This window comes from Sporichthya sp. (assembly GCF_013815995.1).
Lineage (GTDB): Bacteria > Actinomycetota > Actinomycetes > Sporichthyales > Sporichthyaceae > Sporichthya.
In genome coordinates this window covers 1-53129 of sequence record NZ_JACDFE010000004.1, presented here as the reverse complement: position 1 = coordinate 53129, position 53129 = coordinate 1, and the positions used below count along the sequence as shown (strand labels likewise).

General features: G+C 67.6%; 52 protein-coding genes, 1 tRNA gene and 2 pseudogenes. 16 read left to right on the top strand and 39 right to left on the bottom strand.

Going from position 1 to position 53129, the window contains the following annotated elements; all coding sequences use genetic code 11:
• Positions 1–143: 143 nt before the first annotated feature.
• The 5 genes from H0X00_RS01185 to H0X00_RS01165 are packed head-to-tail and all read right to left on the bottom strand — an operon-like array spanning position 144 to position 5574.
• The gene (locus H0X00_RS01185) at positions 144–992 is read right to left on the bottom strand and encodes a MaoC/PaaZ C-terminal domain-containing protein (protein WP_293766734.1); all 849 of its coding nucleotides are present in this window, start codon (positions 990–992) and stop codon (positions 144–146) included.
• Between the two features lie 30 nt (positions 993–1022).
• Positions 1023–1427, bottom strand: coding sequence for a nuclear transport factor 2 family protein (locus H0X00_RS01180; RefSeq protein WP_293766732.1), 405 nt, complete (start codon positions 1425–1427; stop codon positions 1023–1025).
• Complete coding sequence (locus H0X00_RS01175) at positions 1424–2614, bottom strand: amidohydrolase family protein (protein WP_293766730.1); 1191 nt, start codon at positions 2612–2614, stop codon at positions 1424–1426. The genes H0X00_RS01180 and H0X00_RS01175 overlap by 4 nt, the downstream gene beginning before the upstream one ends.
• 20 nt (positions 2615–2634) lie before the next feature.
• Positions 2635–4239: an AMP-binding protein gene (locus tag H0X00_RS01170; protein WP_293766728.1), complete on the bottom strand. Its 1605-nt coding sequence runs from the start codon at positions 4237–4239 to the stop codon at positions 2635–2637.
• 60 nt (positions 4240–4299) lie between these two features.
• On the bottom strand, positions 4300–5574 hold the full coding sequence (locus H0X00_RS01165) for a cytochrome P450 (RefSeq protein WP_293766726.1): 1275 nt from the start codon (positions 5572–5574) through the stop codon (positions 4300–4302).
• Between the two features lie 155 nt (positions 5575–5729).
• Between H0X00_RS01165 and H0X00_RS01160 the strand changes: the two genes are divergently transcribed.
• The gene (locus tag H0X00_RS01160) at positions 5730–7166 is read left to right on the top strand and encodes an amidohydrolase family protein (RefSeq protein WP_293766724.1); all 1437 of its coding nucleotides are present in this window, start codon (positions 5730–5732) and stop codon (positions 7164–7166) included.
• A 15-nt stretch (positions 7167–7181) separates the two neighbouring features.
• On the opposite strand, the gene H0X00_RS01155 is transcribed toward H0X00_RS01160, so the two are convergent.
• Positions 7182–7967 (bottom strand): SDR family NAD(P)-dependent oxidoreductase, encoded by a 786-nt coding sequence (locus H0X00_RS01155; protein WP_293766722.1) that lies wholly within the window; start codon positions 7965–7967, stop codon positions 7182–7184.
• Between the two features lie 97 nt (positions 7968–8064).
• On the opposite strand from H0X00_RS01155, the gene H0X00_RS01150 reads away from it, so the two are divergent.
• Complete coding sequence (locus H0X00_RS01150; protein ID WP_293766720.1) at positions 8065–9354, top strand: TetR/AcrR family transcriptional regulator; 1290 nt, start codon at positions 8065–8067, stop codon at positions 9352–9354.
• A 266-nt stretch (positions 9355–9620) separates the two neighbouring features.
• Here the strand turns inward: H0X00_RS01150 and H0X00_RS01145 are convergent, their stop codons facing one another.
• The 13 genes from H0X00_RS01145 to H0X00_RS01085 form a co-directional block, all read right to left on the bottom strand.
• Positions 9621–10964 (bottom strand): hypothetical protein, encoded by a 1344-nt coding sequence (locus tag H0X00_RS01145; RefSeq protein WP_293766718.1) that lies wholly within the window; start codon positions 10962–10964, stop codon positions 9621–9623.
• Between the two features lie 4 nt (positions 10965–10968).
• Positions 10969–12219: an ABC transporter substrate-binding protein gene (locus tag H0X00_RS01140; protein ID WP_293766716.1), complete on the bottom strand. Its 1251-nt coding sequence runs from the start codon at positions 12217–12219 to the stop codon at positions 10969–10971.
• Positions 12220–13413 (bottom strand): hypothetical protein, encoded by a 1194-nt coding sequence (locus H0X00_RS01135; protein WP_293766714.1) that lies wholly within the window; start codon positions 13411–13413, stop codon positions 12220–12222. It lies immediately after the preceding gene.
• Positions 13414–13504: 91 nt separating this feature from the next.
• Positions 13505–14746: a hypothetical protein gene (locus H0X00_RS01130; protein ID WP_293766712.1), complete on the bottom strand. Its 1242-nt coding sequence runs from the start codon at positions 14744–14746 to the stop codon at positions 13505–13507.
• Between the two features lie 308 nt (positions 14747–15054).
• Complete coding sequence (locus H0X00_RS01125) at positions 15055–15711, bottom strand: helix-turn-helix domain-containing protein (RefSeq protein WP_367186381.1); 657 nt, start codon at positions 15709–15711, stop codon at positions 15055–15057.
• 20 nt (positions 15712–15731) lie between these two features.
• Positions 15732–16946, bottom strand: a complete 1215-nt coding sequence (locus H0X00_RS01120; RefSeq protein ID WP_293766708.1) for an allantoate amidohydrolase — start codon at positions 16944–16946, stop codon at positions 15732–15734.
• A complete protein-coding gene (locus H0X00_RS01115; RefSeq protein ID WP_293766706.1) occupies positions 16939–17391 on the bottom strand; it encodes a HutD family protein in 453 nt (150 codons plus the stop codon). Before H0X00_RS01115 ends, H0X00_RS01120 begins: the two co-directional genes overlap by 8 nt.
• Before the next feature lie 7 nt (positions 17392–17398).
• Entirely contained in the window at positions 17399–18577 is a 1179-nt protein-coding gene (locus H0X00_RS01110) for an FAD-binding oxidoreductase (protein WP_293766704.1), read from the bottom strand.
• Entirely contained in the window at positions 18577–19923 is a 1347-nt protein-coding gene (locus tag H0X00_RS01105) for an FMN-binding glutamate synthase family protein (protein WP_293766702.1), read from the bottom strand. Before H0X00_RS01105 ends, H0X00_RS01110 begins: the two co-directional genes overlap by 1 nt.
• 16 nt (positions 19924–19939) lie before the next feature.
• The gene (locus H0X00_RS01100; RefSeq protein WP_367186382.1) at positions 19940–20629 is read right to left on the bottom strand and encodes a protein glxC; all 690 of its coding nucleotides are present in this window, start codon (positions 20627–20629) and stop codon (positions 19940–19942) included.
• An 83-nt stretch (positions 20630–20712) separates the two neighbouring features.
• Positions 20713–21624, bottom strand: a complete 912-nt coding sequence (locus tag H0X00_RS01095) for a hypothetical protein (protein ID WP_293766700.1) — start codon at positions 21622–21624, stop codon at positions 20713–20715.
• A gap of 57 nt (positions 21625–21681) precedes the next feature.
• The gene (gene glnT / locus H0X00_RS01090; protein ID WP_293766699.1) at positions 21682–23022 is read right to left on the bottom strand and encodes a type III glutamate--ammonia ligase; all 1341 of its coding nucleotides are present in this window, start codon (positions 23020–23022) and stop codon (positions 21682–21684) included.
• Positions 23023–23122: 100 nt separating this feature from the next.
• Positions 23123–23431 carry a hypothetical protein gene (locus H0X00_RS01085; RefSeq protein ID WP_293766698.1) on the bottom strand — a complete coding sequence of 103 codons (309 nt, stop codon included), beginning with the start codon at positions 23429–23431 and terminating at the stop codon, positions 23123–23125.
• Between the two features lie 149 nt (positions 23432–23580).
• Here H0X00_RS01085 and H0X00_RS01080 point away from each other — a divergent pair, with 149 nt between their 5' ends.
• The 4 genes from H0X00_RS01080 to H0X00_RS01065 all read left to right on the top strand — a co-directional run bounded on the left by H0X00_RS01080 (position 23581) and on the right by H0X00_RS01065 (position 25897).
• The gene (locus H0X00_RS01080; RefSeq protein WP_293766697.1) at positions 23581–24165 is read left to right on the top strand and encodes a hypothetical protein; all 585 of its coding nucleotides are present in this window, start codon (positions 23581–23583) and stop codon (positions 24163–24165) included.
• On the top strand, positions 24162–24617 hold the full coding sequence (locus H0X00_RS01075; protein ID WP_293766696.1) for a hypothetical protein: 456 nt from the start codon (positions 24162–24164) through the stop codon (positions 24615–24617). Before H0X00_RS01080 ends, H0X00_RS01075 begins: the two co-directional genes overlap by 4 nt.
• A gap of 480 nt (positions 24618–25097) precedes the next feature.
• Positions 25098–25490 carry a hypothetical protein gene (locus H0X00_RS01070; protein WP_293766695.1) on the top strand — a complete coding sequence of 131 codons (393 nt, stop codon included), beginning with the start codon at positions 25098–25100 and terminating at the stop codon, positions 25488–25490.
• A complete protein-coding gene (locus tag H0X00_RS01065) occupies positions 25487–25897 on the top strand; it encodes a hypothetical protein (RefSeq protein WP_293766694.1) in 411 nt (136 codons plus the stop codon). Before H0X00_RS01070 ends, H0X00_RS01065 begins: the two co-directional genes overlap by 4 nt.
• 1380 nt (positions 25898–27277) lie before the next feature.
• Here the strand turns inward: H0X00_RS01065 and H0X00_RS01060 are convergent.
• The 13 genes and pseudogenes from H0X00_RS01060 to H0X00_RS01000 all read right to left on the bottom strand — a co-directional run bounded on the left by H0X00_RS01060 (position 27278) and on the right by H0X00_RS01000 (position 39462).
• Positions 27278–28426: an acyl-CoA dehydrogenase family protein gene (locus H0X00_RS01060; RefSeq protein ID WP_293766693.1), complete on the bottom strand. Its 1149-nt coding sequence runs from the start codon at positions 28424–28426 to the stop codon at positions 27278–27280.
• Positions 28427–28493: 67 nt separating this feature from the next.
• Positions 28494–28706 carry an acetyl-CoA carboxylase biotin carboxyl carrier protein subunit gene (locus tag H0X00_RS01055; protein ID WP_293766692.1) on the bottom strand — a complete coding sequence of 71 codons (213 nt, stop codon included), beginning with the start codon at positions 28704–28706 and terminating at the stop codon, positions 28494–28496.
• Positions 28707–28756: 50 nt separating this feature from the next.
• Entirely contained in the window at positions 28757–29425 is a 669-nt protein-coding gene (locus tag H0X00_RS01050) for an enoyl-CoA hydratase/isomerase family protein (RefSeq protein WP_293766691.1), read from the bottom strand.
• Positions 29426–29535: 110 nt separating this feature from the next.
• Positions 29536–30732: an acyl-CoA dehydrogenase family protein gene (locus H0X00_RS01045; protein WP_367186380.1), complete on the bottom strand. Its 1197-nt coding sequence runs from the start codon at positions 30730–30732 to the stop codon at positions 29536–29538.
• Complete coding sequence (locus H0X00_RS01040; RefSeq protein ID WP_293766689.1) at positions 30729–31541, bottom strand: enoyl-CoA hydratase-related protein; 813 nt, start codon at positions 31539–31541, stop codon at positions 30729–30731. Before H0X00_RS01040 ends, H0X00_RS01045 begins: the two co-directional genes overlap by 4 nt.
• Before the next feature lies 1 nt (position 31542).
• Positions 31543–32583 (bottom strand): LLM class flavin-dependent oxidoreductase, encoded by a 1041-nt coding sequence (locus H0X00_RS01035; RefSeq protein WP_293766687.1) that lies wholly within the window; start codon positions 32581–32583, stop codon positions 31543–31545.
• 64 nt (positions 32584–32647) lie between these two features.
• Positions 32648–34228, bottom strand: a complete 1581-nt coding sequence (locus tag H0X00_RS01030) for an acyl-CoA carboxylase subunit beta (protein WP_293766686.1) — start codon at positions 34226–34228, stop codon at positions 32648–32650.
• 72 nt (positions 34229–34300) lie between these two features.
• A complete protein-coding gene (locus tag H0X00_RS01025) occupies positions 34301–35068 on the bottom strand; it encodes an enoyl-CoA hydratase-related protein (protein ID WP_293766685.1) in 768 nt (255 codons plus the stop codon).
• Positions 35065–35385 carry a hypothetical protein gene (locus H0X00_RS01020; protein ID WP_293766684.1) on the bottom strand — a complete coding sequence of 107 codons (321 nt, stop codon included), beginning with the start codon at positions 35383–35385 and terminating at the stop codon, positions 35065–35067. Before H0X00_RS01020 ends, H0X00_RS01025 begins: the two co-directional genes overlap by 4 nt.
• A complete protein-coding gene (locus H0X00_RS01015) occupies positions 35372–36763 on the bottom strand; it encodes an acyclic terpene utilization AtuA family protein (protein ID WP_293766682.1) in 1392 nt (463 codons plus the stop codon). Before H0X00_RS01015 ends, H0X00_RS01020 begins: the two co-directional genes overlap by 14 nt.
• Entirely contained in the window at positions 36763–37119 is a 357-nt protein-coding gene (locus H0X00_RS01010; protein ID WP_293766680.1) for a hypothetical protein, read from the bottom strand. The genes H0X00_RS01015 and H0X00_RS01010 overlap by 1 nt, the downstream gene beginning before the upstream one ends.
• A gap of 98 nt (positions 37120–37217) precedes the next feature.
• Positions 37218–38117: pseudogene (locus H0X00_RS01005) on the bottom strand (biotin carboxylase N-terminal domain-containing protein); the annotation flags it as partial.
• A 40-nt stretch (positions 38118–38157) separates the two neighbouring features.
• The gene (locus tag H0X00_RS01000; protein WP_293766678.1) at positions 38158–39462 is read right to left on the bottom strand and encodes a cytochrome P450; all 1305 of its coding nucleotides are present in this window, start codon (positions 39460–39462) and stop codon (positions 38158–38160) included.
• Positions 39463–39645: 183 nt separating this feature from the next.
• Here H0X00_RS01000 and H0X00_RS00995 point away from each other — a divergent pair, with 183 nt between their 5' ends.
• The gene (locus tag H0X00_RS00995; RefSeq protein WP_293766676.1) at positions 39646–40290 is read left to right on the top strand and encodes a TetR family transcriptional regulator; all 645 of its coding nucleotides are present in this window, start codon (positions 39646–39648) and stop codon (positions 40288–40290) included.
• A 74-nt stretch (positions 40291–40364) separates the two neighbouring features.
• Here the strand turns inward: H0X00_RS00995 and H0X00_RS00990 are convergent, their stop codons facing one another.
• The 4 genes from H0X00_RS00990 to H0X00_RS00975 form a co-directional block, all read right to left on the bottom strand.
• The gene (locus H0X00_RS00990; protein ID WP_293766674.1) at positions 40365–40886 is read right to left on the bottom strand and encodes a LuxR C-terminal-related transcriptional regulator; all 522 of its coding nucleotides are present in this window, start codon (positions 40884–40886) and stop codon (positions 40365–40367) included.
• Positions 40887–40895: 9 nt separating this feature from the next.
• A complete protein-coding gene (locus H0X00_RS00985; protein WP_293766672.1) occupies positions 40896–41339 on the bottom strand; it encodes an excisionase family DNA-binding protein in 444 nt (147 codons plus the stop codon).
• A gap of 417 nt (positions 41340–41756) precedes the next feature.
• Positions 41757–42551 carry a nucleotidyl transferase AbiEii/AbiGii toxin family protein gene (locus tag H0X00_RS00980; protein WP_293766670.1) on the bottom strand — a complete coding sequence of 265 codons (795 nt, stop codon included), beginning with the start codon at positions 42549–42551 and terminating at the stop codon, positions 41757–41759.
• Positions 42552–42646: 95 nt separating this feature from the next.
• Positions 42647–43246, bottom strand: coding sequence for a type IV toxin-antitoxin system AbiEi family antitoxin domain-containing protein (locus H0X00_RS00975; RefSeq protein ID WP_293766668.1), 600 nt, complete (start codon positions 43244–43246; stop codon positions 42647–42649).
• Between the two features lie 590 nt (positions 43247–43836).
• On the opposite strand from H0X00_RS00975, the gene H0X00_RS00970 reads away from it, so the two are divergent.
• Positions 43837–44436: a DUF6088 family protein gene (locus H0X00_RS00970; RefSeq protein ID WP_293766665.1), complete on the top strand. Its 600-nt coding sequence runs from the start codon at positions 43837–43839 to the stop codon at positions 44434–44436.
• Positions 44436–45392: a nucleotidyl transferase AbiEii/AbiGii toxin family protein gene (locus tag H0X00_RS00965; RefSeq protein ID WP_293766662.1), complete on the top strand. Its 957-nt coding sequence runs from the start codon at positions 44436–44438 to the stop codon at positions 45390–45392. Before H0X00_RS00970 ends, H0X00_RS00965 begins: the two co-directional genes overlap by 1 nt.
• 77 nt (positions 45393–45469) lie before the next feature.
• Here the strand turns inward: H0X00_RS00965 and H0X00_RS00960 are convergent, their stop codons facing one another.
• Together H0X00_RS00960 and H0X00_RS00955 are read right to left on the bottom strand one after the other, a co-directional pair.
• Entirely contained in the window at positions 45470–46069 is a 600-nt protein-coding gene (locus tag H0X00_RS00960; protein ID WP_293766660.1) for a type IV toxin-antitoxin system AbiEi family antitoxin domain-containing protein, read from the bottom strand.
• A gap of 309 nt (positions 46070–46378) precedes the next feature.
• A tRNA-Ile gene (locus H0X00_RS00955) sits at positions 46379–46453 on the bottom strand.
• 284 nt (positions 46454–46737) lie between these two features.
• On the opposite strand from H0X00_RS00955, the gene H0X00_RS00950 reads away from it, so the two are divergent.
• The 5 genes from H0X00_RS00950 (at position 46738) to H0X00_RS00930 (ending at position 49060) form a co-directional block, all read left to right on the top strand.
• The gene (locus H0X00_RS00950; protein ID WP_293766658.1) at positions 46738–47010 is read left to right on the top strand and encodes a type II toxin-antitoxin system Phd/YefM family antitoxin; all 273 of its coding nucleotides are present in this window, start codon (positions 46738–46740) and stop codon (positions 47008–47010) included.
• Positions 47011–47415, top strand: a complete 405-nt coding sequence (locus H0X00_RS00945; RefSeq protein ID WP_293766656.1) for a type II toxin-antitoxin system VapC family toxin — start codon at positions 47011–47013, stop codon at positions 47413–47415.
• A 163-nt stretch (positions 47416–47578) separates the two neighbouring features.
• Positions 47579–47935, top strand: a complete 357-nt coding sequence (locus H0X00_RS00940; RefSeq protein ID WP_293766654.1) for an Rv2640c family ArsR-like transcriptional regulator — start codon at positions 47579–47581, stop codon at positions 47933–47935.
• Between the two features lies 1 nt (position 47936).
• The gene (locus tag H0X00_RS00935) at positions 47937–48650 is read left to right on the top strand and encodes an aquaporin (protein WP_293766652.1); all 714 of its coding nucleotides are present in this window, start codon (positions 47937–47939) and stop codon (positions 48648–48650) included.
• Entirely contained in the window at positions 48647–49060 is a 414-nt protein-coding gene (locus tag H0X00_RS00930) for an arsenate reductase ArsC (RefSeq protein ID WP_293766650.1), read from the top strand. The genes H0X00_RS00935 and H0X00_RS00930 overlap by 4 nt, the downstream gene beginning before the upstream one ends.
• A gap of 27 nt (positions 49061–49087) precedes the next feature.
• Here H0X00_RS00930 and H0X00_RS23580 read toward each other — a convergent pair.
• A pseudogene (locus tag H0X00_RS23580) lies at positions 49088–49270 on the bottom strand (potassium-transporting ATPase subunit KdpA); the annotation flags it as partial.
• 399 nt (positions 49271–49669) lie between these two features.
• Between H0X00_RS23580 and H0X00_RS00925 the strand changes: the two are divergent.
• Both H0X00_RS00925 and H0X00_RS00920 read left to right on the top strand, forming a co-directional pair.
• Positions 49670–51649, top strand: a complete 1980-nt coding sequence (locus H0X00_RS00925; protein ID WP_367186378.1) for an APC family permease — start codon at positions 49670–49672, stop codon at positions 51647–51649.
• A 142-nt stretch (positions 51650–51791) separates the two neighbouring features.
• Complete coding sequence (locus H0X00_RS00920; RefSeq protein ID WP_293766645.1) at positions 51792–53063, top strand: TrkH family potassium uptake protein; 1272 nt, start codon at positions 51792–51794, stop codon at positions 53061–53063.
• The last annotated feature ends 66 nt before the right edge of the window (positions 53064–53129 follow it).

Genomic DNA, 53129 nt, shown 5'->3' with positions numbered 1-53129 from the left:
GGGCAGCGTCGAGGACCGCGCCATCCGGGCCAACTCCGCGCGCTGCTCACTACTGACCGGCAACGCCGGTGCTGTCTTGATCGGCATGATCAATCATACCGCGCTAATTCACAGACAGACCACTAGCCAGGCGCCCGGTCCGTTCAGGTCAGGGTGAGAACAGCGTTGGACAGCGCCACCGCACCGGACTCCTTGACGCCGGCCTCCACGAGGATGTCCTTCTGCCGGTGCCACGCCCGCACGACCAGGGTCTCGCCCGGATAGACCGAGCCGGCGAAGCGCGCACTCCACCCGGCCACCGCGGTGACATCACCGGCGAGCAGCTCGTCGACCACGCCCTTGCACACCATTCCCCAGCTGCACAGTCCATGCAGAATGGGACGGTCGAACCCGCCCCGCCGGGCAAATCCAGGATCGATGTGCAGCGGGTTACGGTCGCCGGAGAGCCGGTAGATGGCGGCCTGCTGCGGCAGGGTCGGAATCTCGAAGATCCGCGTCGGCTCCCCCTCGGGCACCGGCACCTCCGCCTTCGGGCCCGGGTCCCCACCGAACCCGCCCTCCCCACGGGCAAAGAGCTTGAAGCGGTTGCTGCACAGGGGCGTGCCGTCGGCCAGGTTCGTGTCGGCGCGCACGACGATCACAGCCGCCTTCCCCTTGTCCCAGACACTCTCGACGGTGGGCGTGGTGACAATCTCCGCGACCGGCGGCAGCGGGGCGAACACCTGGAGCTCCTGCTCCCCGTGCAGCATGCGTGCGACGTTGTAGTCCAGGCCCGGCCCTCGGATGGCGGGCAGCGCGGCCTCGAAAGCGGGGATGACGCTGAAGGTCGGCAGAACCTTGAGGTTGCGCTCGTTCACGTAGGCGAGCTCGGCCTCCTCCAGCGAGGCCCCCGCGCCCAGCCCCAGGTGGTACAGCAGGACGCGATCCGCGTCCCAGCTGTCGGGGGTCGGACCGTAGGTCGAGCTCAGGGCAAGGTCAAGATCGATGGGCATGGCTGTCCTGTCGGTTCGACTGATGGTCCATCAGGTTGCGACGCGATTTCGGAGGTGAGCGGCCGCCATCTCGCGGACCGCCTGGACGTCGGCGCTGTCCAGGTATTCCTCGATCCGGGTGATGCGGCCGTCGGCACACCAGACCCGCAACATGCACGGGGCGGTAAAGGCCGGCTCGGTTGCCGTCATGAGGTGGCGCTGCACGTACCCGTCCGGGAGCAGGTCGCGGTGGACCTCGGAGTAGGTCAGCCCGCGGACCCGCGAACTCATCCACGCCAGGGTCCGCACGCTCTGTTCGCCGGTCTGCTCGACGCGGTCATAGTTGTGCCACACCGCAACCTCAGATGCGTAGAGGGCGCCCAGCGCCGCGGGATCGGCCCCCGCCAGCGCCGTCATCAGCGCGTCGGCGAGCGAACCGATCTCCTCCGGCGTCACGGCTTGAGGCGAGGGGTGTTCAACGCCTCGGCATTACCGCGCATGATCTTGCGGCGGGTCTCGGCGTCGAAGCTCGTCAGCTCTTCGGCGTAGTCCAGCGGCTCGGCCAAGCCCTCCATGTGCGGCCAGTCCGAACCGAAGATCACATGGTCGGGGCCCATGATCTCGGCGATCGCCGTCACGTCGTCCTCCCAGAACGGGTTGATCCAGACGTGGCGCTTGAACGTCTCGACCGGGTCCTCGCTGAAGTAGCCCGGCATCTTGGTCGCGGTGGAGTGCATCTTGCGCAGCAGGTCAGGGACGAACTGAGCCCCGTTCTCGACTGACGCGATCCGCAGGTTGGGGAAGCGGTCGAAGACTTTGTCGAAGATGAGAGTGGCGAGCATGTCGCCCACCGCCCGCTCCAGGGCGAACATCTTGACGGTGGGCCGGCCATCGCCGAACGAAGCGTTGCCACTGAAGCGCTGATTGGCGTACCCGTTGGTGGAGTAACCCGAGTCGCTCGCGTGGAAGACCAGCGGAATGCCGGCCTCGTTCAGCCGAGCCCAGAACGGATCGAAGCTCGGGTCGCCCGGCGAGATCTGACCCACGGCCGTGGTGGGAGCAGCCGGGCGCATGCAGACGACCCGAGCTCCCCGGCCCAGCGCCCACTCGAGCTCACCGATCGCCGTGTCGAGATCCGCGAGGGAGAGGTAGGGCGCGGTGAAGATCCGGTCCTTGTAGTTGCAGCCCCAGTCCTCGTCCGCCCACCGGTTGAAGGCGGTGAAGGTGGCCGCGACCGCCATCGGATCGTGGCGGAGCAACTCCTCGTAGAGCACGGCCAGCGTGGGGAAGAGCCACACGGCTTCCAGGCCCTGGGCGTCCATCGTCTTCAGGCGCGCGTCCCGGTCGAGGTACTCGGGCTGGATGGGGTGCCGATCGGCCAGCAGCTCCTCGGGCTTCTTGCCCCGGGGGTTGCCGCGGAAGTACTCGGCGAGCGAGCCGGGTTTGGCCACCGGGTCGAACGTCGGGTTGCTCACGACGCGCGCGATCTGGCCGCCGACAGCGTGATAGCGCCGGCCGCCGGCCACCTCGACCCACTCGATCGTCCGCGGCCCCAGCCGCGGATCGAGGTGTCGGGTAAAGGCGTCGTGCGCTTCGTAGTAGTGGTTGTCCGCGTCGAAGGCGGCGTACCCGAGGTCAGGCATTGTCCGATTCCTCTCAGGGGTCAGCGACGCGTGACGACGACGTCCGAGGTCTCTCGGTCCCACGTTTCCGGGGTGACGCCGCGGTCGCGCAACTCGAACTTCAGTACTCGCCCGACGGGGTTCTTGGGCAGCTCGTCCACGATCTCGATGTACCGCGGCAGAGCGAAGAACGGGATGCGTTCACTCGCCCACACACACAGCTCGGCCGGGTCGACGGTCTGGCCGGGCATCAGCACGATGCAGGTCTTGACGTCGTCCTCCGTCAGCTCGGACGGGATCGCGAACACCGCTGCCTCAGCGACGGCGGGATGCTGGACCAACGACATCTCGACCTCGAAGCTCGAAATGTTCTCGCCCCGACGGCGGAGGTAGTCCTTCTGCCGGTCGACGAAGTAGAAGTAGCCCGCCTCGTCGAACTTCCCGATGTCCCCGGTGTGGTGCCAGTAGTTGCCGGAGACGGCGAGGGTCTCGGCTGGGCGGTTCCAATAGCCGTCGAACATCACCGACGGCTTCAAGGGGCGCACGACGATCTCGCCGGGGACCCCCGCGGGCAGCTCGTGATCGTTCTCATCGAAGATCCGCACATCGAGGGTGTCGTTGCGCCGCCCCGAGGAACCTGGGGGGACATTCTCGTCGATCGGACAGGTCACCATGCTGCCGGATTCGGTCTGCCCGTACGTGGAGAAGCCTGGCCACTTCACACCGAAGCGCTGACGCCAGACGTCCTTGAGTTCCTGCGGGAACGGTACGGCGAGCACGGAGCGCAGCTGCCCGCGGCAGCGCAGCATCTCCGGGGAGTCCGGGGCGTTGGCGATGATCGACGCCATGGAGCCCAGCAGGTTGACGATCGTCGCACCGGACCGCTCGACCTCCGACCAGAACGCCGACGCGGAGAAGCGCGGCGCCATGCTCGTCGTCCCGCCGATCTGCGCACTGGAGAGCACCGCAGTGATGGCGAAGATGTGGAACAGGGGCAGCGGGGTCCAGTTGACTTCGTGCGCGGACCGGCCGCTGATGCCCAGGAAGCGGCGGGCGAGATCGCACAGGTAGTTGTGGCTGATCATGCAGCCTTTGGACGGCCCGGTCGTTCCCGAGGTGTAGATCAGTGAGGCCAGGTCCCGGCCGACGAGCTCCGGCTCCGGCAACTCACCGTCGGTCAGCCGGTGGGCGTCGAGCGGGCTGACCGTTCGCGCGGGCGAGGACACGGCCTCGACGTCGCCGCGGTGCAGCAGGGTCGTCAGCTCCGGTGTGCCGTCCCACAGACCCAGGATCCGCTCGGCGTAGTCCGCCTCGGCGATGGCCACGCGAGCGCCCGAGTCCGCGATCTGATGGCGCAGGAACTCGCCCTTGTAGGCGGTGTTGATCGGGACGTGGACCGCCCCGAGCGCGTGCACCGCGAACCACCCTGCGATGGCATCCGGCCCGGTGTCCAGCACCGTCACGACCCGGTCCCCGCGACGCACGCCGAGGGCGTGCAGCCCACGCGCGAGGTCCGTGCGCTGGGTCCACACGTCCCGGTAGGTCAGCTGCAGGCCCTCGAAGTCGAGAAAGACGGCGTCCGGGGTCGATGCAACGGCTTGCCGCAGGGTGTCGTTGACCGTTTCTCCGCTCGCTGGGCGCTCCATCGAGGCATCCTCTGTTCGGCCAGTAAGACTAGTCAGCACTATACCACTCTGACTTCCCGGTCAGCGCAGGCGCACTGGCAGTTCGTTCAGCGGGGAAAGCGTCATCGTGAAGGCCTCGCCTCGTACGGCCGGGCCGGCCTGTTCGAGGTCGGGGAAACGAGTGAACAACTCCTCGAACAGCAGGCCGAGTTCCATGCGAGCGAAGAGGTGCCCCAGGCACAGATGCGGACCGCCACCAAAGGTGAACAGCGGAGCGTCTGCCCGGCGGGTGAGATCGAAGCGGAACGGGTCGGCGAAGACCCGCTCGTCCCGGTTGGCCGAGGGCGGATAGGTCGCGATGAAGTCGCCGGCCTTGATCGGAACGCCCGCCAGTTCGTGGTCGGTGAGCGCCACGTGCTTGACGACATTGGACGTGGCCGTCCACCGCAACATCTCGGTGACGGCCCCCGTCGCGAGGCTGGGGTCGCGGCGAAGAAGCTCGAGCTGATCGGGATGATGAAAGAGCGAGAGCAGACCGATGGTGGCCGCGTGGGCGGTGGTGTCGAGGGCACCGGTGAAGAGCACCCACAGATAGGCAAGAGCATCCGCACGGTCGATGGGCGCACCATCGATGTCGGCGTCCACGACCGCCCCGACGATCGAATCGTGCTCGCCCCGCTTCCAGTCCCGGGTGAGATCGTCGAAGAAGTCCATCACCGCGCGGGTGTAGGCAGCCAGCGGGTCCTGGCCCCCGTAATCCAACGCACCGAGCTGCATCGCGAGCGACATCGTGTCCTCAGGCGAGATGTCGAGCAGGGCAGCGGTGGCGAGCAGCGGTACCCGTTGCGCGATCTGGTCGTGGAAGTTGAACTCCTTCACCTGCTCGGCCTCATCGAGGATCGCCGTGATCAGCGCCCGAACATGTTCGGCGCGGGCATTGATCGCCTTGCCGGTGAAGAAGGCTCGCAGGATCCCCCGGTACTTCGCGTGCTCGGGCGGGTCCATGCTGCTCAGGTTGTTCGGAATGTCTTCCGGAAGCAGGTCCATGAACTCCGTCTGCGTATTGGAGAACACCGAGGTGAGCCGGTGCACCTCGCTGCACTCGGCATGGGTGGTCACCGCCCAGAACCCCTGCCCCCGCGTCCCCCGGGCACCCTTTTCGTGCCAGAAGACCGGCGCCTGGTCACGTAGCACGCGCCACGTGGCGTGCGGATCTCCGCAGCGGAGTAGCTCCGGGTCCGTCAGATCGACGTCGTTCAGGCTGGTGATCGGCGGGAGCGACGGCTCGAACGGGGAACTCGTGAACCGCGGGGACTCCTCGATGTGGAGAGTGGCGATCTGGGATTCGCTGCGCATGGTGCCTCCTGGGCCCGTCGCTCACCGGCGAGCTAAGTTTAGCCAGCGCTATACCAATGTCAAGGGGCCCACACGCTTGCCCACGCCCGGGCCCTCTGATTAGGTAGCACTGACTGAACTACGTGCTGGACTTGCGAGAGAGAGGTCGGATCGCCGTGAGCACCGTCGCCGGAATCAAGCCCCGGGCCCCGATGCACAAGGGCGTCCTTCAGCTCGACCGCCCCATGTTCCTACGCCAGCTCTCCACCGAGGAGTACTCCCCACGCGCCTACGGCGCCGCGGATCTGCGAGTCGTGCGTCGCGTGCAGGACGCCCTGGGGGGGGTCGCGCTGGACCGCGGAGTGCCGGTCCGAGCGCTGGCCAACACCCGGCAGTCGACGGCAATCGGCCTGCGCGCCCTCAACGCGGAGTATGGCCGGGAGTTCTACGTCGTGCCGGAATCTGCCACCGCGAGCGAGGAACTCGCCGCGGCCGCTCTCGACGGCGACGAACTCGTCGTCGATGTGCAGACGCACTGGATGGCGCCGCACTCCGAAAAGTTGTTCCCCACCCACTGGCTGCGCGACCTGATGCGCGCGGTGATGCCGGACTGGTGGAAGGACCTCGAGGAAGACCATGCCTGGGATCTCTCCTACTACCTGACCAACGTCTTCCTCCGGACCGAGAACGCGGTCGCGGTGTTGACGTCGTCCCCGGGCACCACCGACCTGTGCCCGCTCTTCAACGACGAGATGCACGCCACGCGGACTTTGGTGGACAACCTCGCCGGCTCCGGCCGGCTGCTGAACCATGCCGTGATCCACGCCTCGACCGACACCGAGCGCGCCGCCATGGAAGAGATGCGCGACCTCTACGACCCGGTGGGGTGGAAGGTCTACACGATGGGAGCCATGGTCGAAACCGGCTGGGTGGACCCCTGGTTCCTCGACGACGAACGCACCGGTCTCCCCTTCCTGGAGCGGGCGCGCGACCTCGGAGTGCCGCTCGTCTGTACGCACAAGGGCCTCTCGCAACTCGCGCCCAACGGCTCGCCCCGTGACGTCGGGCCCGCCGCCAAGGCCTTCCCCGAGATCGACTTCGTCGTCTACCACTCCGGCTACGAGTTCCCCCTCCACGGCTCCCCCGGTGAAGGCCCTTTCACCGAGGCGACCGCCGACATCGGGATCAACCGCCTGATCACCACGGCTCGCGAGAACGGGATCGGGCACGATTCCAACGTCTACGCCGAGCTGGGGGCGACCTGGTACTCCGTCGTGCGCCGGCCGGAGGACGCGGCTCACACGCTGGGCAAGCTCATCAAGCAGTTCGGGATCGACAACGTCGTCTGGGGCACCGACAGCGTCTGGTACGGCTCGGCCCAGCCCCTCATCGACGCCTTCCGGTCCTTCCAGATCCCCGAAGCCATGTGCGAGGAGTTCGGTTACACCCAGCTCACGGCCGAGGACAAGGCGAAGATCCTCGGCCTGAACGCGTGCGGGATCTACAACATCGACGCGGCACAGGCCCGCGAGCGGTTCGCCAATGACGACCTGGCCTGGGCTCGTCAGGCCGTCGCGGAGTACGCAGAGAAGACGCCCCCCGGCATCCGCTGAGACGCCGCCGCACCGTCAGAGGATGTGCCCGCCGAGGCCGCCGTCGACGTCGATGACCGCACCGGCAAGGTACGAGGCCGCGTCCGAGCAGAGGAAGCCCACGACATTGGCCACCTCGTCGGCCGCCGCGTAGCGGCGGATCGGGATCGTCGCCGAGGTCCGGCCCACCACCTCGGCCGGGCCGATTCCGGAGGCCTCCCCGATCTCCTGGGCGGCCCGGGCCGTCATTGGTGTGGACACGAAGCCCGGCAGCACGGTGTTGATCAGGACGTTGTCGGCCGCGTACTTACGCGCCAGCGACGTGGCGAGGGAGACCAGCGCCGCCTTGGCTGCGCTGTAATCGACCAGCTCGGCGACGGGATAGCGCGACGCCCCGCTGCCGATCATCACGACCCGCCCCCACCGCTGGGACCGCATCGCCGGCAGGCAGGCCCTCGTGCAGCGCACCGCGGAGAAGAAGTTGACGTGGAACGAGGTCTCCCACTCCTGGTCCGAGGTGTGCAGGAAGTTGCGCGAGGGCGCATGTCCGACGTTGTTCACCAGGATGTCGACCGGGCCGAGCTCGACGGCAGCGACCTCAAGGAAGCGTGCGGTCTCGGCGGCCGAACTCATGTCGGCCACGATGGGCAGCACCGTCCCGGGCGCATCGGAAAGGCTCTCGGCGAGTTCTCGCAACGGCCCCTCACGGCGCGCGCTCACGGCGACGTCGATCCCGCTGCTGGCCAGGTGCCGAACGACGGCCGCCCCGATGCCCTCGCTCGCCCCGGTGACGATCGCCCGACGCCGTTCTGGCTGATCCATGTAGGTATAGTACCGACTTATCTACGACGCTCTGCTGTGTTCCAGATCTACCGTGCGGAGACATGAAGTTGAGTCAGCGCTCCGCTAACATCGACGCATGACTTCGGCGGAAGTGGCACCCAAGCGCCGCCGGCTGAGCGCGGAGGATCGACGGGCCCAGATCATCTCCGTCGCCCGCGAAGTCTTCATCGAGTTCGGTCATTCTGCGGCCCTGATGCGCGTGGTCGCCCAGCGCGCCAACATCGCCGAGCCGTTCCTGTACCGCCACTTCCACTCCAAGGAAGATCTCTATCAGGCGGCCGTCCTGGATCCCCTCGATGAGTTCGTCGACGGCATCACCGCGGAGATCCACGAACTCGCGCAGCGCTCGGACATCCCGCGGGCCCAGATCCTCGAACACTTCCACCAACTGTTCCTCTCGCAGATGGCTGAGCTGGCCCCGTTGATCGTGGCCACGCTCTACTCGGACAGCCAGGACGGCGCCGACCTCTACAACCGGGTGCTCCTGCCCCGGGTCCGCGAGGTGAGCGGGGAGATCATCGCGGACATCTCCGGCCGGGACACCAGCACGTTCGACCTCGATGTGCTGACCAAGGCCTTGATCGGGGTCTACTTCGGACTCGCGGTGGAGAACGCCATCGTGGGCGGAGTCTGGGATTCCCGCCGCCTGGGTCACGAGCTGGCGACATTGTTCGCCAATGGGATCACGCCCGACCGCAAGCGCCGTTCCGCCGAGATGGCCGCAGGCAGCGCCATCCCCATCGAGCCATTCACCCTCGAACTCGCCCCATCTCTCGAACTGGCGACGCGGCCGCGAGTTCCGCGCGAGGAACGTCGGGAGCTTGTCCATGTAGCCGCTCGCGAGGTGTTCGTCGAAGTGGGCCAGCGGCGGGCCCGCACGAAGGACATCGCGGAGCGAGCCGGCATCACCGAGGCCTTCATGTACCGCATCGTCGACTCCAAGGAGCAGCTCTACCGCGACTCCGTGGTCGTGCCCTTTGCGGAGGGCGTCGCGGAGTTTGCCGATCGGGTCAAGGTTCTCAGCGCCATCACGACCGGCGTCGCGTTCGTCCAGGCCTTCAACGAGCTCTCGCTCCGCTTCTTCGCGGTGTACGGACAGATCGGCGGTCTCACGCTGCTCTCCGAGCCGGTCGAGGGCCGTCAGGTCTTCAACGATGTTCTGCGTGCGCCGCTCGCCCAGCTCGAGAAGGCCCTCGGCAAGGGGTCAGGAATCGACCCGGACACCGTCGACCTGCAGGTCGCCCGCCGGGCCATCCTCGGCGCCCAGTGCGTCATCGCCCTCGACGGCAACGGGGCGGTCGACCCTCAACGCGAAAAGGAGTTGGCCCGGGGGCTGACGGTCCTGTTCACCGGAGGAATCCGGTAACGCACTCGGACTGCGCCAGCCGAACCCATACGCGGGTGGTCGGCGGGTACAACTTCCGCGGTTGACTCCATTTCGCGAAGGCCCTCGCGTTCACGTGTCGGGTCGGGTCGGGTCGGGTCATGCTTGGTGCCAAGGAGCGGCCGCGCATCGTTGCACGAGAGTAGACATAGTTTATCTACAGGAGACCGACTAGTTAGGCGCGGCACCGTTAAGTTCGCGTGTCCGACGTGCCCGTGTTGGCGCCGCTCAGCAGCACTGAGCCCCCGTCACTTCGTCTGGAGTAGAGAGAGCCCGCCCAGGGTGTACCCGATCATCAGCACCATCATGGGCAGCTGTCCGATGACCGCGTCTCGCTTCGGAAGCACGCGCATCGACCGGTCGTGTGCGGCCAGGACGCCGAGGATGTGCCCGAGCACGACCATGCCCACCTGGACCGAGGCGACCCCCCGGGCACTGAGCACTCCGTAGTTCACCTGCCAGGCCGCGGTCCCGAACAGATTCGATCCATCGACCAAGGGGTCGGAGGCGCTGATCACCGCCTGCTGGCCGGCGAAGACCAGCAGCGAGAAGTAGTGCGCCACCAGGTACCCGGCCGCGATCGGGACCAGGCTGTGCCCGAACAACCCGGCGAACCCGGGTGGCCCGTCGGGCGCCAGCGTCCCGGCCAGCCAGCTCGCCACCCAGAAAGCTCCGGCGATCACGCCGATCGCGACAGACAGGCCCACGGTGTTGAGGAGCGAGGGGGAGATGCCGGAGTCGTACACGAGGTCGATCCACCACTGCGTTCCCGAGATCGAGTCGAAGCCGGTGGAGCCGAGCAGGATGCCGAGAACCGCAACCAGTCCCGGCGCCACGTCGACGGAGTCCAGGTTCTGCAGCGGACTACGCAGGACGAGCGCGCCGTCGGCGCGCCGAGCGAGGACAGAGAGCCGACCCAGCAACGAGGACAACACCTCGAACCCGTCGCAACGGTCGAACCACTGGCGGCCGAAGAACAGCCCGCCGAGCAGGTTGAAAGCGGAGTACAGCACGAAGAACGTGGTCAAGGTGTGGGTCGAGTCGCGGTTCGGGGCGCAGAGCTCCAGCCAAACGAAGGCGAACAGTCCGGCCGCCGCCGGCCAGTACCCCAGCCAGGGTGGGAGGGGGAGCGGTGGTCGAGAGGGATCGACCCGGGCGGCCCGCGCGAGCCACCCGTGCAGGGTGCGTAGCGGATTGAGGACCCGCCACACCGGCCCGAACAGGAGCGAGGCCGGGACGAGCCCGACCCAGAACACGACATAGACCATTCCCGCGGTCGGGTTGAGGGCTACGTCCGGCCCGGCCAGGGCCGCGAAGGCGACGAAGGCGGCCAGAAGGAGCCCCACCGCGCGGAGAGACCATCGCAACCGTGACGAATCGAGCAGTGACCCCAGCGGGCCGGGAAGGACCCGGCCCGCGCCCGGTCCGGTAAAGCGCGGGGTACGCCACAGGAAGGCCGCGACGGCGAACGAGACGGCGAGCGCAACGAGCGCCCCCGCCAGCGCATAGCCGAAGGGCAGCGGGAGGTCCTCTCGGGAGGCCACCCCGTGCGCCAGGACGAGGTCCGCGTTCGCCGCGGCCGGGAGGGGCACCGTCTCAGTTCTGACGTGCAGTCAGGTAGGTCTTCGTGTCCGGAGCTGCGAACAGCGGCCTGACCTGACGCAACCCGCCAAGCTGACCTCGATCCGGGACGGCGACGTAGACCTGCCGTGTAGCCGGTGACTGAGGGTCGGCGAAGTCGAGGCCGGGCACCAGCCTGTCGGCGGTTACCGGCCCGTTCCCTCGGACGGCGGCCCGGACGCCTTCGCGCGTCAGGTCGCCCGCGGCGCAGGCCCGGACGAGAATCCGGTTCCAGATCTCGCCGAGCGCGAAGCCGAATTGGACACCGTTGCTGGGCGGATCGTTGTACCTGGACCCATACATCATGGCGATCTCCTTCGCCTTCGGCGCCGAGGCGGAGAACGGAATGGTGCTCCCGACCACGTGCAGGCGAGCGGCGAGCGCCCCGGCGGCGGGGGTCCACATCAAGCTGGGTGTGAAGCTCGGGCTGTTGCCGATCAGCGGTACGTCCAGGCCGAGCGCCTGGACTGCGGACGCGACCGACGCGGTCTGGATCGGGCTGGTCGTCAGCGCGATGGCGCGAACCCCCGCGCGCTCGAGCCCCGCGACCGTGGCGGTCAGGTCAGCATCGGCCGCCGTCACCGCAACCGACTTCACCTTGAGCCCGTGCCGCTTGGCGAAATAGGTCGAGCCTGCTAGGCCGTCGTCTCCGTAGGTGCCGCCGAGATAGATGTGGCCGAGGGTGTCGGCCCTTCTCAGCTCGCCCCGACCCATGAGGTACGCCAGCCCGTTGATCATCTCGAGGTCGTAGGTTGCCCCGGCGACAAGCAGATAGGGATTGCGGAGCAGCTCGGAGGAGAAGGAGCCGGAGGCAGCCATTACCTTCCGGTCGATCAGGTCCTGGTAGAGCGCGGCGAGGACGGGGTCCCCGAGCACCTGGATGAGCCCGACGACGTTCGGCTCCATCTCCGCGAACTGGGTCTCCGCGACCTCGGACCGGCCGCCGCTGTCCCGCGTCTCGAATCTGAGCTGCCGCGCACAGATGCCGCCGGCGGCATTGACGGCGTCGAGCCAGATCTGCTGGCCCCGCGTTACCGCCGAACCGAGGTCGGCGAGGGGCCCCGAGTTGTCCGTGAGAATTCCGAGGGTGATGGTGGAATCGGTGACGCCGTGGTCCGTCTTGAGGGCCGGGCCGCCGCCGGCCTCGGTCGTGCCTGAGGCGCCCGTGCACCCCGACGCCGTGAGGGCGCCCACCAGCAGCAGGGCGCAGAGTCGAATCAGGCGCATCTAGCGGCGGACGTCGCAGAGCGCCGACGCAGCCGACCCCACCTGCGGTCCCTCGGCCCCGGCTTCATTGCCGAGACCTAGGGAACGGTCGGGTCGGCGGTTGAGGACGACACCGGCCGCGAGCACGAATGCCCCGATGCCGAACAGCGCCATCCCGCCGCTCGCCGCCGGACCGAACGGCCACGACCGGCTTGCAGCCACCTTCTGCAGGGTCGGCGTCCAGGTGTGCGTGCCCGATAGCTCGGCCGCCCGGCCGTTGACAGTGACCGGCAGTTCCCAGCCCGACAGCGGCACGGGATCGGTGCTTGCCAGGGTGTCGGCGTCGAGCGTGGGCGCCCGCAAGCGGGCGTCGGTAAAGGTCACCGCAGTCGCGGTGCCGACCGGTACCCAAGCGCGGTTGGCGGGCGGGCTGGGCAGTCGCAGGGCCACGCGACTCAGACGGTACTCGGCGCTGTCCGCGCGCATGCTGGAGCCGGCGGGGCGCATGCGGAGCGCCACTGTGCCGTCAGCCCCGATCACGTCCAACTTGGTGCCGGGTTCGACCTCCAGGCGCAAGTTCGGATTCGGCGCCTGCAGGACGCGGGCAGTCACGGCGGCCGGGCTTTGTGCGACAGCCGTAACAACGGTTCCGAGGAACGGGCGGCGCTCGTTCGCGCCGGTAGCCACCACCGACTGGTCCCCGTACCGCAGGCCGATTTTCCACGTGGACAGGATCTGGACCTTGCGGCTCACGACGCCGGCCGCCGATCCGCCGGGGAGGTCGACATCGGGCGGAAGCGGAGCGTCAATCCGAGGGTCGGCCCAGGCCCACCGTCCCTGCTCCGAGAGCTTGTCCCAGTGACGGTCCGTCAGTTTGCTTGCCAGCGTAGCCGGAGCACGCAGGAACGGCGAGGTCAGATCGGCGTACACGCCGTCCGCCGAGACCTGCAGGAATGGCGCACCGTCCGGGGTGAGCACCGTCAGTGGCGTCGGCGTCGAATTGGTCAAGAAGAGCAGGGTCCGGGCGTCGCCGTCGTTGCCGATGGCGAGGGTGGCCCCCGGTGGCAACGCCGGTCGAAGATCGGTGATGACCGTCACAACGCTCGGGTCCGCGTGGGCAAGGGCTGCGGTCGGCGCCGCGACCGCCGCGGCCAAGAGCACGGACGCGACGACGGCCGACCGCCGGGCACCGCTGCACGGGGGGCGCCTGCGCATGGATTCCTCACTGGGGACAAGAGCTGGTTCGATGCGGGTGAAACGGAAGTCGCCGGAGGCGGGACGAGCCCCGCCTCCGGCGACCCTGACCTCAGCCTGAGCCGGTGTAGCAGCCCGGCCCGCCGATCGCTTCGAACGGTCCGGTCTTGTCGCCCGCCCACTTCTTGACGTTGAAGGTGAACGCGGTGGCCATGTTCTCCTCGACCACGAAACACAGCTTCGGGAAGACGCTCGCCGTCGTCCTCTGCATCTCGGCCAGCCAGCCGTCGTAGTAGGAGCGGGCCTCGGCCGTGATCGGCGGCAGCCAGTTGCCGTGGTGGAGCGGGATGTACAGCTTGGCCCCGATCTCCTCCGCGTACCGACGAGCCTCGACGAAGCCGTTGGTGTAGGTCAGCTCCTGGATCCCGCCCAGCTCGACGTCCGGGCGTTCCTTCAGCGAGAGAGCCCGCAGCCCCTCGCGAATCTCGGCTTGGCCCGGCTCGATCGGGTTGAGTGAGCCGGAGGATCCGTGGTGGACGACGTTGAAGCCCTTGTAGCCCACCATGAAGAGCAGGTTGCCGTTGTCGAAGTCCTGTGTGAGCCCGAAGTCGGCCAACTGCTCGGGCGACGGCGTGTCGTCGACCAGGGGCGAGGGGTCCGCGCCGACGTAGGGGTAGGTCAAGTCGTCCGGGTACGGCCGGATCTGGCTGTGCTTGATGTTCACGACCGTGATGTCGAGACCCGGGATCGGGCTCTCCGGTTTGCCGACCGTGCCGAACGGCGTGACCAAGGGTTCGCCGCTAATCGGGAGAGCGTAGGTGTCCAGACCGGTGAACACGCGCCCGGAAGAGTCGCGGACGTAGTTGCAGTTGACCGCGGACTCTTTGAAGCCACGCTGGATGGCATCCCGCTTGGCGAAAAGGCAGCCGCCGGCCGTGGTGACCAGCTGTGCCCCGGTGATCGCCGCGATCCGCGAGGCGTGACGCATCTGGTCGAGGTGCGTGTGGTTCTGGAGGATTGCCTCAGGCTTTGCGTCGATGACCTCGTCGAGGCTGATGTAGGGCGTCTGGTTCGACCCCTGCAGGTTGTCCATGATCGTGGAGTCGAGCAGCACGATGCGGCCGCCGAAGTTGGCGATGTAGGTCGTGATGGCGACCCACTTGACCTGGACGTTGTCCGGGTTGGCCCAGTCGGCGCCGAAGATCTTTTCGCGGGCGGCCGTGGCGGCGGCGGCCAGCTGGGCTTCCGTGCGGGTGTCCTCGGCGGAGGCGCCGGTCAACGGCAGCGCCGCGCCCGCGGTCAGGAGCGCTGCGGCTGCGCCCCAGACCGCGAGACGCTGGATTCTCGTCTTCATCGGGACCAGCCCGGGACGCGCATGCCGGGAATGGTCCCGGTCGTGGCCTTCACCATGAATGATGCATCTCCTCGTATTCGGGGACTGCCGGACCGGATCACCGGAACGGCAGCGCGTGCTGTAGCACTACCTGTTAACTCTAGGTGGACACAGTCTACGGAGATGAAACCCTCGTCGGAATTGCTCGCGTGTTACGGTCGTGTTTCTGATGGCTTGTCCCCGTTTCCGGCGGAATGTCCGAATCCGCATGACGGCGGACATCTGGTGGCAAGCGAGCCCCCAATCAGAGTGGGGCGCGCTCAGCCGCGTCAGACGGATATGTCTGGAAACGCGATCACAGACAGGAAGCGGATCGGAACCTGTACCAGGATTGCCGGACCGTGCGTGCCTTCGCCGTCGAACTGAAGGGAGTCGCCTGGTCCAAGCCGGTACGTCGAGCGACCATGCTCATAGTCCATCTTGCCTTCGAGCATGTAGATGAACTCCGTGCCCGGGTGCTGAAACAGCGGATAGGTGTCGCTCTTGGCCGTCAACGTCACCATGAGGCACTCAAGGCGCTTGTGCTCTCCGCGGAGTGTGCCGAGCAGCTCGTAGTCGTGGCCGGCCTGGGACCCATTGCGCACGATCCGGGTCCCGCGGCCGGCCTTGACATAGGACACTTGGCGTTCGGTGTCCGCACCACGGAACAACGAGGTCACCGGAACATCGAGGCCCCGTGCGAGAGCGGCGAGAGTACTCAGGCTGCACGCGGTCTGAGCGTTCTCGATCTTGGACAGCATCGCCTTCGAGATGCCGACCTCGACAGCCATGTCCGCGACCGAAAGGCCGCGGTGAGTGCGCAGGTCACGGACATTGCGAGCAATGGCAACCTCGAGCGCGACCGAGTCGAGCGACTCGTCGGTCGCGCGACTCCGAGCGATGCCCGCGCGATCGCGCAGCAGGCTCTCGTCTTCGGGCACGCACATACCTTATCCATGACGCCCGCTCACCTGGTCAGGAGGAGTTCGAGGCCGGCGGCGAGCGCGAGGGCTCCCGCCTCGGCATCGGCGTCCTCGATGTACTCATTGGGCGAGTGGGAGATCCCGGTGGGGTTGCGGACGAAGAGCATTGCGGTGCGCACGTGCTCCTTCAGGACGCCGGCATCGTGGCCGGCCCCGGTGCCGAGGACCGGCGCGTTCCCGAGAACCATTGCGAGGTCCTCGCGAAGCTGCGGGTCGAAGTCGACGGTGGGGCTGTAGGACTCCTCGACGACCGTGGCGGTACATCCCTCTTCCGCCGCCAGCCGACCGGCGGATCGCCGGATCCGTTCGACGAGCGCGTGCACGACCGTGTCCTCGGGATGACGAACGTCGAGCCAGACGTCGACCCGGGACGCGATGACGTTCGTGCCGCCGGGGGTCGGGATCAGCCGCCCGACGGTGGCCCGGGCATCAGCCGTCTCCCGCGCGAGCGACTGGATCCCGACGACGAGCTTCGCTGCGGCGACCAGCGGGTCTCGGCGGTCAGCCATGAGCGTGGCGCCCGCGTGGTTGCCTTCTCCGTGGACCGTGATCCGCCACCGTCCGTGGCCGAGGATCGAGGACGCGACCGCCACCGGCCGGTCGAGGTCGACGAGGCCGCGGCCCTGCTCGACGTGGAGCTCGACGAAGGTGTCGATGCGGGCCAGGGCCGCCGGATCGGCACCCAGGTGCGCCGGGTCGAGGCCTGCCTTCGCGCACACCTCGGCGAACGTCGTGCCGTCGCCGTCCTTCAGGGCACGCGCCCGGTCAGGGGTGACGGCCCCCGTCATCAGTTGCGACCCGAGGCAGGCGAGGCCGAACCGGGACCCCTCCTCCTCGGGAAAGACGGCGATGGCCCTGGGGCGGTCGGGCGCCACCCCCCTGGACGTCAGATGGTCGAAGGCGACCAGCGCTGAGGCGACACCGAGGGGACCGTCGAATGCACCCCCACCCGGCACCGAGTCGAGGTGACTGCCCGTCACCACCGCGCCGGAACGGTCGCGGCCCGAGACGTGCCAGGCCCAGATGATCCCGTTCCGATCGGTCTCGACATCGAGGCCGCGGTCGCCCGCCTTCGCGACGAACCATTCCCGAAGCTCGAGCTCCGCGGTGGACCAGACGGGCCGGGAGTAGCCGCCGCGTTGCGGATCGGTTCCGACGTCCGCGATCTCCGCGAGCAGTGAGGTCACGGTGTCAGACATCGGCAACCGCCGTCAGCGAGGTCAGCAGGACGTCGGCATCCAGCTCGCCCAGGACTACGGTCGCATGCGCGCCCTGACTCATGCGTTGACCGGCCGGGCGATGGACGACCTCGGCGTGCCAGGCACCCCGACGGGTCATCACGTTCAGGGCCCGGGTCGGCTGGTCGAGGGCGACCGATACCAGCGCCTCTCCGGGGAACCGGACCTGCCCGCCGGACTCGAGATGGACGACTGATCCGTCGATGGTCAGGCGGAGCTCACCGAGCGCCGTGAAGAGGCGATCCAGGCCAGGGAACTCCGAGAACGGCGCAGCCTTGTCGATGTCGGCGAGACTGATCCGCCACAGCGTCTCGCCGTCGGAATCTGTCGCGATGGCCAGCTCTCGAGTGGCGCCGGCACCGTTGCGCCACCGAACCGGCGCCACCCGCAAGGCATCGAGGATCATCGAATCGTCAGCGCATCTCGCCGGCGCCCACGTAGGGGTGCAGGCTGGAGAGGAACTTGCCCTCGGCGAACCGTTCCAAGCGGAAGTCCGAGGCCGGGATGTCCGGGTCGGTGCTCTCCCCCTCGAAGACCAGGTCCGCGACGAGGTCGCCCACGGCGGGGGCGATCTTGAAGCCGTGACCGGCGAAACCGGCACACACGAGAAGGCCCTCGACCTGACCGGCCGGGGCGATGACGGGATTCCAGTCGGGCAGGACGTCGTAGACCCCGGCGTAGTTGTGGGTGACCGACGGGTCCGGAAAACCGGGGAAGCGATGCATCAGCTTCTCGGCGTACCTCATGATGCTCGCCTCGCTGACGACGTTCGAGTAGGTGTCGGCGTCGGCGTACTTCTTCTCGAAATCGGCGTGGTCGCTGTTGCCGACCAGGAACTGACCGGCGCCCTCGAGCCGGCAGTACTGCAGGCTCACCAGGTCGGACACCACCGGCACGTTCGCCAGCGGCACGCCCGCGTCGACGATGATCAGCTCCGAGCGGTACGCCTCGATCGGAAAGTCGATGCCGAGGTCCGCGAGGAGCTTGGCCGACCACCAGCCGGCCGCCACGATGACGAGGTCCGCCTCGACGACCTCGCCGCTTGCGAGCTCAACGCCGGTGACCTTCTCCCCCTTGGTGAGGATCCGCGCGACGGGCGTGCTCTGGCGGATCCTCGCGCCCTTGGCGCGGGCCACCTGGCCGTAGTGGAGGGCGAGCTGGGTCGCGTCGGCGAACCCGCCGCGGGGCTCGTACGACGCCGAGGCGACGTCGCCGATCTCCATCATCGGCCAGAGCGCCTCGAGCTGATCGTTGTCGATGAGGTCGACGTCGATCCCCAGGCTCTGGTGCATCGCGGTGTTGGCCTTGAGCGGCTCGACGTTCTCCTCGCCGACGATGACGGTGTAGCCGACCTGGCGGAAGCCCACCTCCTCACCGAGTTCCTCGAACACGGGAAGGCTGCGCCAGGCCATGGCGGCGATGGACGGGACGCCGTAGTGCGAGCGGACGATGCCGCTGGACTTGCCCGTCCCGCCACCGGCGAGGACCTGGCGCTCAAGGACGAGCACCTCCGACAGACCGCGTTCGGTGAGGGCGCGGGCGATCGACAGGCCGATCAGCCCGCCGCCGATGACGACTGCCCTACTGGCCATCAGAAGGTGCCTCCGTTGTTCCAGCCGGGGATCCACGAGGTGCCGGCGAGCGGCACCCGAGCCATGGCGGCGGCCTCGATGGACACCGCGACGAGGTCCTCGGGCTCGAGGTGCGTTAGGTGTGCCTTGCCGCAGGCGCGCGCGACGGTCTGGGCCTCCATCGTGAGCACCCGCAGGAAGTTCGCGAGCCGGCGCCCGCCCACGATCGGGTCGAACCGGGCCGCGAGCTCCGGGTCCTGGGTCGAGATGCCGGCGGGGTCCTTGCCATCCTGGAAGTCGTCGTAGAAGCCGGCTGCGCTGCCGAGCGCCTCATACTCCGCTGACCATTTGGGGTCGTTGTCGCCGAGAGCGATGAGCGCTGCCGTCCCGATCGCCACCGCGTCCGCACCCAGGGCCATCGCCTTGGCGACGTCGGCACCGTTGCGGATGCCGCCGGAGACGATCAACTGAACCTCCCGGTGCAGCCCGAGCTCCTGCAGCGCCTGCACGGCCTGCGGAATCGCGGCCAGGGTCGGGATGCCGACGTGCTCGATGAAGACGTCCTGCGTGGCGGCGGTGCCGCCCTGCATTCCGTCAACCACGACGACGTCGGCGCCGGCATGGCAGGCGAGCTTGACGTCGTAGTAGGTGCGGGTGGCTCCGACCTTGACGTAGATCGGCTTCTCCCAGTCGGTGATCTCCCGGAGTTCGACGATCTTGATGGCGAGATCGTCCGGGCCGGTCCAGTCGGGGTGGCGCGACGCCGAGCGCTGGTCGATGCCTTGGGGAAGAGTTCGCATGCCGGCGACCCGCTCGGAGATCTTCTGACCGAGCAGCATGCCGCCACCGCCCGGCTTCGCTCCCTGGCCGAGCACGATCTCGATCGCGTCGGCCTTGCGCAGGTCGTCGGGGTTCATGCCGTAACGGCTCGGGAGGTACTGGTAAACGAGGTGCTTGGACTGACCACGCTCCTCCGGCGTCATGCCGCCGTCACCAGTCGTCGTCGACGTACCGACCTCGGACGCGCCGCGTCCGAGCGCCTCCTTCGCCCGGCCGCTGAGTGCGCCGAAGGACATACCCGCGATCGTCACCGGGGTCTGCAGGTGCAGGGGGTACTTGGCGTTGCGGGTGCCGAGGACCACGTCGGTCCCGCACTTCTCGCGATAGCCCTCCAAGGGATACCGGGACATCGACGCTCCGAGGAACAACAGGTCGTCGAAGTGCGGCAGCGCTCGCTTGGCGCCCCACCCGCGGATGTCGTAGATGCCGGTCTGGGCGGCACGCTGGATCGCCGCGATCGTGGCCCGGTCGAAGGTCGCGGACTCACGCAGGCCGAGCCGGGCGCGATCGTCGTCGGTGTAAGCCATGGTCGTGTGCTCCCGATCAGTACGCCGACGTGTTGTCGACGTGGAAGTGGTAGAGCTGCCGGGCCGAGCCGTAGCGGGTGTACGAGGCCGGATCGTCGTCCTCGAATCCGGCGGACTTGAGCAGCCCGGCGAGTTCCTCGTGGTGCTCGGGCCGCATCTCCTTGGCGACGCAGTCGGCACCGAGGGAGGCGGCGGCCCCGCGGATGTAGAGGCGGGCCTCGTAGATCGAGTCGCCGAGACCGTCGCCGGCCCCGCCGCGGACCACCAAGCGTCCGGCCTGGGCCATGAAGGCACTGTTGTGGCCGATGTTTCCGCCGACGACGATGTCGACGCCCTTCATCGAAATGCCGCAACGGGCTGCGGCGTCGCCCTCGATCACCAGCAGCCCACCGTGCGCGGTGGCCCCGGCCGACTGCGAGGCGTTGCCCTTGACCACGACCGTTCCGCTCATCATGTTCTCAGCGACGCCGGTGCCGGCGTTGCCGACGATGATGATCTCGGCCTGCTGGTTCATGCCGGCGGCGTAGTAGCCGACGTGGCCGTTGACAGTGATCTTGACGGGAGCGTTCACTCCGACCGCCACAGCATGCGCGCCGAAAGGCTGGTCGATGATGAACTCCCCCTCGAGGCCGGCGGCATGCAGCGCCTGGTTGACCTCGCGCAGCGGCGTCTGGCTCAGGCAGTAGCGCGTGGCCTCAGCGGTCACCTCGGCGACGTCGGCCGTCACATCGGCGACATCGGCTGTCACGTCGGCGACGTCGGCGCTCACATCGGTGCTCACATCGGTGCTCACGCAGCGACCTCCTCACGGGTCCAGGCGTAGATGACCTCGGGCTCGGGCTCCCAGATCCGGGCACGCTCGATCCCCGGGAGGTGGGCGAGGGCACGGAACTCCGAGGCCATTGCGACCCAGTCGTCGGTCTCGGCGATCACTGCAGGCTTGCAGGCGATCGCATCACGGACCACGGCGAAGGAGTCGCGATTGGAGACCAGCAGCGTGTAGAAACCGTCGAAGGTCGCGCACAACTCCTTCAGCGCCCGCTCGACGTCCTTGCCGTCGGCCAGCTGCTTGGCGACGAAGCGCGCGCCGACCTCCGTGTCGTTCTCGCTGTCGAACTCGACACCGGCCGCCCGCAGCTGACGGCGAATCGTCGCGTGATTGGAGAAGGAGCCGTTGTGCACCAGGCACTGGCCCGGTCCAACGGCGTAGGGGTGCGCGCCGGCCGATGTGACCGCTGACTCGGTGGCCATCCGGGTGTGGCCGACGCCTTGCCAGCCCTGGGCGTTACGCAGTCCCCAGCGCTCGGTGAGCGAGGTCGGGCTGCCCACGCCCTTGAGAACCGTAAGGTCGGCGCCGAAACCGCCGACCAACTCGCGCGGGTAGACCTTCTTGGCCGCCGCGAGCAGCGTCTCGGAGTCGACCTGACCGGTAATCAGATACATCGTGTCGACCTCGGTGACGGTGACCTCGGCACCGACCTCGGCACCCAGCGCGGTCGCCACCTCGCCGGTTGTCGCACCGACCTCGATGAGCGAAAGGGCGCCCCGTCCTGCCGGCGTCCAGGTCGGGTCGCCGTAGACAGCGATCCCGGCGGAGTCCGCGCCGCGGTTCTCCATCTCGCAGAGCATCCCGGTCAGCAGGTCACCCAGATGCGGGTGAAGCCCGGGGTTGCGCAGGTGCAACCCCACAATTCCACACATGGTGGTCCTCTCAGTGGGCGAGAGACGCCCGCAACGCGGGAGCCTCGCCAGGCGGGGTCAGAAGGCAGTCAGGTAGCGGTCGTGCTCCCACGAGGACACGTGCGCGTGCCAGGCGAAGAATTCCTCGCGCTTGAGCTGTGCAAAGTAGGTGGCAACGCTCGGGAGCCCGGCGTCGGGCCACTCCCCCAGGACGGCGTCGAGCATCGCGGTGACGACCGGGTCGGCCTCGAGCGCCTCAACGGCGTGCAGCAGGGTCAGCGGTAGAGAGCCGCCCGGCCCGCTCCCGAGAGCACCCGGATCGGCACTCCGCTTCACTCCGTCCAAGCCGGCGGCGAGCGCTCCGGCGATAGCGAGATAAGGGTTGGCCGAGCCGTCACCACCGCGGAGTTCCAGACGCTGCTTGTCCGGGATCCGGATGTAGTGGGTGCGGTCGTTGCCACCCCAGGTCGGCGACCGCGGCGCCCAACTGGCGCCCGACGCGGTCGTCGTCGCACTGGTGCGCTTGTAGCTGTTCACCGTCGGCGCGATCACCGCTTGGAGGGCGCTGGCGTGCTCGAGGATCCCGGCCACGAAGGCGCAAGCCGTATCGCTCAGGCCGAGCCCCGTCGGGTCCTCCGCTGCATCATCGACCGGGAAGACCGGAGCACCGCCACTCGTCAGCGACAGATGGAGGTGCAGGCCGGAGCCGGTCTTGTTCGCATACGGCTTGGGCATGAAGGTCGCGATCATGCCGCGCTCGGCAGCCAAAACGCTGAGCAGGTAGCGCAGGGTGATCACACGGTCGGCGGTGGTCAGCGCCTCAGCAAACTTGAAGTTCTGCTCGAACTGACCGCTGCCGTCCTCGTGATCGTTGGCGTAGTTGCCCCACCCCAGCTGATTCATGGCCACGGAGATGGCGGCAAGGTGGTCGTACATCCGGGTCACGGCACGGGCGTCGTAGCAGGGTTGGGCGGCGGTGTCGTCGTCGTCGGCCGGCACGAGTTCTCCGGTTGCGTTGCGTTTGAGCAGAAAATACTCCACCTCGGCGCCAACCCACGCCTCGAATCCGGCGTCCGCTGCCTGCTGGACGAGGGCCTTCAGGATGTTGCGCGGCGCGAACGGCCACGGCTTACCCAACACGTGGGGGTCGCAGTGCACGATCGCCAGTCCTTCCTTGACGAATGGCACCGGCGTGAAGGAGTCCAGGTCAGGTATCGCGATCAGGTCAGGGTCCTTGGGCTCCTGTCCCATCGCACCGACGGCGTACCCGGCGAACCCGACCCCATCGGTCGCGAATTCATCAACGGCCTCGACCGGGACGAGTTTGGCGCAGGGCTTGCCGTTGAGATCGACGAACAGGGCGAGGAGGAACTTCGTGCCGGCCGCCTCGCACAGCGCGGCCAATCGGTTTGCCGACACGGTCGGTTCCTTCCGGGGGTCCACCTACATGATACTCCGTCTACGTAGAGTAGACCTCGATTATTACGCGCGCATCACACGATGCACATCCACTGGTCCGTCACACTCCAGCCGGCGTGAGGCTATTGCGCTGACCGTCGACCATCGTCTGCTCCTTGGCCGCGGCCTTCTCGGCGATCCGGAAGTCCCGGTGCCCGGTGGCGATGGTGCACATCCACACGATCAGGAACGAGAGCCCGATCGAGGTGAACGACGCCAGGTAGACCACCCACTTGTCCGGTTCGGCGCTGAGCACGTTGAACATCGGCCAGCCCGCACCCCCGTAGGCGGCCGAGACACCCATGCAGAGAATCGGGTCGAGGTGCTCATCGACGACGAGCCGTCGGGACCAGCAGGACGCGGATGCCAATGCGCCGGGAGAGTTCCGCGCTCTGCTGTATTCGTGCCGTCGGGGTCGCCGGGCTCCCAGGTTGACTCCATTTCGCTCCACGAATGACTCCACGGCCGGATCGGGGAGCATCGTTGACGTTACGCATAGCCGGAATATATGCTCCTTCTATGCGTAGTGAGGCCCCGCCGCTGATGCCGATTTTCCGATCCCGACATCAGGCCGACCTGCTGACCTGGCTCTTGCTGCACCCTGACCAGGAGTACACGACGACCGAGCTCGCCAAACGCCTCGACGTCCCCCTGACCACACTGCACCGGGAGGTCCAGCGCCTCGTCGCCGCCACCGTTTTGCAAGCGCGCTCGGTCGGACGCAGCCGGTTGCTTCGGGCCAACCCTGAGCACCCCTCGGCCGCCGCGCTCACCCGCCTGCTGGAACAGACCTTCGGCCCCCACACGGTGATCGAGGACGAGTTTGCCGGCCTCACCGGCGCGCAGACGGTCCTGATCTTCGGGTCGTGGGCCGCCCGGTACGACGGCGCTGAAGGCCCGCCCCCGGCCGACATCGACGTCCTGGTCATCGGACACCCGGATCGGGCGGAGGTCTACGACGCAGCCGACCGCGCCCAGGTGCGCCTGGGCCTGCAGGTGAACCCGGTGCTGCGCTCCCCCGAGCAATGGGGCGACGGCACCGATCCGCTCGTACAGCAGATCCGGGCAGCCCCGGCCGTGACCGTGCACGCGAGCACCGAATGACCCGGTGGGCCCGCGGCGAGACCGAGATCGCCGAGCTGGTCAAGACCGGCCGGCTGCAACAGGTGACGGGTGGTCAGGCCGACGGCACTGCCCTGCTCGACAAGGCACGGCGGGTAGCGGACAGCGCAGCAGCCCTGGTCGACTCCGACCCCGACAGCGCCTACGTCCTCGCCTACGACGCCGCCCGCCATGCCGGGACCGCGCTCCTGACCCACCAAGGTCTGCGTCCGACCAGCAAGGGAGGGCACTACGCGCTGGACCTCTCACTGCGGGCACAGTTCGGCACCGGCTTCCGTGCGTTCTCCACCCTGCGCCGCCGACGTAACGAACTGGAGTACCCGTCGATGCCCAGCGATGCCGCCACCACCGCCGAGGCCGAGGCCGCCGTCCAGGACGCCCGAGCCGTCATCGACTCCGCGTCCCAGCTCCTGCCGGGCCTCGCGATCTGGTGATCGCAGGCGACGAGTGGGGCGGGTCGGACTCGAACCGACGGCCCAGGGATTATGAGAACTCTTGGCTTGTCCCCTGTGCTGACCTGCATAAGCACTGGTCACTCGCATCCCTAACTGGTCGAATCCCCCGCTGTAAGGGGTAGCCCGAATCCGACCTGCCAGAGGAGATAACGATGACCACAGCCACGGACCGACCCAGCGCCGCGGAGCACATCGCCGGCGCCCCTTGTACGTGCACGTTCAGCCCCGCACGCCATCCGACGCTCTCCGACCCGGCCGGAGCGATGACGATGATTCGTCGCGTGGGGGTCGGGGAAAGACACCGCCAGCGGCGAGCACCCGCCTAGCCGCAGGGACGCCAGTGGACCTCATCGGCTGCGTCCGGCGCTCAGTGAGGAGCTTTGACATGTCCAAGCCACAACCTCCGCCGGTTCCTTCCTTGGCCGAGGCGTCGTCGCCGGGATCGCCGGGACGGTGGTCATGACCGCCTTCCAGCGACTCGTCGAGATGCCCGTTACCCATCGCGTGGACAGCTACGCGCCCGCCGACTTCGCGGAGAGGGTCCTGCCTGTCGCGCCGAAAACGGCCCGGGGACGACAGCGCTTGAACGAGACCACTCACCTGGCCCTGGGCACTCTCTGGGGGTCCGCGTACGGCGTCGCGGCCCGCCGCGGACTGCGCGGGCAGCGAGCCGTGAACGTCGGGTTCGCGGTCGTCTACTCCGGCGACGTGCTGCTCAACACCGCGCTGGGGCTCTACCGGGCGCGGGACTGGAGCGTCAGGGACTGGAACGTCGACCTGGTCGAGAAGTACGTCCAGGCACAAGCGGTCGGTGCGGTCTTCGACCGCTTGCTCGACCCGGTGTCGGCGTGACCGGCGCGCAGGGTGACCGTACTTTGGCTCGCGCCTACGCCGCCCTCACCGGCGCGACGGTCGTGCTGATCGGCATCGGGGGACTCCTGCTCGGCAACGAGTCGCTTTTCGATGTCCTCAACATCGACCGGGCCGAGGACGCCATCCACCTGCTCAGCGGCGGGACGCTGCTGGCCGCCGGGCTGCTGGTCCGCGACGAGCGCGTGGTCCGCGGCGTCGTCGGCGTGGTCGGGGTGGCCTACCTCGCTGTCGGCCTGCTCGGCTTCGTCGCCCCCCGCCTGTTCGGTCTCGTTCCGCACGGCTACGACACCGTCCTCGACAACCTGATACACCTCACGCTCGGCGTCCTCGGCGTGGCGATCGGCTTCGTGATCGGCTCACGATCGGCGCCGTTCACGGTGCGGTGACGGAGCGAGCAGCCCCCCGATGCGCAGCGCCTGGGCTGCCGAACATGGCGGACCTAAGCGAGTTGGGGGACAGCGCCGACGTGCGGTGCTGGCCCTGCGGCGACAAGGTGCCCAGCCAGGCCAAGGCGAACGACCCGAACCAACCCGGCCGCGGACCAGGTTTCGCCCGCCGTGCAAGGCGACCGCGGCCGGGGTGTCGTCCGGCTGGCCCACAAGCGCTGCAACGATGCCAGGGGCGCGAGTAGCGATCGTCCGTAGGCGCCGCTCCGCCCGGGCACGACCACGTCGTAGCGTCGCTAGCCAAAGCACGCTACCCGTAAGTCAGACGCTCGTTGATCCAGATCTCCTCGACCGTGGGGTCGTCGAGGTACTTCTGCAGCGGACCGAACCGGCCACCGCGTCGAACACCTGGTGGGCCGCGAGGCGCAGGTCGACCAGCTTCGGCAGGCGCCGGTCAGGCTGCGGTCGTCGTACTCCGCGATCACCTCGTCGACCAGGCGGCGGACGGCGGCCGGGGTCGGCAACTGGGTCCAGGCCGCGGCGGCGGACCAGCTCGCGGACCTCGTCCTCGACCACCGCGAACGCGTTCACGGGGTCCCCCGACCACAGGACGTTCTGGCTGGACGGTTGCATGTCAGTGGCGGCGGGAGCTGGCACATGGGCAGGTTCATGTAGCGAATGGCTGCGCGCAGCGGATAGGGCGAACCTGGTCGCCTTCCGTGGCTACGCGGCGGATCTCAACCACCAGCTGGTGGGCCTGTGCGTGCCGCTGCCTGCCCATCCGAGCGACCCGTGCGAGTGGGCAGAACCCGCGTTGCTCGTGAGTATGCACGGCAGCGCCGTCCAAGGCGCGCGGTGCGCGCTGGACCCAACCCCCGCGGCTAGGGTCGGTGGGGCGGGTCGGACTCGAACCGACGGCCCAGGATTATGAGACCCCCACATCGGGGCCTCTAGGGCTTCTACCTGCAGCTATGGCATCAGCCCGTCTTGCTCCAGACGCCTACAGCCTCTGCAGTTGACTCCATTTCGCTCCACGAATAGCTCCACGCGATCCGCATCGCGTAACTGGGTCTGGCGTCGACCCGCTGACCGAGACCGACGACCTTATCTGCCCCGTGATTCAGTTGCAGGCCCCATCGACGAGCGGTTCGGCTGCGCCTCGGCGCAAGGCACCTGCCTCACGTTCGGTTCGGGCAAAGAAGCGCTTCACCACCCTCATGAGCTGGGTCGGCCGTCTCCGGTTGGAGCCGATCGCCGCCTGCCTCAAGTCCTGTTCACAGCATTTCGCTCCACGGCCTAAATGGCTCCACGCATTAGGTGACCAGGAGCTGGTTGGTGCCCTCTTGCTTTGCGGGGGCTGTACGTGGCGGGGTCTCGCGTTCAGAGCTTTCCGAGTACGCCGCGAGCGATGATCAGCTGCTGGATCTGGCTGGTGCCCTCGTAGATCCGGAAGACCCGGGAGTCCCGGTAGAAGCGCTCCACCGCGACCCCGCGCATGTAGCCGGCACCGCCGTGGATTTGCACCGCACGGTCGGCCACCCGACTCACCATCTCGCTGGCGAAGTACTTCGCCGCGGACGGGCCGACCGTGGTGTCGGTGCCCGCGTCGTAGTGTGCGGCTGCCTCGAGTACTAGCGCCCTCGCGGCCCGATGGTCCGTCACAGAGTCCGCGACCATGCCCTGGACCAGCTGGAATGTCCCGATCGGGGTGCCGCCCTGTTTGCGGTTGCGGGCGAATTCGACCGACTCGTCGACCAGGCGCTCAGCCATCCCGACGCATATCGCGGCGACGTGCACACGGCCGTGTGCCAGGCAGCGCATCGCGGTGATGAAGCCTTTGCCTAGTCCGTCCTCGCCGCCGATCAGCGCGTCAGCCTCGACCCGGACGTCGTCAAGATAGACGTCGGCGGTCCAAGCGCCAGCCTGGCCCATCTTCCGATCCTTGGGCCCCACGTTCAGCCCGGGGCTGCCCTTCTTGACCAGGAACGTCGAGATCCCCCGCTGAGCCTTGCCTTCGGGGTTGGTACGTGCGAACACCATGAACGCGTCCGCGATCGGCGCGTTGGTGATGTAGCGCTTGACGCCATTGATCACCCACTGGTCGCCCTCGCGGCGAGCAGTCGTGGTCAGCCCGGAGGGGTCGGAGCCCGCGTCGTCCTCGGTGAGGCAGAACGAGGCGGTGACCTCACCGCTGGCGATCTTCGGTAGCCACTCGTCCTTCTGCGCCTGCGTGCCTCCCTCGATCAGCACGTGCCCCGCAATGCCGTTGTTCGTGCCGAACATCGAGCGCAGGGACGGCGTGGTGTAGCTGAGCTCGATGGACATCCGTACCTGCTGCGTCAACGGCAGCCCGAGCCCGCCGTACTCCTCGGGCAGGGCGAACCCGTAGAGGCCCATCGCCTTGCACGCCTCGCGGATCGAGTCCGGGATCTCGTCCTTGTCCTCGATCTCGTTCTCGATCGGCATCACACGCTCACGGACGAACTGCCGCACCGAGGCCAGCACGTCGTGGAAATCCGACTCGTCCATACCGACCGCTCCCGTATCAATCATCGGCTTGCGCATACCGTCCGGTCTGCGAGGCGAACGCGCTCGCTCATTCCAGCTCGACAAGAGGTTCGCCTTCTCGCACCGGATCGCCCTCGTTCTTCAGGACGCGTGACACCGTTCCGGCGTATTCCGCCTCGACGGGCATCTCCATCTTCATGGCCTCCAGGATGGCCACGGTGTCGCCTTCGGCGACCGTGTCTCCTGGGGCGACGAGGAGCTTCCAGAGCGACCCGGTCACCGTCGCATCGATCGTGGCCACGCTTCCTCCATTTGTGTTCGGTTCTCCGAAACGCCGTCCACCGCTCCGTATCAGTTCAGCCAGCCGTCCAGCATCGGGTCGGTGTTCTGGTCCAGAACGGTGCGCATGAGTTGCCCTGCCCGGCCTCGCAGCTGCTCCTTGACCCGTCCGTAGGCCGGTAGTTCGGCCAGACCATCGGCGAGTTCGACCGCCCGCTGGACCAGTCCTTCCGGATCGCACAGTTCGTCAACGATCCGGTTGTCGAGGGCCCCTTGAGGACTCAGGGTGCGCCCGGTCAAACACAAGGTGCGGGCGGTTGCCGGGTCAAGCTCGGCCTGCACGATATGCAGTGCAATCGCGGGGTAGGGCACGCCTGCCCGAACTTCGGTCAGGCCGAGGGAGTAGTCGCCGGTGGCGGCGACGCGCTGGTCGCATGCCAGCGGAATCACCAGTCCACCAGCGAGGCTGTGTCCGTTGATCGCGGCCACCGTCGGTACCGCGGCGGTGTAGAGCTGGTACAGGAACTGGTTCAGGGCTGTAACCATCGCGCGTTGTTGGAAGCCGTCGTAGCCGGCGGCCAGCTTCGTGTCGATGCCCGCGCAGAAGCACGGACCTTCGCCGGTGATCACCAGGGCCCGACACTTTCGGTTGAGTTCCCTGTCGACCATGTCGATGAGTGCCGTCAACAGCTCGATGTCGAGTGCGTTCACCGGTTTTCGGGCGAGCCGAATCAGCGACACGTCCGATACCTGCTCTAGAACGAGGTTGCTGAGTTGTCCGTGCACGGTAGGTGTGTCCCCTCGGATTGCCGGGTGGGCGGCGGGCTGTGCCCGGGCGGGCAGGCGCAGTCTTAGTAGGAGCGCGGCAGCCCGAGGCTGTGCTCGGCGACGTAGTTGAGGATCATTTCGCGTGAGACGGGCGCGATAGCCATGAGCCGCACGGTCCACCAGAGGCTGGTCAGTCCGTATTCGAGTGCTATGCCGTTGCCGCCGTGGGTCTGAATCGCCTGGTCCACGCATTTCATGCCTGCTTCGGCGGCGGCGAATTTCGCCATGTTGCAGGCCTCCCCGGCGGGGAGGCCTGCGTCGTGCAACGCCGCTGCGCGCTGCATCGTGTGGCGTGCGAGCTCGAGGGCCATTTTCGCCTCGGCCAGGGGGTGGGCGATTCCCTGATGGCTGCCGATCGGGGCTGACCACACCTGTCGCTCCCGGGCGTAGGTGCACGCGCGTTCCAAGGCGTAACGACCCGTTCCGGTGCAGATCGAGGCCGCGATCAGCCGCTCCGGGTTCAGGCCGTCGAAGCCGATACGCAGCCCGTCGCCTTCAGCGCCCACGAGCCGGTCGCCCGGAACGCGCACATTGTCGAAAAAGAGGGTGAATTGCAGCTCGGGCGCGTCCAGAGCTGTCGGGATCACTGTGCGTTGCAGGCCTGGGGCGCCGGCGTCGACGAGAAACAGGGAGAGCTGCCCTGGTGCCCCTGGCGCGGAAGCGCCACTGCGTGCGACGACGAGGACGGCGTCAGCCTCGTTGACTCCGGAGATGAATGTCTTGGCCCCGTTCAGTACCCAATCCTCGCCGTCGCGACGGGCCGTCGTGGCGATCCGGTGGGTATTGGAGCCGGCGTCAGCTTCGGTGATCGCGAACACGATCTTCGACGTTCCCGCGCCAATTCCTGGCAGCCATCGTTCGCGTTGAATCGGCGAGCCGTGGCGCGTCAAGATGGTGCCGGCGATAGCTGGTGAGACAAGCAGCAGCAGTAGCGGGCAGCCCGCCGCCGCAAGTTCCTCGCTGACCATGCAGAGCTCGCGCAGGCCCAGACCGCCTCCGCCGTATGCCTCGGGGATGTTGACCCCCAGGTACCCGCCCGCGGCGAGACTGTCCCAGAGTTCGGTCGGGGACTCGCCTCGGCGCGCTGCGTCGATGAACCGATCGTGGCCGTAACGCAGTGCGCACGTGCGGACAGCGTCACGGATCGCGCGCTCTTCGTCGCTTTCCACGAGGGGGAGCGCAACGATGGACGAGGTCTCATTCACCCCTGGCCTGCTCATGCGCCGGTGTACACAGCGGGCCGGGATTCGCGGAATGCGCTGACGCCTTCGAGGAAGTCGGTCGTGCGGGCGAGCTCCGTCTGCAGACGTTCCTCCACGTCGAGTTGTCCGGCGAAGCCACCGTGAACCGCCGCCCGCAATCCGTCCTTCAGGGCGGCATAGGCCATCGTCGGGCCGGCTGCGAGACGCATCGCCACAGCCTCGGCTTCGGCGTCCAGCGCGTCGTCAGGAACCACGCGGTTGGCAAGGCCGAGTTCCGCGGCCTGGCTCCCACTGAGTTGCTTGCACAGTGCGGCCAGCTCGAACGCGCGGCGATGGCCGATAGCGGTGGCCAGGGTGAGCGTCGACCCGCCGTCCGGCACGAGGCCGAACCGGGCCCAGGACGGGCCGAACACCGCCGACTCGGAGGCGATGATCATGTCGCAGGCCAGCGCGAGGGAGAAGCCGATCCCGAATGCGGGCCCTCGGACCGCGGCGATTACGGGCTTTCGCAAGGCACACGTGGCATTGATGGCCCCGTGGTGGACGTCGAGTTCCTCTCGCAGGTCGTGGGTGCCGTCGGCCCCGGTGGAGAACCCGATCCTCAGGTCGATCCCGGAGGAGAACGCGCGCCCGGCACCGATGATGATCACCGCACGAACCTCGGGCGCGGAGGCCTCTTCGACCAGCACCCGGGTGAGCGCGCGCCCGAAGGCGAGCGACCAGGCGTTGAGGGCCTCGGGCCGGTTCAGGGTCACCCGGCCCAGCCCGGCAGTGCAGGAGAACGTCACCAGTTCGCCGCGAGCCAGCGGGTGGTCGCCGGCGCTCATCTCAGACCACCGCCTGCGACTGCGCGACCATCGCGATTAGCGAAAGCAGGTTCTCCTCGACCCGTTCGGCCGCGATGTTGTGCGTCGGCGCGTAGATGATCGTGTGGTCGAGCACGCCGTCGTACCGTTTGAGGCCGGTCATCACTTGCTCGGCGGTCCCTGCCACCGCCAACTCGTCGATCATGGGATCGGTGACGGCCCGGCGCATCGCTTGCAGATCTCGGGCGGCGAAGGCCTCGCGGATCTGCGCGGCCTCCTTGCCGAAGCCTCCGGCGGAGAGCACCCCGTGGTAGGACTTGACCGAGGAGTAGAACCCGATCTGGTTTGCCGCCTCGTCACGCGCCCGTTCCTCGTCATCGTGGATCACCGAGATGATCATGCTCGTGACCGCCACATCCTCCGCGGCCCGGCCGGCGTGATCCGCGCCCCGGGCGACAGCCGGGCGCACGACCTCCTCGAGGTATTTCGGCGAGCAGATGGGGTGCGCGATGAGTCCGTCGGCCACCCGCCCGGCACTCTCGATCATCCGGGGGTTAACTCCGGCTGTGTAGATCGGCAGGCGGGCACTCAACGGCGGCGGGGTGTTCTCGATGGGCCGGAACTTCAACCGGTAGAAGCGGCCCTCGTGGTCGATCGGTGCCTGGTGGACGTTCCACAGTTTCCGCAGCAGGCCCACAAGCTCTTCCATCCGGACGGCCGGGGCGTCGGGGTCGAGCCCGTGCCATTCGGAGATCATCCGGCGGGTGCCGTTGCCCAGCCCGAGAACGAACCGACCGCCCGAGAGCTCGTCCAGGTCACGAGCTTCCGCGTTCATCGTCAGCGGGCTGCGTCCGACCCCGTAGGTGATCGCCGAGCCGAGTTTGCAACGCCGAGTCACCCCGGCCATCGCGGCCAAGGCGATCGTCGCCGAGCGGTTGAACAGCTCGCTCGTCCAGGTCGTGTCGAGGCCGGCTTCGTCCGCGGCGCGCGCGATCCGTAGCGTGCCTGCGATGTCGGGGGCGAACGCCGAGAGTCCCAGCGTCGCCGGGGTGGCGTGTGTCATCGTTTCCTCTAATCATTTCGGGCGCCCAGCGGGTCACCGGCGGGGGTCGGGATGAGCGGGTGTCTCAGCCGCGAATCACGGCATGGTGGCGCTGTGCAAGGGGGCGGGCTTTGCCCGAGTAGTGAGCGAAGCGTCCGATCAACTCGTCCCGCAGCTGTTCGGCGGGGGTCACGGCGTCGACGTAGAACGCCGAGGCGACGCGGAAGATGTCGAGGTCGACCCCGTATTCCGCGCGCTTGCACTCGACGAACGCCGCCCGTTCCTCGAGGTCCTCGATTGCTTCGATCTTGTTGGCGTAAATGGCGTTGACCGCCGGGTCCGCACCCATGATCGCCATCCGACCCGTGGACAGCGAGATGATCGCGTCCGGGTCGAAGGTGGCCCCGGACATCGCCAGATAGGCGGCGCCGTAAGCCTTTCGCACCACTACACAGATGCGTGGAACGGTGCACGCCGCGATCGCGGACAGGTACTTCGCGCCGTGGCGGATGATTCCGGCACGCTCGACCTGTTGGCCGACCATGAACCCAGGGGTGTCCGCTAGGAACAGCAGCGGCAGGCCGTAGGCGTTGCACAGCTGTACGAACTGCGCGCCCTTGTCAGCGCTGTCGCTGGTGAGGATCCCGCCCTTCTGTTTGGGCTGGCTCGCTACGACGCCCACCGCCCGCCCGTCGAGCCGCGCGAAGGCCGTGATCAGTTCCTTCGCGAACCGGTCGCGGTGCGGGAAGATGCTGCCCTCGTCGAACAGAGCCCTCATCAGCTCGTACATGTCGAACGGGATTCGCTCCAGCGGGGGAACGATCTCGGTGATGGAACGGCCTTGGACCGGGGGCAGCGGCGGCGCCGGCGGTGGACTGTCCTCCCAGTGCTGGGGCAGGTAGGACAGGTAGCGGCGCGCGATCGCCAGCGCCTCCTCGTCGTCCTTTGCCAGGTAGTCGCCCAGGCCACTGACCCGGCAGTGCATCCGGGCGCCGCCCATCTCCTCGGCGGTGACCTGCTCGCCGGTGGCCATGGCCACCATCCGTGGTGAGCCGAGGAAGGCGCTCGCGTTGCCATCGACCATGATCGTCGCGTCGCAGAACGCGGGGATGTAGGCGGCGCCGGCCGGCGAGGGGCCGAACAGGATGCAGATCTGCGGTATGTGGCCAGAGGTCCTGCACTGGTTCCAGAAGATGCGCCCGGCGTGCTGGCGGTCGACGAACAGGTCGAACTGCTCATCCAGGCGTGCACCGGCGGAGTCCACGAGGAACAGCAATGGGCAACGGGCGCGCAGCGCCTGCTCCTGGATGCGCGTGTATTTCCGGATCGTCTGGCGGCCCCAGGCCCCGGCTTTGACGGTCGGGTCGTTCGCGATCACGCATACCGAGCGGCCATCGATGCGTCCGATCCCGGTGACGACCGCGTCGGCGGCGAGGTTGTCGTCGAGCGTGCGGGCGAGTAACCCGTCCTCGATGAACGAGCCGGGATCGAGGAGCAGTTCCAGCCTCGTCCGCACCGGCAGCTTGCCCTGCGCAGCGCTGGCCAGCTGATACTTCGGACCACCACCGGCCCGGGCCCGCTCGGAGCGGTCGAAGAGTTCGGTTTCCAACGCGTGTGTGGGCGCGGACGTGGATGCGGTGTCCCTGGACATGGCGTCGTTGGACATGGGCATTCCTTTCGTGTGCGGCGATCCGGGGCTGAGAGTCCGGAGCGGGCGGGCTCGGCCGTCAGCGCCGGGCTATCGGCCGACCCAGGACGGTGCTCGGCGCTCGGTGAACGCGCGGGGTCCTTCTTGTGCGTCCTGGCTGAGGTACACCGGTTCGTAGAGTGCGTCGGCCATGTCCAGACCATCCCGCCAGCCGTGTTCGGCGGATGCGTAGACCATTGCCTTGCCGGCCCGCACCGAAAGTGGAGCGTTGGCCGCGATCTGCTCGCCGAGTGATTGGGCTGCGGCTCTCAGCTCCGCGGCTGGGACCACCCGATTGACCAACCCGATCTCGAAGGCGCGCGTCGCGCCGATCGGTTCGGCTGTGAGAAGCAGCTCGAGCGCGGCCCGTGGTGGAATCATCCAGGGCAGCGGCGCGGCCCAGGGTGCGCCGCGGCCCCAGCGGGCCTCGGTGATGCCCAAGCGGGCGTGGTCGGCAGCCAAGCACAGATCACACATCTGGGCGAGCAGAAAGCCTCCGCCGTAGGCGATTCCGTTGACGGCGGCGATCACCGGCTTGTCGAGCTTTACGTCGCGCTGCAGATGAGGCATGAAGCCTGGCGGTGGGACCGAGATCCCCAGCTCCGCCATCTCCTTGAGGTCTCCTCCGGAGCAGAACGCCCGGTCGCCCGCGCCGGTCAGGACAAGGACATGAGCTGCGTCGTCCGCCGCGCAACGGGCGAAACCCTCACGCAAACCGTCGCGCACCCCCTTGCTCAGGGCGTTGTGGGATTCGGGACGATTGATGGTCAGCCAGGCCACACCGTTCTGACGTTCGTAGAGGACAGCCGCGTCGCTCACTGGAGTGCCTCGCCCTCGCGCAGCGGCATCCGGGACAGGATCGTGCACATCGACTTACCGGTGGCGTCGAAACGAAGAGTTCGGGTTGCGCCGCCGCCCAGCGCGCCGTACATGACGATCTGGAAGGCCTCCAGGTTCGGCATGGGATACACCGTGATCGGCCCCTGAACCAGCTCACCCATGTGCGCGGCGATCGCCTCGGGTAGCAACTCCTGCGCGAGACGCGAGTAGGCGTCGGCATCGCGGGCAAGCACAACGACATTAGCGATATCGCCCTTGTCCCCGGATCGGACGTAGGACAGGTCATGTACGCGCATGCTGCAACTCCCTGGCGCTGCTGACGGTGACGGCCTCGTCGATCAGGCTGCGCGGGACGAGGGTGGGCCACAGTGCGATCACCTCGCGCACCGGCGAGGGCGCGCCGAACGCTGTGCCGACCGGTCCGGCGGTCGCGGGCAGCAGCAGCGCACGTCGGGCGACTTCCGCTTCGGCCTTGGTGCGCGTCTTGACGACCATCCGGAAGTCGACCTCGTTGGGCTCGTAGCCGGGATCGGGCGCCGCTGAACCCGCGAGCGCGTTGACACCGACGCGGTCGTAGCGCTGCTCGAGTGGGGTGACCCCGATGTACTCCAACCGCCTGCGTACGAGTTCCTCGCACCAGTCGGCCTTCTCCAGCGCGTCGGGCCAGGAGATAAGGGCGCGGCTCTCGGCGATGAATCCGTCCTGGTAGCCGATCTGGACCTTGAGTGTGTCCGGTCGCTCGCGGCCGGTCATGCCGATCAGACGCACCTGGTCCGGGCCGACCTCGGTGACCCGCACGCCGCCGAGGTCGACGATCGCGTCCGGGAGTAGATAGGAGTGTGGGTCGTGGACCTCGTAGAGGAGGTGTTCCTTCACCGTCCACCGGTTGATGAGCCCGCCGGACCCCTTCACCTTCTCGATGGTGGCGGTGCCGTCGGCGGCGACCTCCGCGAGCGGGAATCCGAGCCGCCAAACGTCCTTCGCGTGGCGCCACTGGGACGACATTCCGCCGGAACAGAGTCCGGCGCATTCGAGCACGTGACCGATCGTGAGGGCGGCGCCGATGCGTTCCCAGTCGTGGGCGGTGAAGGTCCAGCCGAAGTGGTGCATGAGCGGTCCGCAGTACAGCGCCGAATCCGCCAAGCGCCCGCCGAGCACGACGTCCGCGGCGTCGCCGAGGGCCGCGATGATGCCGTCCGAGCCGGTGTAGGCATGGGCTGCGACTACTCGGTCGGCGATGCGGTCGATGTCCTGCTCGCCGGTTTCGAGGTTCGCGAACCGCCAGCCGTCGCGGCGGATCCCTTGGATGCGGTCGGTCAGGTCGTCGCCTTCGATTACCCCGATCCGCAGCTCGGGATGTCCAAGTTCGAGCGCTACCTCGGCGATGGCGTGCGCACCGGCCGGTGGGTTCGCGCCGCCGCCGTTCGTGATGATCTTCACGCCGTTGCGCGTCGCGGCGGGGAGAACCTGCCGGATCATCGGCGCCAGGTCGGTGATGTATCCCGCGCCGGGGTTACGGATCTTGCGGCGTTGCAGGATCGACATCGTCAGTTCGGCCAGCAGGTCGAAGCACAGGTAGTCGATGCGTCCTTCGTTGGCGAGCTCGACTGCCGGGTCGATCATGTCGCCCCAGAACCCTGAACCCGCTCCGATCCGGCAAGGTGCGTCGGTCATCAGGCGTACTCCCAATCTCCGGCCAGGAGCTCTTCGAGCGATTCGGTGTGGAAGACGCCGTCGCGGAACTTGTCCCAGCCGACGATGCGGCGGTGCAGCTCCACGGTGGAGGCCACCCCTTGGACGGTGAGTTCCGCCAGGGCGCGTCGCGCCCGGGCGAGCGCCTGCGACCGGTCCGGTGCCCAGACCATCACTTTGGCCAGCAGCGAGTCGTAGTACGGCGGTATTTCACGCCCGGATTCGAACCCGGTGTCCACCCGCACGCCTGGGCCTGTGGGTAGCCGCAGCAGAGAGAGCGTTCCCGGGGATGGGAAGAACTTCTTCTTTGGGTTCTCGGCGTTGATCCGGAACTCCATCGCCGACCCGCTTGCCACGATCGCGTTTGGGTGAATCCGAGCGGGAGGCCTGCCGCGATCCGTAGCTGCGCGGTGACCAGGTCCACGCCGGTGACCAGTTCGGTGATCCCGTGCTCGACCTGGATGCGGGCGTTTACCTCGATGAAGTAGTAGTTCCAGGTGTCGGGGTCGACGAGGAACTCCACGGTCCCGGCTCCAAGGTATCCGACCTCGGCGGCAAGTCGCGTGGCCGCGGCGCCGAGTTCGTCACGCAGCTGTTGGGGCAGGCCCGGCGCGGGGGTCTCCTCGACCAGTTTCTGGCGTCGGCGCTGCAGCGAGCATTCCCGCTCACCGAGGTGTACGATGTTTACCCCGTCCGCCAGGATCTGGATCTCGATGTGCCTGGCCGGGGAGATGGCCTTCTCCACGAACAGGCCGCCGTCGCCGAACGCGGCCTGTGCCTCCCGTGCCGCCGCCTCGAACGCGGCGGGCAGTTGGTCGGGAGCGTCAACCCGGCGGATCCCTCGGCCGCCGCCGCCGGCGGCTGCTTTGAGCAGCACCGGGAAGCCGACGTCGGTGGCGTACTGCAGTGCCTCCTCGGCGTTCTGCAGCCGGTCGCTTCCGGGCGCCACCGGCACCTGGGCCTTCTGTGCGGCCACCCGGGCCGAGACCTTGTCGCCCACGGTCGCGATCACCTCCGGCGACGGCCCGATGAACGTGATGCCGACCTGCGCGCAGGCCTGCGCCAGCTCCGGGTTCTCGGAGAGGAATCCGTAGCCCGGGTGCACTGCGTCGCAGTTGGCTCCGATGGCCGCGTCGACGATCCGGGAGATGTCGAGGTAGCTGTCCTTGGCCGGTGCGGGCCCCAGCAGCACCGACTCATCGGCCAGCTCGACGTGCAGCGAGCCGGCGTCGGCCTCGGAGTACGCCGCGACCGAGATGATGCCCAAGTCGCGGCAGGCCCGGATCACCCGAACCGCGATCTCGCCGCGGTTGGCCACCAACACCTTACGCAGCATCAGATCCCCCGCAGCGGCCGTGCAGAGGAAGGGGTCCCGCTCAGACCGTGCATGGCAGGCGCTTGACGATGTTGAAGAAGTTGCTCTCCGTCATCACCGGCGTTCCGGACCGAATGTCGGGGCACCGGGTCAACAACTCCGTGAAGATCGCCTGGAGCTGGGTCCGGGCGAGCTGGTTACCCAGGCAGTGGTGGATCCCGCCGCCACCGAAACTCAGGTGCGGGTTCGGTGAGCGGGACAGGTCGAGCTCCCATGGACGGTCGAACCGGCGAGCGTCCCGATTGGCCGAGGAGTAGAACATCACCACCTTGTCGCCCTTGGTGATCTGGCGGCCCCGCCACTCCACATCGCGGCTGGCGGTCCGGCGGAACGTCATGATGGGGCTGGCCCAGCGCAGGATCTCCTCGACCGCACCGGGAACGCGCCCGGGGAGATCCTCGAGAAGCCACTTCCGCTGCTCGGGGAACTCCGTCAAGGCCGCCAGGCCGTGACTGGTCGACTGACGGGTTGTGTCGTTGCCCGCGATGGTCAACAACATGAAGAACGAACCGATCTCGAAGTCGGTGAGCTGCTGGCCGTCCACCTCGGCTGCCGCTAGCGCTGAGACCAAATCGGGACCGGGATTCTTCCGTCGCTCGGTGGCCAGCCGGATGGCCAGGCCGTGGCAGTATTCGACGGCTCTGATGAGCGCTCCGGCCATCTCCGCCTTGGTGGCCCCGGCGATCTCCGGGTCGTTCCACGACATCGCGACCATCGTGTGGTGAGCGGCTTCCTCACGCTCAGCCTGCGGCACGTCCATCATGTCGTTGATGTTGTTCATCGGCATCAGCGCTGCGCATTCGGCGACGAAATCGGCATGACCACCGTTCGCGGCCGCCTTCGCCACCAGGTTCTCCACCGCCAGCTTGGCGTTGGTCTGAATCTGTGTGTTGAGCCGCCGCATCTGCTTCGGGGTGAACACACCCGAGATCAACCGACGCAACGTCGCATGACGGGGCGGGTCGATCGCGATGATCGACTGGGCACCGTCGAGAAAGATCTGCGGCAGGTTCTCCATCGTCGTACCCGGGCCCGACAGGAAGTCCTGGTGATTCTTCGTCACCGCGACCACATCCTCGTGGCGGGTCATCGCCCAGAATCCGAAGTCCTCGGGCTCGGGCAGTAGCTGGTCCTCGAACGGGCGATGCCAGGTGATCGAGGGACTGTCCCGCAACACCGCGTAGCTCTTGTCCCGCTCAAAATCGCTCTTGTCCCAGAACGCCCGCGAGGACAAGTCCACCTCGTCGTATGGGCGCTCTGGGTTGCCGCTGGTGAAGATCAGCGACCCGGTGGGCGTACTGGTCATCATCGCTCCCTTACCGCGTTGTATGGGTTGCGAGCGAACTCCGGGTGACCCGTGGATCTCGGTCGTTCGCCGCGACGAACGGGCTGGTCCCGATCGTCGGCGTGTGCTGCCGGTCACACGAAGTATGTACATACGACCCTCTGTTGTCTAGCACGTGGGCGTCAAACCTTTTATTGTCCATCTATGGCAACTGCGCTCGCTCTGTGTCCAATGGTTGGGACGTGGGAGAATGCGCCTGTGACCGTGGTGCAAGGAACCCAGGCCCAGCGGATAGCGCGCCAGAAGCGCGAAGAGTTGCTGGACGGGGCGATCGCTGAGCTCGTCGAGCACGGCTGGCGCGGATTGCAGATGCAGTCGGTGGCCAAGCGAGTCGGGGTGAGCCGCCAGACGATGTACAACAGCTTCGACGGACGCGAGGGACTCGCGGCCGCGATGATCGAGCACCTGTCGAACAGCTTCCTCGACGGCTTCGAGATGTCATTCCTCAGCAAGGACGAGCCGGTCGAGCAGTGGCGGGCGGGTATCCACTACCTACTGCGGCGTGGGTCAGAGGACCCCGCGCTGCGCACGATGCTCGGCGCCGGCGCCGGTAACCAGTTCCTCGAGCTACTCACCAGCGGTTCGGGCAGTATCGTGACCCACACGCGGCCCCGCATGACCGAAATCGCCGAGCTTCACCAGCCCGGCCTGGACCACGAACACCTGCTGTCGGCGGTGGAAACCATCATCCGCATGGTCTTGAGCAACATCGTGCAGTCGATGGAGTCCCTCACACGCATCGCCGAGGACCTGACCGGGATGATCACGGGGTTCCTCAAGGTCTCTTAGGGACTGGCATTCAGCGACTGAGGACGTACGTGCCGGGAATTCCTGCTGTCAAAAACCTCCCAAGAATGGCGCTCTCAGCGCTGGCCCGTCCCCCGTTCGATCTGTGACCAAAACGCCGCCGCCTCGGCTCGATTCGCTGCCCCGAGCTTGCGCAAGATGCTCTGCACATGGCTTTTCACCGTGCCCTCGGTAATCGACAGGCGGCGCGGGATCCGAGCGTTGGTTTCACCCCGGGCCATCCACTGCAATACGCAATCTGCCGGCGGGTGAGCGCGGGTACTGATCCATCCGGCATCGCAAGTCGGCGCGGACGCGGATTCGGTGGGGCGTCGGTGCGACAACGACATCGCCTCAATGAGCGAGTCCGGCAACGTACTCAACGCGCCGGGCAGGGCCTGGTTGAGCAGGTCGAGACGTCGGCGGATCGCGGCCGGGTCCAGGTCCGGCCGCAAGGACAGGTTGCGTTCGACCTCGTCGAAGATCTGCGGTGACCAGTGCGGACGGAACAGCCGGTGGGTGGCCATGGATGCGAAGGAGTCGGTGACCTCGATGCCGTACAAGACATTCCCATCGAGCACGACGACGTAGCCCGTCATCTGCGGCCTCTACCGGTCGTAGAGACCGAGATCCTCGCCCTGCTCCGACAGCGCAGCCAAGGCCGCTTCGGCTCTCGCATCGGTGCGGTCCCGGTAGGCCAGGACGTCAGCGAGCCGGAGCCGGCGATGCGTACCGACCATGTGGAACGCCAACTCCCCGGCCCCCAGTTGCTTGATCAGGAACGGGCGGCTCACGTTCAACAGCGCCGCCGCCTCTACCGTCGTCAGCTCGGCGTGCATCGGGATAACCGTGATCCCGTTGCCGGCCTTGAGCTGGTCGATGATCGAGACCAACAGGTCGTGGATGCCGCGTGGTAGCTCCATTGCATCCCCGTCGGGCCCTACCAACCGCGGCGTCTGCCCGACCCGCCGAACCGGCTCCAGGAATCGTTCGAACGCCGCCAACTCGCTCAAAGCGAGCTGGCCCGGGCGGACCTCAAGAACCTCCGACATGACCCCAGAGTAAGACTCAACCGCAATAGTGCAACGCCTTCGGCACGCACCGCACCACGCCGCCCAGCCGACGACGCCCCTTCCCGCTCCACGGATAGCTCCACGCGACGCCCGCCCCAGAATCCCCTGGTCACCACCACCTCTGGCATCTCCAGGACGCCACGGCATCGCGATTTGCGCAATCCCTTGCTCAGAAGGGCTCAACACTGCAAACGCAGGCAATTCCAGCACCCCATAGGCGACCAGTGGGGCGGGCGAGGCTCGAACTCGCGACCGAAGGATTCTGAGACCCCCGGATCGAGGCCTCCAGGGCTACTACCTGCATCTATGGCATCAGCCCGTCTTGCTCCAGACGCCTACAGCCTCTGCAGTTGGCTCCATTTCGCTCCACGAATTGCTCCACGCCGGGGCTGGGTCTCATCGCTGCCAGGACCGGCGAGCGGGGTCCCAGACCTGCCCTGTCGCGTGACCGCTTATGGCCGGATCCGCGAATGCGATCACGGCGTCGAGCACGTCGGCGAAGTTCTCGGGCAACCGGTCGGTGAGGCGTTGTTTACGCACCCAGGCGACCCACTTGGTTTGCCCGATAGCGCGGTAGCTCGCCAGGAGAACGCCGAGGGGCGCCATGCGTGCTCCTCGGTGCTCGGCGACCGTGCGCAGCGAGCGGTCGAGTTCAGTCCCGTCAATGTTGTGACGACCACTCAGAAGGTAGATGTCTGCGAAGTCACGCCAGCGTGTGCTCGTATCGCCTCGCTGTACCGCGGTGACGATCTTCTCCGCGAACACCATCGGTAGGGAATAGCCGAGCACGGTGATCGACCCGCCCAACAGCCGCGGGACCTCCACCGGACCGGGTACGGGCCAGACCGCGTCGCCGACGTTGACATCGACGTCAAACGGAATCACAGCGCTCGCGAGCACGCAGGTGAGCTTGACGCGGACCCCCGAGTACTCGTCCTCGTCACGGATCGTGCGGGCACTCGCTCCGGCCGTGTCGTAGGCCAGGCCATCCTCCCGGCCCAGCCCCGCGATCTCGCGCACCATCCTGAGCACGGTGGCGGTGTCGTTGGAGCTCGCGGCAGTGTGAAGGTCCACATCCCGGGTGGGCCGACGGGTGCCGTATGCGGCCAGCAACACCCCGCCCTTGAGGACCATGTCGCCGGCCCGATTCGAGACGCTGAGCCGGTCCAGAAACCCCTCCAGCGCGTACAACGCGAGCAGCTCCTGCGTCGATCGATTCTCACGCGCAGACAGGGCTTGCAGGTCCCGGTACGCACGACCCGCCACCGTCGCCCGCGACGGGCCACTCACAGCAGGATCGCCAACGCCGACCGCAACGGCGCGAGGACCCGCGGCCAATACGCCGCAAACGCCATCAACTCCGAGGGCTGGGAGCCGCGCTGGCGCAGCCACTCCTTCAACGCGTCGATCGCGAGCTCATGGCCCTCAGTTCTGCGGGTACGGAACGCGTCGATGATGCAGCGCTGCGGCGAGTACAAACCGATCGCCGTGCCCACTTCCAACACCAAGGTGCCGCGGCCGAGGTCGAACGTCTCAGGTGCGAAGAAGTGCCATTGCGCATGTGCACCGGCCGGCGCCCGCGTCCCCCGCGGTAGCGCGATGTCCGGCGCGGCCGGGATCGCATCACTGAGGCCGTGATGGGCCAACGCCGTGGCCAGACAGAGCGTTGCGCGCGGCGCCGCCCTGGCCGCCGTGATCAGATCCAGGTCGACCGGAGCCGCATCAGTGCGTCGGTAGAGGCCCCTACGCAACGCCATCAACTCCCCCTCATCGAGCAACCGGTACAGGCCGTGCCGGCTCAAACCGGCCTCGGCCGCCTGCGCGAGAGTGAATGTGCCAGGCAGGTCCGACAGCGCGGCCGAAAGATCTGCAGGTGGCCGGGACACCGGGGACTCCTTCCAGAAACGATCAGATCTATCGTATACACTAGAGCTCTAATGTCAACGTTTCATCTGATAACCTGGGCAGGCGACCCGCGCGCACACCCGAGCCGTCGTCGAGACCGAGCTTCTCGGCCTGTGCCCCGAAAATTCCGCTCCACGGATAGCTCCACGCGACGCCGCCCCAGAAATCCCCTGGTCACCACCACCTCCGGCATCTCCAGGACGCCACGGCATCGCGATTTGCGCGAATCCCTTGCTCAGAAGGGCTCAACACTGCAAACGCAGGCAATTCCAGCACCCCATAGGCGACCAGTGGGGCGGGCGAGGCTCGAACTCGCGACCGAAGGATTATGAGACCCCCGGATCGGGGCCTCCAGGGCCTCTACCTGCATCTACGGCTTCAATCCGTCTTGCTCCGCACGCCTACAACCTCTGCGGTTGACTCCATTTCGCTCCACGAATAGCTCCACGCGATTACGACGCCTGGCCCTCGAGCATCCGGGACTGGCGGCGTCTCCGTGCCCCCATCGACGAGGTTGCTCGGGCGCAAGAACCCTCCCGTTTCTGCCAGCTTTCCGGTAGTGTTTCCTGGCATGAAGACGCTCGGATCTGAGTCTGCTGCCGGCGCTGCCCGGGCGCGGGTCCAGCACGCCCGAACTGAGACGTTCTTCCGTCGCCGGGACTTCGCCGGCGGCGACCGGGCCGTCGAGTCCGCGCTGAGCCGCCTCGCGGCCGCGGGTGAACTGATCCGGGTGCGCCGCGGCCTGTACTGGCGGGGCAAGAAGACCCGCTTCGGCATGACCCGCCCCTCGGTTCTCGAGGTCGCCGTGGCCGTCTGCGGTCCGGGAGCCGGCCCGTCCGGTGTCGCCGCCGCCCACCTTCTCGGCCTGACCACCCAGGTCCCCGCCACTGTCGAGGTCGCCGTACCCGGCAAAGTTCCTGAGCCGATGCCGGGCGTGCGTTTCCGTTCCCGCCCCTACTCCCGGCGCGAGCACCGCCTCACCCCCGCGGAGGTCGCCGTGATGGAGATACTGCGCGACCCAGACTCGGCCGAAGCCACCTGGCCCCAGGTCGCCGAGCGCATCCGTGACCTCATCGCCGACGGCACCGTCCGAGCCCACGTGCTCGACACCCAGGCCACCAACGAGCCACGGGTGCAGGCCCGCGAGCGTTGGGCGACGGTCGCCGCCTGATGCCAGTTGCCCTCGTCACCGATCCCGACGCTGTGGCCGCGTTGTCCGCCTCGGTGGCGGACCAGATCGGAATTCCCGCCGAGCACGTCGAGAAGGATTTCTGGGTAACCGAGGTTCTGCGCGGGGTGACCCGGGCCGCCCAGGCGGCGGGCGTGGAGGTGGTGTTCAAGGGCGGCACAAGCCTGTCCAAGGCGTTCTCGTTGATCCAGCGGTTCTCCGAGGACGTAGACATCCTCGTCATCCTGTCCACCGATCACAGCGCCGGCGCGCGCGACCGCATCCTCAAGGGACTCATCGACGGCGCGGTCCGCGCCACCACCCTGGATGCGAAGCCCGTTCCGGAGGCGACCTCAAAAGGCGCCAAGCGCGGCGCTCGATTCCACTACCGTCCGCGACCCGACACCACCCTGGGTGGCCTGTCCTCCGGGGTGTTCCTCGAACTCGGCTCTCGCGGTGGCGGACTGCCCTCGACACCAACGGCCGTCGCGTCCTTGCTCGCTCAACACGCCGCCAACCAGATCGAGGGAACGCCCGAAGCGGAGCCGGTCCACGTACGCGTCCTGGCCCCGTGCCGGACCCTGGTCGAGAAGCTCGTGTTGCTGCACACCGCGCACACCTCGCCGGACCCCAAGGCCGCGATCCGCGGTGCACGGCACTACTACGACGTGCACCAACTCCTGGCGCGCCCGGAGATTGTCGCCGACATCGGCGAGCACGGGATCGCGATCCTGGCCCGCGATGTCTGCACCTACTCCCACGCCGCGGACATGCCCGCCAGGCCCAGGCCAACCGGAGGATTCGCGGCCAGCCCGGCGTTCACCGACAGCCCTCACCTCGCCGCCGCGCGAGCCGAGTACGACCAACGAGTCCTCGCCCAACTCGTCTGGCCCACCGCAAACCGGCCGAGCTTCGACGCCTGCATGGAGGCCGTACACCGCAGCCGTGAGCTGCTCTGATGCGGTGTCACCTCCACGACTGACGCTAGGTCAGAATAATCCCAGCGCTGGGACGCGGTTCTGGCCCAGCCATCCGCTCACAGCAGGATCGCCAACGCCGACCGCAACGGCGCGAGGACCCGCGGCCAATGCGCCGCGAACGCCATCAACTCCGAGGGTTGGGAGCCGCGCTGGCGCAGCCACTCCTTCAACGCGTCGATCGCGAGCTCATGGCCCTCAGTTCTGCGGGTACGGAACGCGTCGATGATGCAGCGCTGCGGCGAATACAGACCGATCGCCGTGCCCACTTCCAACACCAAGGTGCCGCGGCCGAGGTCGAACGTCTCAGGTGCGAAGAAGTGCCATTGCGCATGTGCACCGGCCGGCGCCCGCGTCCCCCGCGGTAGCGCGATGTCCGGCGCGGCCGGGATCGCATCACTGAGGCCGTGATGGGCCAACGCCGTGGCCAGACAGAGCGTTGCGCGCGGCGCCGCCCTGGCCGCCGTGATCAGATCCAGGTCGACCGGAGCCGCATCAGTGCGCCGGTAGAGGCCCCTACGCAGCGCCATCAGCTCCCCCTCATCGAGCAACCGGTACAGGCCGTGCCGGCTCAAACCGGCCTCGGCCGCCTCAGCGAGAGTGAATGTGCCAGGCAGGTCCGACAGCGCGGCCGAGAGATCGGCAGGGGGGCGGGACACCGGGACTCCTTCTAGAAACGATCAGATTTATCGTATACACTAATGCTCTAATGTCAACGTTTCATCTGATCATCTGGGCGAGCGGTCGGGCCCACACCCGAGCGGTCGTCGAGACCGAGTTCCTCGGCCGGTGCCCCCGAAAATTCCGCTCCACGGATAGCTCCACGCGACGCTCGCCCCAGAATCCCCTGGTCACCACCGCCTATGGCATCTCTAGGACGCCACAGGCACCGCAATTTGCACGAATCCCTTGCTCAGCAGGCCGAACACTGCGAACGCAGGCAACCACAGCAACCTGTAGCCACCCAGTGGGGCGGGTGGGACTCGAACCCACGAACCGGAGGATTATGAGTCCCCTGCTCTAACCAGCTGAGCTACCGCCCCAAGCATGCATTTGCGCTGGTAGGACGCTTGCGACCACCTCCTGTCTCACCACTGACGGTCCGCATTGGCTGCTCCTGCCAGATACGTGCCAGATCGGTGCCGATGATTCTTGCCGGGCCTGGCCGAGCCGGTCTGCCACGGTCGTGTCGCCGCCGGTCTTCGGGCGAGCGTAGTGCCGGGTGCGCCTACTGCGCGGACCGCCCGCGGACCAGGCCGAACGCCGTAATGGCTGGTAGAGACGCCGTACCCGGCGATGTAGTAACGAGACGTAGTACATTGGTACGGTGACTGAAGTTCCGGTGCGCGAGCTGAATCAGAACACCGCGGGTGTGCTGGCGCGGGTCAAGCGCGGTGAGTCGATCAACGTGACCGAGCGCGGGGTCGTCATCGCCCGCCTGGTCCCGGCCCAGCCGCACCCGCTGGCCGAGCTGATCGCCTCCGGGCGGCTGCACCCGGCCACCATCGGCGGGCCGGCGCCACGTCCGGTCGGGCCTGTCCGCGACACCGACGAGGCCGGGGAGCTGCTGCGGCAGCTGCGGGACGACGAGCGGTACTGAGTGCTCTATCTGGACACCGCTGCGCTGGTGAAACTGGTCCGTCGCGAGGCGGAGTCTGAGGCACTGGCGGACTGGCTCGACGAGCGCGGCGGGGCCGCACGGGTCGCCTCGATGCTGGTCGAGGTGGAGCTGCCCCGCGCCATCATGCGGGTCGAACCGACGCTTCTCCAGGCAGTGCCGGCGGTGCTGGCCCGCCTGGACCGATACGAGATCGACGAGGTAGTCCGGGCGGCAGCCGCCGCCATGCCCGACCCGCTGCTGCGCACTCTCGACGCAATCCACCTGGCGACCGCCAGCTCGATCTTCGGGGCCGGGCTGGAAGCGTTCGTCAGCTACGACCACCGCCTTCTCGATGCCGCCGACCTTCTCGGGCTGCCGATCGCCAGCCCGGGCCGCCCGTCCTGACCGGCGGTTCGGACCTGGGATCCACTGATCTCGGCGCTCACGTCGGTTCCTCCACGGCTCAGCTTCTTCGACATTCATCGAAGGAGGTAAACCGGGCGGCAAGATTCGACGTTCGTCAAGAGTTTGCTTGACATACGTCGAAGAAGCACGGAGCGTGACAGCCATGCCGAAGCCCCTGCCCGTACTCGACACGACCTCAGCGGTCCGCTGCTCCCCGATCGCCGCCGGCGTCGTGGACGCGCAGTCCGCCCTGGAGATCGCCCTGCGCCTCAAAGCCCTCGCGGACCCGGTGCGCGTCCAGCTGATGAGCCTCCTCCTCGCCGAGCGCGAACCCGGGGTGTGCACCTGCGACCTCGCGCCCGCGGTCGGGCTGTCCGAGGCCACGATCAGCCACCACCTCAAGCAACTCCGTGACGCCGGGCTGATCGAAGGACGCAAGAAGGGCACCAACACCTACTACCGGCCGGTGCTGGAGAACCTCGGCGCTCTGTGCCGGGTCATCGACCCGACCTGCTGCTGAGATGCCGAACCCCCTTGCCCGCAAACTGCTCGCCGAACTGATCGGCAGCGCGCTGCTCGCCGCGACCGTGGTCGGCTCCGGCATCTCGGCCGTGCGCCTCACCGATGACGTGGCCCTGCAGCTTCTGATCAACGCCGTGATCACCGGTGCCGCCCTGGTCGCGCTGATCCTGGCACTAGGCCCGGTCTCGGCGGCGTTCAATCCGGTGGTCACCCTGGTCGAGCGCGTCCTCGGCGCGATCGACAACCGCACCGCCGTCGCGCTGGCCACAGCCCAGACCGCCGGGTGCTGCGCCGGCGTCGTGCTGGCCAATCTGATGTACGACCTCTCGGCCGTGACGGTCAGCGAACACGAGCGCACGGGTGCGGACCTTCTCCTCGGCGAGGTCATCGCGACCTTCGGCCTGGTTGTGGTCATCTTCGGCGTCGTTCGCAGTGGGCGGGGCAGCTCGGTCGCCTACGCCGTCGGCGGCTACATCACCGCGGCGTACTGGTTCACCTCCAGCACCAGCTTTGCCAACCCCGCGATCACGATCGGGCGAACCCTGAGCGACACCTTCGCCGGCATCGACCCGACCAGTGTCCCCGCGTTCGTCCTCGCCCAACTGCTCGGCGGCGCGCTCGCTCTGGGCGCGGTGCTGGCCCTGTATCCCAACGCCAAGGCCGTCGCCGCGGACGTCGCTGCGGCCGGCGATCCCACGGAGGTTCCCCGATGAGTGACGTCCGCCCGATCGTCCTGTTCGCCTGCGTCCACAACGGCGGGCGCAGCCTCGCCGCCAAAGTTCTGACGGAGCATCACAGCGGTGGCCGTGTTGACGCCCGGTCAGCTGGCAGCGAGCCCGGCGATGCGCTCAACCCGGTCGTCGTGCAGGTCCTGCACGAGCGCGGCCTCGGCACCGACGGCGAGCACCCCAAGCTGCTGACCCCGGACGGCGTCGCCGAGGCCGACGTCGTCGTCACCATGGGCTGCGGCGAGACTTGCCCGATCTTCCCCGGCAAGCGCTACGAGGACTGGTCCCTGGACGACCCCAAGGGCCAGGACCTGGACACCGTGCGGCGCATCGTCGACCAGATCACAGCGCGGGTGCGGACGCTGCTCACCGAACTCGGGGTGCCCACCAGCTGATCGCGCCCCGCGAGCTGTGAACGCGTAGGCGCTCCACCGCTGTTCGGCCTGTGGGTCGACGCCGATCGCGCGGTAGATCCCGCGCTCGACGCGCAGGTGCCGCGTCGAGGTGTAGACGCGGTACATGTAGTCCCCGAGCGGTCGGAAGCAGAGCGCATGGGCGAGCACGAGCGAGCCGAGGAACACGACGCCGGCGCCGGTGGAGGTCATCAGAACCGCTCCACCCCCGCACCACCACGTCGAGGAGGACGAACACCCCGACCGTCAGGCCGAGAAACATCAGGTCTCGCATCGCTCCGCTCGCTTCCGTCTGGTTCGCCCGGGAGGGCGACACCAGCTACGAAAGCGCGGGTTCAGGCAGTGTCCGGCACTTCTTGACGGGATCGCTACGCCGCGCCCGAAGATCAGGACGCGTTCCCGACGTCCACGCGGGCGGCGAGAGATCTCACGCCGCGAAGAGAGTGAGCGCCGCAGGTGTTAAGGACGCGTCAAGATCGCGAGCTCAGTTGCTAGAGCGGCGTTAGGGGGCGCATTCCGCGGCGGTCGGACGTATTGACTGGGGCGGTGAGAGTCCTCCAGCTGCCAAAGCGGCTCTTGTTGGGCCGGCCGATGCGATCGGACAGGCTTGGCGAGACCCTGCTTCGCAAGCGCATCGCGCTCCCGATTTTCGCCTCGGACCCGCTCAGTTCGGTGGCGTACGCACCGCAGGAGATCTTCCTGGTCCTGTCGATCTCCGGGATCGTGTACTTCCAGTACACGATGTGGTTCGCCGTGGCTGTCGCGGTCCTGATGGCCACCGTGGTCGCCTCCTACCGACAGAACGTGCACGCCTACCCCAGCGGTGGCGGCGACTACGAGATCGCGATGAAGAACCTGGGCCAGACCGGTGGGCTCACGGTGGCGAGCGCGCTGCTGGTCGACTACGTGCTCACCGTCGCGGTCTCGGTCGCGGCCGGCGTGGACAACCTGGGCTCCGCGATCGGCTTCGTCGGTGAGCACAAGGTGGGGGTGGCCCTGGGAATCATCGTGTTGTTGACGTTGGTGAATCTGCGCGGAGTCAAGGAGGCCGGGACGGCGTTCGCGATCCCGACCTACGGATTCGTCTTGGGCTTGTTCGTGCTGATCGGGTGGGGCCTCTTCAAGGCGATTGTGCTCGACGACGAACTGCGAGCCCCGACCGCGGACTACGAGGTTGTGGCTGAGGAGGTCGGCCTGGCCGGGTTCGCCCTGGTGTTCCTGATGATGCGTGCCTTCGCTTCCGGTTGCGCGGCACTGACCGGTATCGAGGCGATTGCCAATGGCGTGCCCGCGTTCCGCGAGCCGAAGAGCAAGAACGCCGCTACCACGCTGCTGGTGATGGGCACCATGGCGGTGACGATGTTCGCCGGCCTGGTGGCGCTCGGCGTACTCAGCGACTTGAAGGTGGCCGAGCACCCGGAGACCGACATTCTGATCAACGGGATGCCGGCTGGGCCGGACTACCACCAGGACCCCATCATCGCCCAGGTCGCCTCCGCGGTGTTCGGCGACGGCTCGTTCGCCTTCGTGTATTTGACCGCGGTCACCGCGTTGGTTCTGTTCTTTGCCGCGAACACTGCCTACAACGGCTTCCCCCTGCTCGGCTCAGTGCTGGCGCAAGACGGGTTCCTGCCCCGCCAGCTCCGTCAGCGCGGCGACCGCCTCGCCTACAGCAACGGCATCGTTCTGCTCGCGGTGGCCGCGGGAGCGCTCGTGTACGCGTTCGACGCCGAAGTCACCAAGCTGATCCAGCTTTACATCATCGGGGTCTTCGTCTCCTTCACCCTCGGCCAGACCGGCATGGTCCGGCACTGGACCCGGCTGCTGCGCACTGAAACTGAGCCGAACGCACGGACCAAGATGAAGCGCGCCCGGGTGATCAACTCGGTCGGACTGTTCTTCACGGGGTCGGTCCTCGTCATCGTGCTCATCACCAAGTTCACTCACGGCGCCTATCTCGTGGTGATCGCCATGCCGATCCTGTTCCTGTTGATGAAGGGGATCCGGGCTCACTACGACTCGATAGTCGTCGAGCTCACCCCGCCTCCGGCCGGCGTCACGCTACCCAGCCGGATCCACGGCGTGGTGCTGGTCTCCCGCCTGCACACGCCCGCGTTGCGGGCGCTGGCTTTCGCCCGCGCCACCCGCCCGGACACCCTCATCGCGCTCACCGTTCAAACCTCTCCCGAGTCAACCCAGCACCTGCTTCGGGAGTGGGCTGACCGAGATGTGCCCGTACCTCTCACCGTCCTCGATTCGCCGTATCGGGACGTGATCGGCCCGATCCTGGACCACGTTCGCGGCATTCGGCGCACCTCGCCGCGCGATGTGGTCTGCGTGTTCATCCCCGAGTACGTCGTCGGCCGGTGGTGGGAGCAGGTGCTGCACAACCACACTGCGCTGCGGCTCAAGGCCCGCCTGCTCTTCCAACCCGGGGTCATGGTTACCAGCGTGCCCTGGCAACTCGGGTCGGCCGAGTCGCTGGAGGCGCGACGCACGCCTGGCGGCGACCTGCCAGCGGCGGAGCGGGACTCGACCACCGGCACAGCCGCTCATGACGTCCTGGATTAGGCGCCCGCCCCGGTGGGGTGTTTCGGCGGGCGAGTACGTGAGGTCCGGGTCCACACGGCGAAGCCCCAAGGATGGAACCCTGAGTGAGTGGTTCCGCAACCACCCGGCACGGGCGATCGCCGGCGCGTTCGCGGCAGCCGACGTGGCCGGAACCCTGTTGCTGTCCTTGCCGGTGGCCACCGAAGAGCCGGGCCGGGCAAGCGTGCTCGACGCCCTGTTCACCGCCACATCAGCGGTATGTGTGACCGGGCTGACCACGGTCGACACCGGCGGGCACTGGTCGACCTTCGGGGAACTCGTCATCCTCGCCCTCATCCAGATCGGCGGTCTGGGGATCATGACGTTGGCGACCCTGGTCGCGCTGATCGTGGTGGGGCGGGTGGGCCTGCGGTCACGGCTGGTCGCACAGGCCGAGACGCGAGCCGCGCGGGCGCCGGACGTACGCACAACCATGCGGAACGTCGTGCTGTTCAGCCTCGCATTCGAGTCGATCGCCGCGGTCCTGCTTTCCATCCGCTTCGCGACCGCTGGGGGCCTTCCAGCATCAACGGCGGCCTACCACGGCGTCTTTCACGCCGTGTCCGCCTTCAACAACGCGGGCTTCGGCCTCTACCCCGACAACATGGTCCGCTACTCCGGCGACGTGTGGGTGTGCTCCGTGCTGTCCGCTGCCGTCATCGCCGGCGGCCTGGGCTTCCCCGTCGTGTTCGAACTCGCCCGGCGCTGGCGCCGACCAAGATCGTGGTCGATCCTCACCCGGGTCACGCTCTGGACCACGGCCGCGCTGCTTGTGGTCGGCGCGGTGGCGTGCACCACCGCGGAATGGTCGAACCCGGACACGCTTGGCCCCCTGGGAGTACCGCAGAAACTGCTCGCGGGCTCCTTCACCGGCGTGATGCCCCGTACGGCCGGATTCAACACTCTCGACGTGTCCGCCATGACCTCGGAGACGTGGCTGGTCACCGACATCCTGATGTTCATCGGCGGGGGCAGTGCCGGTACGGCGGGTGGGATCAAAGTCACCACCTTCGCCTTGCTCGGGGTGATGATCTGGGCGGAGGTTCGAGGCAACCCGGCGGTCGAGGTCGGTCTACGCCGCGTCCCTGCATCGACTCAGCGCCAAGCGCTGTCGGTGGCACTGCTCGGCATAGGCCTGGTGTTGACCGGGACGATGGCGATCCTCGCAGTGAGCCCCTACGACCTGGAGCGCGTGCTGTTCGAGGCGACCTCGGCCTTCGCCACCGTCGGTCTCACCACCGGGATCACTGCCGCACTGCCCGCCAGCGCACAGTTGATCCTCATCGCGCTGATGTTCGCCGGCCGCGTTGGCCCCTTGACCGTGTTCTCTGCACTGGCCGCGCGCGAGCGCGATCGGCTCACTGAACTGCCCGAGGAGAATATTCCAGTCGGCTGACGGAGGTAGGCGGATCAAGCACAGGTCCGTTCTCACCAACAGGTCGGAGCGGCCGCGCAGGATGCC

Bases quoted from the DNA above. Each gene is read 5' to 3' on its own strand.
- H0X00_RS01185 (WP_293766734.1), bottom strand. From the start codon at position 992: ATGCCCATCGATCTTGACCTTGCCCTGAGCTCGACCTACGGTCCGACC.
- H0X00_RS01175 (WP_293766730.1), bottom strand. From the start codon at position 2,614: ATGCCTGACCTCGGGTACGCCGCCTTCGACGCGGACAACCACTACTAC.
- H0X00_RS01170 (WP_293766728.1), bottom strand. From the start codon at position 4,239: ATGGAGCGCCCAGCGAGCGGAGAAACGGTCAACGACACCCTGCGGCAA.
- H0X00_RS01165 (WP_293766726.1), bottom strand. From the start codon at position 5,574: ATGCGCAGCGAATCCCAGATCGCCACTCTCCACATCGAGGAGTCCCCG.
- H0X00_RS01155 (WP_293766722.1), bottom strand. From the start codon at position 7,967: ATGGATCAGCCAGAACGGCGTCGGGCGATCGTCACCGGGGCGAGCGAG.
- H0X00_RS01150 (WP_293766720.1), top strand. From the start codon at position 8,065: ATGACTTCGGCGGAAGTGGCACCCAAGCGCCGCCGGCTGAGCGCGGAG.
- H0X00_RS01140 (WP_293766716.1), bottom strand. From the start codon at position 12,219: ATGCGCCTGATTCGACTCTGCGCCCTGCTGCTGGTGGGCGCCCTCACG.
- H0X00_RS01135 (WP_293766714.1), bottom strand. From the start codon at position 13,413: ATGCGCAGGCGCCCCCCGTGCAGCGGTGCCCGGCGGTCGGCCGTCGTC.
- H0X00_RS01130 (WP_293766712.1), bottom strand. From the start codon at position 14,746: ATGAAGACGAGAATCCAGCGTCTCGCGGTCTGGGGCGCAGCCGCAGCG.
- H0X00_RS01125 (WP_367186381.1), bottom strand. From the start codon at position 15,711: ATGTGCGTGCCCGAAGACGAGAGCCTGCTGCGCGATCGCGCGGGCATC.
- H0X00_RS01120 (WP_293766708.1), bottom strand. From the start codon at position 16,946: ATGTCTGACACCGTGACCTCACTGCTCGCGGAGATCGCGGACGTCGGA.
- H0X00_RS01115 (WP_293766706.1), bottom strand. From the start codon at position 17,391: ATGATCCTCGATGCCTTGCGGGTGGCGCCGGTTCGGTGGCGCAACGGT.
- H0X00_RS01110 (WP_293766704.1), bottom strand. From the start codon at position 18,577: ATGGCCAGTAGGGCAGTCGTCATCGGCGGCGGGCTGATCGGCCTGTCG.
- H0X00_RS01105 (WP_293766702.1), bottom strand. From the start codon at position 19,923: ATGGCTTACACCGACGACGATCGCGCCCGGCTCGGCCTGCGTGAGTCC.
- H0X00_RS01095 (WP_293766700.1), bottom strand. From the start codon at position 21,624: ATGTGTGGAATTGTGGGGTTGCACCTGCGCAACCCCGGGCTTCACCCG.
- H0X00_RS01080 (WP_293766697.1), top strand. From the start codon at position 23,581: ATGCGTAGTGAGGCCCCGCCGCTGATGCCGATTTTCCGATCCCGACAT.
- H0X00_RS01075 (WP_293766696.1), top strand. From the start codon at position 24,162: ATGACCCGGTGGGCCCGCGGCGAGACCGAGATCGCCGAGCTGGTCAAG.
- H0X00_RS01070 (WP_293766695.1), top strand. From the start codon at position 25,098: ATGACCGCCTTCCAGCGACTCGTCGAGATGCCCGTTACCCATCGCGTG.
- H0X00_RS01060 (WP_293766693.1), bottom strand. From the start codon at position 28,426: ATGGACGAGTCGGATTTCCACGACGTGCTGGCCTCGGTGCGGCAGTTC.
- H0X00_RS01045 (WP_367186380.1), bottom strand. From the start codon at position 30,732: ATGAGCAGGCCAGGGGTGAATGAGACCTCGTCCATCGTTGCGCTCCCC.
- H0X00_RS01040 (WP_293766689.1), bottom strand. From the start codon at position 31,541: ATGAGCGCCGGCGACCACCCGCTGGCTCGCGGCGAACTGGTGACGTTC.
- H0X00_RS01035 (WP_293766687.1), bottom strand. From the start codon at position 32,583: ATGACACACGCCACCCCGGCGACGCTGGGACTCTCGGCGTTCGCCCCC.
- H0X00_RS01030 (WP_293766686.1), bottom strand. From the start codon at position 34,228: ATGTCCAACGACGCCATGTCCAGGGACACCGCATCCACGTCCGCGCCC.
- H0X00_RS01020 (WP_293766684.1), bottom strand. From the start codon at position 35,385: ATGCGCGTACATGACCTGTCCTACGTCCGATCCGGGGACAAGGGCGAT.
- H0X00_RS01015 (WP_293766682.1), bottom strand. From the start codon at position 36,763: ATGACCGACGCACCTTGCCGGATCGGAGCGGGTTCAGGGTTCTGGGGC.
- H0X00_RS01010 (WP_293766680.1), bottom strand. From the start codon at position 37,119: ATGGAGTTCCGGATCAACGCCGAGAACCCAAAGAAGAAGTTCTTCCCA.
- H0X00_RS01000 (WP_293766678.1), bottom strand. From the start codon at position 39,462: ATGACCAGTACGCCCACCGGGTCGCTGATCTTCACCAGCGGCAACCCA.
- H0X00_RS00995 (WP_293766676.1), top strand. From the start codon at position 39,646: ATGGCAACTGCGCTCGCTCTGTGTCCAATGGTTGGGACGTGGGAGAAT.
- H0X00_RS00990 (WP_293766674.1), bottom strand. From the start codon at position 40,886: ATGACGGGCTACGTCGTCGTGCTCGATGGGAATGTCTTGTACGGCATC.
- H0X00_RS00985 (WP_293766672.1), bottom strand. From the start codon at position 41,339: ATGTCGGAGGTTCTTGAGGTCCGCCCGGGCCAGCTCGCTTTGAGCGAG.
- H0X00_RS00970 (WP_293766665.1), top strand. From the start codon at position 43,837: ATGAAGACGCTCGGATCTGAGTCTGCTGCCGGCGCTGCCCGGGCGCGG.
- H0X00_RS00965 (WP_293766662.1), top strand. From the start codon at position 44,436: ATGCCAGTTGCCCTCGTCACCGATCCCGACGCTGTGGCCGCGTTGTCC.
- H0X00_RS00940 (WP_293766654.1), top strand. From the start codon at position 47,579: ATGCCGAAGCCCCTGCCCGTACTCGACACGACCTCAGCGGTCCGCTGC.
- H0X00_RS00935 (WP_293766652.1), top strand. From the start codon at position 47,937: ATGCCGAACCCCCTTGCCCGCAAACTGCTCGCCGAACTGATCGGCAGC.
- H0X00_RS00930 (WP_293766650.1), top strand. From the start codon at position 48,647: ATGAGTGACGTCCGCCCGATCGTCCTGTTCGCCTGCGTCCACAACGGC.
- H0X00_RS00925 (WP_367186378.1), top strand. From the start codon at position 49,670: ATGCGATCGGACAGGCTTGGCGAGACCCTGCTTCGCAAGCGCATCGCG.